Source organism: Jiella mangrovi (assembly GCF_017815135.1).
Taxonomy (GTDB): domain Bacteria; phylum Pseudomonadota; class Alphaproteobacteria; order Rhizobiales; family Rhizobiaceae; genus Jiella; species Jiella mangrovi.
The window spans coordinates 1-44,754 of sequence record NZ_JAGJCF010000027.1 but is presented as its reverse complement, the minus strand read 5'-3'; the positions used below and the strand labels follow the sequence as shown (position 1 = coordinate 44,754).

General features: G+C 64.7%; 38 protein-coding genes. 14 read left to right on the top strand and 24 right to left on the bottom strand.

The window, feature by feature from the left end:
• The 10 genes from J6595_RS21790 to J6595_RS21745 form a co-directional block, all read right to left on the bottom strand.
• Positions 1-964: cache domain-containing protein (locus tag J6595_RS21790; protein ID WP_209597737.1), on the bottom strand; the 964-nt coding region annotated here is incomplete at its 3' end.
• A 486-nt stretch (positions 965-1,450) separates the two neighbouring features.
• Positions 1,451-3,316, bottom strand: a complete 1,866-nt coding sequence (gene sdhA / locus J6595_RS21785; RefSeq protein ID WP_209597735.1) for a succinate dehydrogenase flavoprotein subunit — start codon at positions 3,314-3,316, stop codon at positions 1,451-1,453.
• A 3-nt stretch (positions 3,317-3,319) separates the two neighbouring features.
• Entirely contained in the window at positions 3,320-3,697 is a 378-nt protein-coding gene (sdhD, locus tag J6595_RS21780) for a succinate dehydrogenase, hydrophobic membrane anchor protein (RefSeq protein ID WP_209597733.1), read from the bottom strand.
• 14 nt (positions 3,698-3,711) lie between these two features.
• Positions 3,712-4,104, bottom strand: a complete 393-nt coding sequence (gene sdhC, locus J6595_RS21775; RefSeq protein WP_209597731.1) for a succinate dehydrogenase, cytochrome b556 subunit — start codon at positions 4,102-4,104, stop codon at positions 3,712-3,714.
• Between the two features lie 275 nt (positions 4,105-4,379).
• Positions 4,380-5,540: a GGDEF domain-containing protein gene (locus J6595_RS21770; protein WP_209597728.1), complete on the bottom strand. Its 1,161-nt coding sequence runs from the start codon at positions 5,538-5,540 to the stop codon at positions 4,380-4,382.
• A 217-nt stretch (positions 5,541-5,757) separates the two neighbouring features.
• The gene (locus J6595_RS21765; RefSeq protein ID WP_209597726.1) at positions 5,758-6,252 is read right to left on the bottom strand and encodes a GNAT family N-acetyltransferase; all 495 of its coding nucleotides are present in this window, start codon (positions 6,250-6,252) and stop codon (positions 5,758-5,760) included.
• Between the two features lie 85 nt (positions 6,253-6,337).
• Entirely contained in the window at positions 6,338-9,934 is a 3,597-nt protein-coding gene (locus tag J6595_RS21760) for an efflux RND transporter permease subunit (RefSeq protein WP_245199041.1), read from the bottom strand.
• Positions 9,931-11,142: an efflux RND transporter periplasmic adaptor subunit gene (locus J6595_RS21755; protein WP_245199039.1), complete on the bottom strand. Its 1,212-nt coding sequence runs from the start codon at positions 11,140-11,142 to the stop codon at positions 9,931-9,933. Before J6595_RS21755 ends, J6595_RS21760 begins: the two co-directional genes overlap by 4 nt.
• A gap of 56 nt (positions 11,143-11,198) precedes the next feature.
• Positions 11,199-11,855 (bottom strand): TetR/AcrR family transcriptional regulator, encoded by a 657-nt coding sequence (locus tag J6595_RS21750; protein ID WP_209597724.1) that lies wholly within the window; start codon positions 11,853-11,855, stop codon positions 11,199-11,201.
• 229 nt (positions 11,856-12,084) lie between these two features.
• A complete protein-coding gene (locus J6595_RS21745) occupies positions 12,085-13,023 on the bottom strand; it encodes a ring-cleaving dioxygenase (RefSeq protein ID WP_209597723.1) in 939 nt (312 codons plus the stop codon).
• 197 nt (positions 13,024-13,220) lie between these two features.
• Between J6595_RS21745 and J6595_RS21740 the strand changes: the two genes are divergently transcribed.
• Complete coding sequence (locus J6595_RS21740; protein WP_209597721.1) at positions 13,221-13,853, top strand: hypothetical protein; 633 nt, start codon at positions 13,221-13,223, stop codon at positions 13,851-13,853.
• Positions 13,854-13,916: 63 nt separating this feature from the next.
• On the opposite strand, the gene J6595_RS21735 is transcribed toward J6595_RS21740, so the two are convergent.
• The 3 genes from J6595_RS21735 to J6595_RS22900 all read right to left on the bottom strand — a co-directional run bounded on the left by J6595_RS21735 (position 13,917) and on the right by J6595_RS22900 (position 17,930).
• The gene (locus J6595_RS21735) at positions 13,917-16,454 is read right to left on the bottom strand and encodes a heavy metal translocating P-type ATPase (RefSeq protein ID WP_209597719.1); all 2,538 of its coding nucleotides are present in this window, start codon (positions 16,452-16,454) and stop codon (positions 13,917-13,919) included.
• A gap of 217 nt (positions 16,455-16,671) precedes the next feature.
• On the bottom strand, positions 16,672-17,601 hold the full coding sequence (locus J6595_RS21730; protein ID WP_342453265.1) for a cation diffusion facilitator family transporter: 930 nt from the start codon (positions 17,599-17,601) through the stop codon (positions 16,672-16,674).
• Positions 17,580-17,930: a hypothetical protein gene (locus J6595_RS22900; RefSeq protein ID WP_342453263.1), complete on the bottom strand. Its 351-nt coding sequence runs from the start codon at positions 17,928-17,930 to the stop codon at positions 17,580-17,582. The genes J6595_RS21730 and J6595_RS22900 overlap by 22 nt, the downstream gene beginning before the upstream one ends.
• On the opposite strand from J6595_RS22900, the gene J6595_RS21725 reads away from it, so the two are divergent.
• Positions 17,929-18,741 carry a PhzF family phenazine biosynthesis protein gene (locus J6595_RS21725; RefSeq protein ID WP_209597715.1) on the top strand — a complete coding sequence of 271 codons (813 nt, stop codon included), beginning with the start codon at positions 17,929-17,931 and terminating at the stop codon, positions 18,739-18,741. The two genes, J6595_RS22900 and J6595_RS21725, sit on opposite strands and share 2 nt — an antisense overlap.
• 33 nt (positions 18,742-18,774) lie before the next feature.
• Here J6595_RS21725 and J6595_RS21720 read toward each other — a convergent pair whose 3' ends face one another.
• Together J6595_RS21720 and J6595_RS21715 are read right to left on the bottom strand one after the other, a co-directional pair.
• The gene (locus J6595_RS21720; RefSeq protein WP_209597713.1) at positions 18,775-19,227 is read right to left on the bottom strand and encodes a DNA polymerase III subunit chi; all 453 of its coding nucleotides are present in this window, start codon (positions 19,225-19,227) and stop codon (positions 18,775-18,777) included.
• 122 nt (positions 19,228-19,349) lie between these two features.
• Entirely contained in the window at positions 19,350-20,858 is a 1,509-nt protein-coding gene (locus J6595_RS21715) for a leucyl aminopeptidase (RefSeq protein ID WP_209597711.1), read from the bottom strand.
• 539 nt (positions 20,859-21,397) lie between these two features.
• Between J6595_RS21715 and J6595_RS21710 the strand changes: the two genes are divergently transcribed.
• The 8 genes from J6595_RS21710 (at position 21,398) to J6595_RS21675 (ending at position 29,903) form a co-directional block, all read left to right on the top strand.
• Positions 21,398-22,588, top strand: a complete 1,191-nt coding sequence (locus J6595_RS21710) for an LptF/LptG family permease (RefSeq protein ID WP_209597708.1) — start codon at positions 21,398-21,400, stop codon at positions 22,586-22,588.
• Entirely contained in the window at positions 22,588-23,667 is a 1,080-nt protein-coding gene (gene lptG / locus J6595_RS21705) for an LPS export ABC transporter permease LptG (RefSeq protein WP_209597706.1), read from the top strand. Before J6595_RS21710 ends, lptG begins: the two co-directional genes overlap by 1 nt.
• A 147-nt stretch (positions 23,668-23,814) precedes the next feature.
• The gene (locus J6595_RS21700) at positions 23,815-26,118 is read left to right on the top strand and encodes an LPS-assembly protein LptD (RefSeq protein ID WP_342453262.1); all 2,304 of its coding nucleotides are present in this window, start codon (positions 23,815-23,817) and stop codon (positions 26,116-26,118) included.
• Positions 26,119-26,436: 318 nt separating this feature from the next.
• Complete coding sequence (locus tag J6595_RS21695; RefSeq protein WP_209597702.1) at positions 26,437-27,390, top strand: peptidylprolyl isomerase; 954 nt, start codon at positions 26,437-26,439, stop codon at positions 27,388-27,390.
• The gene (gene pdxA, locus J6595_RS21690) at positions 27,387-28,442 is read left to right on the top strand and encodes a 4-hydroxythreonine-4-phosphate dehydrogenase PdxA (protein ID WP_209597701.1); all 1,056 of its coding nucleotides are present in this window, start codon (positions 27,387-27,389) and stop codon (positions 28,440-28,442) included. Before J6595_RS21695 ends, pdxA begins: the two co-directional genes overlap by 4 nt.
• Entirely contained in the window at positions 28,442-29,269 is an 828-nt protein-coding gene (gene rsmA / locus J6595_RS21685) for a 16S rRNA (adenine(1518)-N(6)/adenine(1519)-N(6))-dimethyltransferase RsmA (protein WP_209597699.1), read from the top strand. Before pdxA ends, rsmA begins: the two co-directional genes overlap by 1 nt.
• Before the next feature lie 87 nt (positions 29,270-29,356).
• Positions 29,357-29,614, top strand: coding sequence for a type II toxin-antitoxin system ParD family antitoxin (locus J6595_RS21680; RefSeq protein WP_209597697.1), 258 nt, complete (start codon positions 29,357-29,359; stop codon positions 29,612-29,614).
• The gene (locus J6595_RS21675) at positions 29,604-29,903 is read left to right on the top strand and encodes a type II toxin-antitoxin system RelE/ParE family toxin (protein ID WP_209597695.1); all 300 of its coding nucleotides are present in this window, start codon (positions 29,604-29,606) and stop codon (positions 29,901-29,903) included. The genes J6595_RS21680 and J6595_RS21675 overlap by 11 nt, the downstream gene beginning before the upstream one ends.
• An 89-nt stretch (positions 29,904-29,992) precedes the next feature.
• On the opposite strand, the gene gmk is transcribed toward J6595_RS21675, so the two are convergent.
• From gmk to J6595_RS21655, 4 genes are all read right to left on the bottom strand, one after another.
• The gene (gene gmk / locus J6595_RS21670) at positions 29,993-30,658 is read right to left on the bottom strand and encodes a guanylate kinase (RefSeq protein ID WP_209597693.1); all 666 of its coding nucleotides are present in this window, start codon (positions 30,656-30,658) and stop codon (positions 29,993-29,995) included.
• A complete protein-coding gene (locus J6595_RS21665) occupies positions 30,655-31,542 on the bottom strand; it encodes a YicC/YloC family endoribonuclease (RefSeq protein WP_209597691.1) in 888 nt (295 codons plus the stop codon). Before J6595_RS21665 ends, gmk begins: the two co-directional genes overlap by 4 nt.
• A 251-nt stretch (positions 31,543-31,793) precedes the next feature.
• The gene (gene mltG / locus J6595_RS21660; protein ID WP_342453264.1) at positions 31,794-32,918 is read right to left on the bottom strand and encodes an endolytic transglycosylase MltG; all 1,125 of its coding nucleotides are present in this window, start codon (positions 32,916-32,918) and stop codon (positions 31,794-31,796) included.
• A 119-nt stretch (positions 32,919-33,037) separates the two neighbouring features.
• Positions 33,038-33,514, bottom strand: coding sequence for a MarR family winged helix-turn-helix transcriptional regulator (locus tag J6595_RS21655; RefSeq protein ID WP_209597689.1), 477 nt, complete (start codon positions 33,512-33,514; stop codon positions 33,038-33,040).
• A gap of 52 nt (positions 33,515-33,566) precedes the next feature.
• On the opposite strand from J6595_RS21655, the gene J6595_RS21650 reads away from it, so the two are divergent.
• Together J6595_RS21650 and J6595_RS23010 are read left to right on the top strand one after the other, a co-directional pair.
• Positions 33,567-34,241, top strand: a complete 675-nt coding sequence (locus tag J6595_RS21650; protein ID WP_209597687.1) for a glutathione S-transferase family protein — start codon at positions 33,567-33,569, stop codon at positions 34,239-34,241.
• A 78-nt stretch (positions 34,242-34,319) separates the two neighbouring features.
• Positions 34,320-34,679 carry a VOC family protein gene (locus J6595_RS23010; RefSeq protein ID WP_425342196.1) on the top strand — a complete coding sequence of 120 codons (360 nt, stop codon included), beginning with the start codon at positions 34,320-34,322 and terminating at the stop codon, positions 34,677-34,679.
• Positions 34,680-35,248: 569 nt separating this feature from the next.
• Here J6595_RS23010 and J6595_RS21645 read toward each other — a convergent pair.
• The 5 genes from J6595_RS21645 to J6595_RS21625 form a co-directional block, all read right to left on the bottom strand.
• Positions 35,249-36,361, bottom strand: a complete 1,113-nt coding sequence (locus tag J6595_RS21645; protein ID WP_209597685.1) for a DUF4167 domain-containing protein — start codon at positions 36,359-36,361, stop codon at positions 35,249-35,251.
• A 293-nt stretch (positions 36,362-36,654) separates the two neighbouring features.
• Positions 36,655-37,650, bottom strand: coding sequence for a peptide chain release factor N(5)-glutamine methyltransferase (prmC, locus tag J6595_RS21640; RefSeq protein WP_209597683.1), 996 nt, complete (start codon positions 37,648-37,650; stop codon positions 36,655-36,657).
• Positions 37,651-37,660: 10 nt separating this feature from the next.
• A complete protein-coding gene (gene prfA, locus J6595_RS21635; RefSeq protein WP_209597681.1) occupies positions 37,661-38,746 on the bottom strand; it encodes a peptide chain release factor 1 in 1,086 nt (361 codons plus the stop codon).
• A 99-nt stretch (positions 38,747-38,845) separates the two neighbouring features.
• On the bottom strand, positions 38,846-41,053 hold the full coding sequence (ptsP, locus tag J6595_RS21630) for a phosphoenolpyruvate--protein phosphotransferase (protein ID WP_245199033.1): 2,208 nt from the start codon (positions 41,051-41,053) through the stop codon (positions 38,846-38,848).
• Positions 41,054-41,333: 280 nt separating this feature from the next.
• Positions 41,334-42,590: an aspartate kinase gene (locus J6595_RS21625; protein WP_209597679.1), complete on the bottom strand. Its 1,257-nt coding sequence runs from the start codon at positions 42,588-42,590 to the stop codon at positions 41,334-41,336.
• Positions 42,591-42,978: 388 nt separating this feature from the next.
• On the opposite strand from J6595_RS21625, the gene ubiG reads away from it, so the two are divergent.
• A complete protein-coding gene (gene ubiG / locus J6595_RS21620; RefSeq protein ID WP_209597678.1) occupies positions 42,979-43,722 on the top strand; it encodes a bifunctional 2-polyprenyl-6-hydroxyphenol methylase/3-demethylubiquinol 3-O-methyltransferase UbiG in 744 nt (247 codons plus the stop codon).
• Between the two features lie 348 nt (positions 43,723-44,070).
• Positions 44,071-44,418: a hypothetical protein gene (locus J6595_RS21615; RefSeq protein ID WP_209597675.1), complete on the top strand. Its 348-nt coding sequence runs from the start codon at positions 44,071-44,073 to the stop codon at positions 44,416-44,418.
• Positions 44,419-44,754: the final 336 nt, after the last annotated feature.

Genomic DNA, 44,754 nt, shown 5'->3' with positions numbered 1-44,754 from the left:
ATTCCGGCGCCACCTTGCCCGACATGCGCACCGTCAGGTCACCCGAGGACAGACGGTCGAAGCTCGCATCGACGACGCCCATGAACTCGCGCAGGTCCTCGGCCTTGGCGTGTTCGAGATCGGCCTGACGCTGCTTGGCGTCGGCCTGCGAAACGCGGGCGGCTTCGGCTTCCTGTTCCAGCCGGTCGCGCTCGATCGCCTGCTCCTTGAACACCTGGACGGCATTGGCCATCTCGCCGATCTCGTCCTTGCGCCCGACCGCCGGGATCTCGACGGCTTTGTCGCCAGCGGCCAGCCGGCGCATCGCGGCGGTCATCTGGTTGATCGGACGCGAGATCGAGCGTGCGATGAGAAGCGAGAAGACGATCAGGACGCCGAGCAATCCGGCAAACCAGAGGCCCGCCTGGATCGCCTTGGCCTGGAACTCGGCGGCGAGATCATCGACATAGACGCCCGAACCGACGGTCCAACCCCAAGGCTGGAAGAGCTGGGAATAGGACAGCTTGGCCTGCAGATCGTCAGAGCCCGCAAGACGGGTCCGATAGTATTTCGTGAAGCCGCCGCCCGCACGCGCAGTCTCGATCATCGCCCGGATGTGGTATTTGCCGGTCGGATCCTGCGCGTCCCAGGAGCTCTTGCCCTCGAGTTTGACGTCGGGATGCATGACGCGGGTTCCCTTGTCGTCATACATGAAGATGTAGTCGTCTTTGCCGTAGCGAATCGGCCGCGTTGCTTCCTTGGCACGCTTCTGAGCCTCGGCGAGGCTGAGTTCGCCGCTCTCGACGCGCTTCTCGAAGGCCGCGAGAATTGCCGTGGCGCCCTGAACCTGCGACTTGATGAGCTGCTCGCGATCCTTCCAAATGGTGTTGTTCAGCGAGTAGAGCTGCATCGACGTGGCGACAATGCTGACAACCGCCGCGACGGTGATCAAGGCCCACAATTTGCGGGTAATCGAGAAGTTCATCGGACCGTTGCTCCGGCAGCGTGTAAACTATGGATTTAACGGCGCATTCGGCCGCGGCTTTACGAATAGCAACCAAAGACTTTCAAAAGAGTTGAACGAACTTGATCCCAGCTCGCCTTAAAAGTTGCTTAGCTTACGGATGCATACGCCCAAGGGTTGTTTTCTGGCGATTTTCCGTCCAGCCGACCCTGATCCGCGCCCTGCCGTGAAAAGGGCCTGATTTGCAGGGCCCGAGAGACCGGAGAACGTCCGGTTTGTTGTCAGTTACGCCGAGCATCGATAGGCATGCGCGCTGTGCATGACAGCCATGCGCCTGGAAAGAAATTCCGCTGCGGCCGGTGCCCATGCCCGAGGCCTCCCGTACGCCCCTTGCTTGACGTTTTCGCCACGCTTTTACCGGCGACGATCGCGGCCACACAGCAAACGGGCCGGCCATCACTGGGATAGCCGGCCCGCCGGAATATTCACCGCTTCTGCGAAATGCGGTCAGTAAACGCGCTTCTTCGGCTCGATGTAGTCGATCTGGTTCGACAGGGTGTAGCTGTGCACCGGCCGGTCTTCGAGCGTGATGGTCTTTTCCACCGTGTCGCAGAAGGACAGCGTGTGCTTCATCCACTCCTGATCATTGCGGTCCGGATAGTCCTCGCGGGCATGGGCACCGCGTGATTCCGTCCGGTTTCTCGCCGAATCCATCGTCACCACCGCCTGGGCAATGAGATTGTCGTATTCCAGCGTCTCGACGAGATCGGTGTTCCAGATCAGCGAACGGTCGGTGACGCGGATATCGTCGGAGGCCTTCCACACGTCGTGGATCTTGTGATGGCCTTCCTCGAGGATCTCGCCGGTGCGGAACACGGCGCAGTTCGACTGCATGGTGTTCTGCATGCGCGAGCGCAGCTCGGCCGTCGGCGTCGAGCCGTTGGCATAGCGGAAGCGATCGAGACGCGCGAGCGCGTTGTCGCCGGCGCCGGCGGGAAGCTCCGGCTGGTCCTCGCCGGGCGTCACGGTCTCGGCGCAGCGCAGGGCAGCCGCGCGGCCGAAGACGACGAGGTCGATCAACGAGTTCGAGCCGAGGCGGTTGGCGCCGTGGACGGAGACGCAGCCGGCCTCGCCGACGGCCATCAGGCCGGGCACGACGGCGTCGGGATTGCCGTCCTTCTTGGTCAGAACCTCGCCGTGGAAGTTCGTCGGAATGCCGCCCATGTTGTAATGGACCGTCGGCAGGACCGGGATCGGCTCGCGCGTCACATCGACGCCGGCGAAGATGCGCGCCGATTCCGAGATGCCGGGCAGGCGCTCGTGCAGGACGGCCGGGTCGAGATGGTCGAGATGCAGGAAGATGTGGTCCTTGTTCTTGCCGACGCCGCGGCCCTCGCGGATTTCCATCGTCATCGAGCGTGAGACGACGTCGCGCGAGGCAAGATCCTTGGCCGAGGGAGCATAGCGCTCCATGAAGCGCTCGCCCTCGGAATTGGTGAGATAGCCGCCCTCGCCGCGCGAGCCCTCGGTGATCAGGCAGCCGGCGCCGTAGATGCCGGTCGGGTGGAACTGCACGAATTCCATGTCCTGCAGCGGCAGGCCGGCCCTCAGCACCATGCCGCCGCCATCGCCGGTGCAGGTATGGGCCGATGTGGCCGAGAAATAGGCGCGGCCGTAGCCACCGGTGGCCAGAATCGTCTTCTTCGCCCGGAAGCGGTGGATCGAGCCGTCATCGAGGCAGAGCGCGACGACACCGACGCAGGCGCCCTCGTCGTCCATGATCAGGTCGATGGCGAAATACTCGATGAAGAACTCGGTCGAGTGGCGCAGCGACTGGCCGTAGAGCGTGTGGAGGATGGCATGGCCTGTCCGGTCGGCGGCGGCGCAGGTGCGCTGGGCGGCCGGGCCCTGGCCGAATTCGGTGGTCATGCCGCCGAAGGGCCGCTGATAGATCTTGCCGTCTTCCGTCCGGGAGAACGGCACGCCGAAATGCTCGAGCTCGTAGACCGCCTGGGGGGCGTTCCTGACCAGATATTCGATCGCGTCCTGATCGCCCAGCCAGTCCGACCCCTTCACGGTGTCGTACATGTGCCAGCGCCAGTCGTCCTTGCCCATGTTGCCGAGCGAGGCGGCGACGCCGCCCTGGGCGGCGACGGTGTGCGACCTCGTCGGGAAGACCTTGGTGATGCAGGCCGTGCGCAGGCCAGCCTGCGCCGCACCGAGGGTTGCGCGCAGCCCGGCGCCGCCGGCCCCGACGACGACCACGTCGAAGGTGTGGTCGACGAAGGAATAGGCCTTGCCGTTCTGGCCCGGCGCGGTGCGGTGCGCTTGCCCGCCCGTGCCGGCGCCGTTCGTTGTTCCGTTCTCAGCCATCGCTCAGACTCCGAAGCTCATCTTGACGATCGCGTAAAGGCACGCCGCGGCGACTGCGATCGCAAAGAAGGTGTTGAGGATGAGGAGCGGCAGCTTTGCCGCTCCGTGGACGTAGTCCTCGATGATCACCTGCATGCCGAGCTTCATGTGGAGCGTCGCCGAGAAAACGACAAGCGCCATCACAATGCCGACGAAGGGGTTGGCGAAGGCCTCGCGGACCCCCTCGTAGCTCTCGTTCATCAGGGTCAGAAGGAGGATCACGAAGAAGGTGATCAGGACGACATTGGCGAGCGCGGTCAGCCGCTGCTGCCAGAAATGTTCGGTTCCGCCGGCCGATCCGAGACCACGCACGCGGCGAAGGGGAGTTCTGAAATCGCTCATGTCTTTGCCCCTTTTCAGCCGAAGATCAGAATACCGAGCCACAGGATGACGGTGACGGCGAGGGAGCCGATGATCGTCGCCATGGCGAGTTTGGTCGAGGTTTCCTTGGAGATCGCCTGACCGGTATCCCAGATGAAGTGGCGAATGCCGCCGAACATGTGGTGGATCAGCGCCCAGGAATAGCCGAAGAGGATCAGCTGTCCGATGATCGAACCGAAGAAGGCCGAAGCCGTGGCGAAGGCGTCCGGGCCGCTCGCTGCCGCCACCAGCCACCAGACCAGCAGAAGCGTGCCGACATAAAGCGCGCTGCCGGTAATGCGGTGGATGATCGACATCGCCATCGTCGGGCGGAATCGGTAGATCGAAAGATGCGGCGAGAGGGGCCGCGCGGATTTGACGTCGGACATCGGTGCCTTCCTGTCCATGCGTTCGGCAGTTGGGCCGCACCGCCTCTAGGGTAGAGCAGCGCGGCAATCGGCCAATGGAAGCCTTCTAAAAGGACGATCGGTCATATGAAAGCAAGCCTTTCGCCGCAGTTGCGAAAAGAAGCCGGCGATAAATCGATTAGCCTCGCATTTGCCGCCCGGTGCAGCCGTTGCGTTGCAGCAGGCCGGCGGCCGATTGCGAATCAGCCGCGGGTCTTTCGATCGAGCCGTGGCTCATGATTTGCGCGGACGTGGCTTCAGCCGGCAGCGACGATGTTCAATCGTGAGCGGCGGTCTTCGGCCATCACCACGCGATCACGGCCGCCCCTTTTGGCCTCGTAGAGAGCCGCGTCGGCGCGCCTCAGCGCATCGGCCGGAGAGGCATCATCGCCATCGATCGCCGCGATCCCGACGCTCGCCGTCATCGGCGCTGACAAGCCGATGGAGGACCAGTTGCTCCGGGCGAAGTGTCGCCTTATCGCCTGCGCGGTCCGGAGCGCGGCCTCGGGCGTGCAGGGGCCCAGCATCACGACGAACTCCTCGCCCCCATATCGCGCGGACAACGAGCCTTTCGGGACGTTTTCCTCGATGCTCCTTGCGCAAAGGCGGATGACCTCGTCGCCTGTTGCATGTCCGAACTGGTCGTTGACCCGTTTGAAGTGATCGATATCGAGTTCGATCACCCACCCCCTTTGCGCCGTGGCGAACCAGGAGGTCTCGAAACCCCGCCGATTGAGGAGACTGGTTAGAGGATCACGCTGCGCTGCCTCGCGGTAGACGTCGAAGTGGCGCAGGATGGCCATCGACAGGGTCACGATTGCGGTCGCCGTGCCGAACAGGGATCCGGAGACCTCGAGCAGATAGTCGTAATGGGCATGGGCGTTGATTTCGAGTCCGCCCGCCCATGGCATGGCGTCCAAGCGGCGAACCGACTGCACTAGCATATCCAACATTCCGGCGACGGTCAGGACCAACAGACATCCGGGGAGGATGGTTCGAACACTCGGCGCCATCCGCGCGGCCGCAATAGCCAGCAGCAGAACACAGGTCGTATTGAAGGCGAGAAACTCGATCAGGGCCGACGGCCGGACCAGCGTCGCCAGCCCCACGACGCAAATCCCCGTAGCGGCGAGGATGGTGATGAACCACGGCTTGAAGGAAAGACCGAACCAGGCGGAGTTGGCAAAGTTGACGAACGCAAATCCGCAGATCATCAGGGCATCGGCAATGAAGGTGCGGCTTGGATGCCAGCTCGTGGGGAGGAACATGTCGGCTGCGAAGGCAGACCCGAGACAGGAATATGCCGCCCCCCAGAACATTGCCGCGGCCTGTCTGCGATAGCCGATGACGAAGAACGTCGTAGCCACGCAGTACATCATGAGCGGCAGGACGAAATCGATGCTCTCCCCTCCCAGCATAAATGCCCAACCTTCTCTGAAATCAGTTTGCGCGCCGAACGCCCGCGACTCGCGCCAGTTCGACGGTCGCGCACTCTAAATATACCGTTTCCGAACAATATTATAACGATGTCTAATTATTTGCGCACAGCCGCCCGACCGATGGGGCCGCCAAGCGGCGTTGGCGCTCGCCAGGCCTGTCAGATGATGCCGACGCACGCGCAACGCCGACTCGGCATCAGCGCATCTCGGGTTCCCGCTCGACGAAACGGATGACGTAACTCGCCCAGTCGGCCGGCTCCGCGACCTTTTCGTAGAGCTTTCGCCCGGTGCCGGGGTTACGCGGCGCATGCAGGACGAGCTTCGACCAGCCACGCCCGTCGGCTTCCTCGGCGAGGACATCGACCATGGCCTTGGCGATGCCCTTCTGGCGATGGCGGTGATCGACGAAGATGTGGTCGGCGAGGCCGGATCGCATGCCGGTCCACACGTCCGGAATGTCGTAGAAGATGATGAAGCCGACGAGGCGGCCGTCGAGCCGGGCGCCCAACAGCTCGGCCGTGCGATCCTGCAGGAGCTGTTCGGCATAATAGGTGTCGGGCGAGCTCGGCGGCCCGCGAAACAGGGACTGGTTATAGGCGGCGATCAGAGGCGCGAGGTCACGCGCATCCGAAAGCTTCAGCCGTCTGATTTCGATGTCCGGCGCTGGCGCGCTTTCACCCAAGGGTTCCATGGCAACGCTTCTTCACGCGATTGCAGCGGCGGTCAAGTGGTCCCGGACGCCGATGCGGCAGCGCCGGGGACTTTGGTCGGACGGATCACTCGGCCGCGTGGGGATAGCGGCTCGGCGGGCGGGCCTCATCCTCGTCCTTGGGTCTCACGCCGATCTGATAGATCGCCGGCGGTCCGTAGACGAAGGTCTGGCCCGGCCCGGCGGCGGGAACGGGCCCCGCCGGATGCTGCCAGCCGGCCTGGACGGCGCCGTCACGGGCGACGACGAGCCCGGTGCCGGGCTCGGCTTCCATCGCCGGGTTGGGCCGCAATATCCAATGGAAGAAGCGGCCGGTCACATGGCTGAGATCGTCCATCAGCGTGTAGATTGAGGGGATCAGCACCAGCGACAGGACGGTGGAGACGAGCAGGCCGCCGATCACCGCGATCGCCATCGGCGCGCGGAACTCGCCGCCCTCGCCCGTCGCCATCGCCGCGGGAAGCATGCCCGCCGCCATGGCGAGCGTCGTCATGATGATCGGCCGGGCCCGCTTGGCCCCCGCATCGATGATCGCGTCCGTCTGGCTCATGCCGTGCTTTTCCCGCTCGACGGCGAAATCGACCAGCATGATCGTGTTCTTCGTCACGATGCCCATCAGCATGAGGATACCGATCACCACGGGCATCGAGATTGCCGTGTGCGTCAGAAGCAGCGCTCCGATGACGCCCGCCACCGACAGAGGCAACGCGGCGAGGATCGTGATCGGCACGAAGAACGAGCCGAACAGGAGGATCAGGACGACGAGCACCATCATGATGCCGGCAACCATCGCCGAGGCGAAGCCCGCGAAGACCTCGCCCTGAATTTCCGCGTCGCCGACTTCCTGCAGGCGCACGCCGGGCGGCATGTTCTTCACCGCCGGGAGCTCGGCGATCCGGGCCGAGCCCTGGCCGATCTCGTAGCCCGGCGCCATCGAGGTGCCGACCTTGACCAGCCGCTCGCGGTCGTAGCGGTCGATGGTCGAGGGGCCGCGGCCGAAGCCGATATTGGCGACCGTCTCGAGCGGCACAGCCGCCCCCGAGGCCGTGGTGACCTTGAGGTTGCGGATCGTCTGGAGATCGGAGCGGGCGTCTTCCTCCAGCTCGACGCGGATCGGGATCTGCCGCGTGCCGAGGTTGAACTTGGCGAGATTGGCCCCGACGTCGCCGATCGTCGCGACCCTGACGGTCTGGGAGATCTGGTCGGCCGTGACGCCGAGATCGGCCGCGACGTCGAAGCGCGGCGTGATGCGGATCTCCGGCCGGGCGAAGGAGGCCATGGCCGAGGGGCTCGAAAACATCGGATCTTTGCGCATCTCCGATTCGAGCTTTGCCGCGACTTCCGACACCTTGTCGCCGTCGTCGCCGAGAATGCCGACGGAGAGTTCGCGCTCGCCACGATCGTTGACATAGAAGGCGCGCAGATCGGGGATGGCCGCGAGCTTTGCCGCGACGATCGGTTCGAGGTCGCCCTGGCTGCGTTCGCGCTCGTGCTTGCGGGTCAGGTTGATGGTGAGCGCGGCGCGGCGCACTTCCAGCGTGCCGGTCGGGCTCGACCCGCCGATGACGAGGACGCTCCTGACTTCCGGCAGTTCGCGGATCGACTTCACCGCCTCGTCGGTCACCCGGCGGGTGGTTTCGAGGGTCGAGCCCGGCGGCAGTTCGACGGAGACCACGATGCGCGAGGCATCCTCCTTGGGGATGAAGCCCGTCGGCAGGTATTTGATCGCGTCGATCGAGCCGATGAACAGGCCAATGCCGACGGCGAGCGTCACCCAGCGCATCCCGAACGGGAACCGGATCAGGCGGCGACGACCATCCGCGCCCTTCCTCCAGAACGGCGTTGGCACCCGGAAGACGTGCAGCGTGCCGCGCAGAAAGGCGGTGTAGGCGCGGGTCAGCGGCCCGACCTTGCCCTCCGGCGCGTGGGGCATGCCGAGATAGGCCAGTAGGATCGCCAGGCCGAAGAGGCCCGCGGCCAGCAGCGCCGCGTCGTTCTTGGCGGTCGCAAGATCCATCGGCGGCAGATCGGCCGCAATCGGCTTCAGGAAGCCCAGCGCCGAGCCGGCCCCGAGATCGGGCAGGATCGCGAGCGTGTAGAGCACCGCCGCGCCAACCGCCCAGAGCGGGATGAACCACAGGAGTTTCCTGAAGAACAGCTGGACGAAGCCCGGCCCGTCATGGCGATGCGGCCGGAAGAAATAGGCCGCGAGCATCGGCGTGATCAGCCGGGCGACGAGCAGCGAGAAGAACACCGCGATCGCGACCGTCAGGCCGAACTGCTTGAAATACTGCCCGGCGATGCCGCCCATGAAGGAGACCGGTGCGAACACCGCCATGATCGTCGCGGTGATCGCGATGACGGCGAGGCCGATCTCGTCGGCCGCTTCCATCGATGCCTTGTAGGGCGGTTTGCCCATGGACATGTGGCGCTCGATATTCTCGATCTCGACGATCGCGTCGTCGACGAGAATGCCGGTGACCAGCGTGATGGCGAGCAGGCTGACGAGGTTCAGCGAAAAACCCATCAGATCCATGACGCCGAAGGTCGGGATCGCGGCCAGCGGCAGGGTGATGGCGGCGACGACCGTCGCCCGCCAGTCGCGCAGGAACAGAAGGACCACGATGACAGCGAGGATCGCGCCTTCCGCCAGCGTCTCCATGGCCGATTCGTAGTTGCCGTAGGTGTAGGTGACGCTGTCGTCGATCTTGGAGAACGAGACATTCGGATGCTCACGGCCGAGCTCGGCGACGCGCGTCGCCACGGCATCGGCGACCGTCGTATCGCTCGCCCCCTTGGCCCTGTAGATCGAGAAGGCGACGACCGGTTCGCCGTCGAGGCGGGCGAAGGAGCGCGGCTCCTCCCACGAATCGACGACCTCGCCGAGATCGGAGAGCTTGGCCTCCCGCCCGCCCGGCAGGGCAATGCGGGTGGCGGCGAGCCCTGCGACCGTGTCGGCGGAAGCCAGTGTTCGGATCGCCTGTTCCTGGCCGCCGAAATCGCCGCGGCCGCCGGACAGATCGACATTGGTCGAGCGCAGCTGGGCGTTGATCGTCGCGGCGGTGACGCCGAGCGCCGCCAGCCGGTCCGGATCGAGCCGCACCTGGATCTCGCGCTCGACGCCGCCCATCCGCTCGACCCGGCCGACGCCCTTCAGGCCCTGAAGCGCGCGGATCACGGTGTCGTCGACGAACCAGGAAAGCTGCTCCGGCGTCATGCCCGGCGAAGAGGCGGCATAGGTGACGATCGACTGGTTCTCGACCTCGATGCGCTGGATGATCGGCTCGTCGATCGAGCGCGGCAGATCGGAGCGGATCTTGGCGATCGCGTCCTTGACGTCGTTGACCGCCCGGTCGGTATCGACCTCCAGGCGGAATTCGGCCGCCGTCACCGACTGGCCGTCGGTGATCGTCGAGGTGACGTGCTTGAGTCCGGAAACACCAGCGACGGCGTCCTCGACCCGCTTGGTGACCTGGCTTTCAAGCTCCGACGGCGCGGCGCCGGACTGGGTGATGGTGACCGCGACGACCGGAACGTCGATATTGGGAAAGCGGGTGATCGGCAGGGCGAAGAAGCTGTAGATCCCGAGCGCGATCAGGACGACGAAGAGCAGGATCGGCGGAACCGGATGCCGGATCGCCCAGCCGGAAATGTTCCAGTTCATCGCTCGCCCCCATTGTCGGCAAGCTTGACCGGCGTCACGGTGTCGCCGTCACGCACGAAGGCTCCGGCGGTCGCGACAACCTCTTCGCCCGCCCGGACGCCTTTCTGGATCTCCACCGTGTCGGCGGTCGTCAGGCCAAGGTCGACGGCTCGCCGCTTGACCACGCCGTTCGAAACGACCTGGATGACGGCGTCATCCCCCTCGAAGACGACGGCCGTGCGCGGCACCAGCACACCCTCATGCCTGGCGATTTCGATCACCCCGCGGGCGAAGGCGCCGGCATGCAGGCCCTTGGCGTTCTTCGGCAGGGCGATGTCGACGATGCCGAGCCGCGTCGCCTGATCGACCCTTGGCGAGATCAGCCGGACCGTGCCTTCGACAGGCTCTCTTTTCCCGGCAACATAGACCGCGACTTTCTGGTCTTTTTCGAGCCTTGCCAGCGCCGTTTCCGAAACCGCCGCTTCCAGCTCGATCAGCCCGTCGCGGGCGATCTCGAACAGGCTGCCGGAGGCGGTCGAGACGATGGCGCCGAGCCTTGCATCGCGCGACAGGACGAGGCCGGCCGCCGGCGCCTTGATCTCGGCCTTGGATTTCCTGAGAACCCACTGGTCGCGCTGGGCGATCTGCGCGGCCTTGTCGGCCTCGGCGACCGCAAGCCCCTCCCTCGCCGCATTCACCTTGGCGCGGGCGCTGGAGGCGGCGGCGATCCGCTGGTCGAGAACGTCCTGGCCGACGATGCCCTTTTCTGCCAGCGGCCGCGAGCGCGCGAGCGAGGCATCGGCCTGGATCGCGGCGGCTTCGGCATCGGAAATCTGCGCCTTGGCCTGCGCGATCGCGGCCTCGGCGCGCTCCACCTGTGCGTCGTTGAGCGCGATGTTGGAATCGATCATGTCGGTTTCGAGCCGGGCGAGCACCTCCCCCTTCTCGACGCTGTCGCCCTCGTCGGCCGAAAGTTCGACGATCCTCAGGCCGTCGACGTCTGCGCCGACGGAGACCGTTTCGCGCGGCATCAGCGTGCCGGTCACGTCCACCTTCTCGACGATCTCGCCGGTGCGGGCGGAGACGACCGAAATGCTCGGCGGCTTGGGCGCATCGGCGCTCTCCTGAGCACCCGCGCCGGCCGGCATCGCCACCGACAGCAAGACAGCTGCCCAGAGCGGGGCGAAGATGCGGCGCGAACGGCTCTCTTTGCGGTGATGACTGGCCATCGTCTTGTCGTCTCGTCTCGTTGCTGACCGCAGCAATCTCACAAAAAATCCGATCTTCACGCTGTGATCCCCGTCTCTTGACGGTCCGGGGTGAGGAGCCTGCTGACGAAGCGCCGCAGCTGCGGCTCGATCGTCTCGATTTCCATCTCCGGTCTCAGCTGCAGATGCAGGACCAGACCGTCGGCGAGAGCGAAGATCATCAGCATCGCGGCGTCGACGTCGGTGTCAGGGTCGATTTCACCGCGGTCGCGGGCATCCAGAAGCAGCTTGTGGAAACTCTCGCGAACGGTCGTCTCGATTTCGCAGAAGCGTTGGCCGACGGCAGTATTGCGGATGCTTTCCGACCAGATCTCGATCGTCAGCCCGCCGGTCGCCCGATCCCGCGTATGCCGCAGATATTCGACACCCACCCGCACGATCCGCTCGACGAGATTGCCCGGTTCGAACAGAAGCTGGGTGCAGGCCACCGCCATCACCCGCTCCTCCTCGGCAATCGCCTCGATGATCGAATCCTTCGACGGGAAATAGCGGTAAAGAGCGCCCGGGCTCATCTGTGCCTCGGCGCAGATCTGGTGCATCGACGTCGAATGAAAGCCGGAGCGCGAAAAACAGCTGCGCGCCGCGTCGAGCACCTGTTGTCGCCGCAGTTCATGCGCCGAGGCGGGCGCTGGCGGCGCTTCAAATCCGATTTCGAGAGCAAACCTGTCCGGCATTTCAAGCTTTCGATGGCCGCATGTCGGAACTGCGGCAGAGGGTCTCTTCTTCGCTTCGTCGCATATCGACGAGCAACGAGAGCGAACGATCGTTCGCAAATCTAGCCACCTTCCGACCAGATTACGACAGGCAAGCGATCACAACTGCGAATAATTCCGTGAGGGCATGAAAATTCCGTGCACGTGCCCTTGTGCGCGGTAACAGTCGAAGATGGCTCGACACCAGCTTTCAGAGTTCGGGAAGCGTCGCCTCGATCCGGTGACGCAAGGCTTCGAACTGGTCGGGGAGCATGAGTCCGGTGCCAAGGGCGGCCTCGGCCTCGTCGACGGCAAATCCCGGACCGTCCGTGGCGATTTCGAACAGGACGTGGCCGGGCTCGCGAAAATAGACCGAACGAAAATACTTCCGGTCCTTCTGCTCGGTGACGGCCCGACCGTGATCGGAGGCGAGCTTTTGAGCCATCGCCTCCTGCGCGGCGTCGTCCGTGGCCCGGAAAGCCAGATGATGGACGCTGCCGCGGCCGGGCCGCGGCTTCAGAAAGCCGCCGACCGCGTGGAGATCGACGATGCCGCCGATCGCAGCGCCCGACGTGTAGCGCTGGCGCGAGCCCTCCTCACCGCCTTTCGCAAAGCCGAAGACATCGGTCAGGATCGCAGCGGTCGGCTCGGCCGCCTCGAGAAGCAGGCTGACGCCGTGAACGCCCCTTATCGCGTGTTCCGCCGGCACCTCCCCGGACGAAGGCACCGCGGTGTTCTCTTCGGGCGATGCGGGTGGAGCCGCTCCGACGAAGGACAGCCGCATGCCGTCGGCGTCCCTGAACGGCAGCACGCTCTGGGAGAATCGCTTCTCGATGCCGCTATGTTCGACGCCCTTCTCGACCAGCCGGTGCGACCAGTAGCCGAGCGAAGCGGCCGGCGCGGCGAGCATGATCTCCTCGACCTCGCCGACACCGACGCGGCCCGGCGCGGCATGTTCGATGGGAAAGAAGGTGACGATCGTGCCGGGCGCGCCCGCCTGATTACCGAAATAAAGATGATAGGCGCTCGGATCGTCGAAATTGACGGTTTTCTTGACCAGCCTGAGGCCGAGGACGCGACTGTAGAAATCGAGATTCCTCGCCGCATGTCCCGCGATCGCGGTCACATGATGGATTCCGGCACTCTTCATCGCGCACCCCGCTCTCTTTGCGACCACAAAGCCAAGTCTTCAGCCGCCTGAAGATACGATCGGAGCGGGGGCCTCGCAATCTTGTCGGAATGTCTCATCTTCGGACGCCGACCGGAAATCGCCGGGTTGTCGAGGAAAGACGGTCCGCAAGGAGCGACGCCGAAAGCGCGTTCGGCACAACGCCAGGAAAGGACGCCATGCTGGAATGGATCACCGCCAATTCCGCTCTGATCAACGTCCTCGCCAATCTCGGCATGCTGGCAATCTGGGCGTTCTATCTGCAGATGCTGTTTTCGAGCTTCAAGCGCGAGCGCCGTCCGCGGCTCCTGATCACACGCGGTCTGAGATCCGATCTGGACTCGCGCTGCCTCGTCACCAATATGAGCCGCGACACGGTCTTCGTGCGCTCGATCATCGTCACTCTGGAAACCGGAGGGGGCGAACTGCGCTACCCCGTCACCGAAATCGAGCGAATTGAAAACCGCGGCGATTCCACCGACATCAAGCAGCAGACCCGCCAGGGCCCGCTGGAATCCGGGGCGATGCGCGATCTCGGCAGTTTCGCATCGATCGTCACCCATGTCCTCGAATACAAGGGGCCGGACGATTCGCCTGGCCCGCACAATGGCTGGAAAGGGCTGACAGGCCTGACCATCACCGTCATCGGCGTCTACGGGCCCGACGACGTCAGCATCTGGGCCAAGCGGTCCTATGACGTCGTGGCCAGGGACGGCAGCGTCCGGCTCAGCCCGCGCACCATCGATGCCGAACAGATCCGCTCGTCAAAGGAGCGGCGCGAGATCGATCAGATGCTGCGCGAGGATCTGTGAGCGGCAAGGCCGTAATTCACCCGCAGCAGCTGACGCACCGCCATCCCGGCAGATGCGGCCCGCTCAGACTTCGGCGAGAGGGCTCCCATGCAGGCCTGGCCGTACACGGCGTTGGCGTGCGCCCTTCTCCCTGCCGGCTTTCGCACGAGCCACGAAACGAAGCCGCAACGCATTCGACAGGACGAAGACACTGGACAGCGCCATGGCGCCGGCCGCCAGCATCGGCGAGAGCATCACGCCATAGGACGGATAGAGCGCACCCGCAGCCACCGGGATCAGCGCGACATTGTAGCCGAAGGCCCAGAACAGGTTCTGGCGAATATTCGCCATGGTCCGGCCGCTGACCTCGAAGGCGTTGAGGACGCCGGCAAGATCTCCCGACATCAGGACGACGTCGGCGCTCTCGATGGCGACATCGGTGCCGCTGCCGACGGCGATGCCGATATCGGCCGCGGCGAGCGCTGGAGCGTCGTTGATGCCATCCCCCACGAACGCCACCCGTCGCCCGCCCTGTTGCAGGGATCTGATCGCCTCGACCTTGCCGTCCGGCATCACGCCGGCGACGACGTGATCGATGCCGAGTTCTCCGGCGACAGCCTCGGCCGTCGACTGGACGTCCCCGGAAATCATCGCGACCTGGCGCCCCGTGCCGTGCAGGGCGTCGACCACGCGGCGGCTTTCCGGCCGGATCGGGTCGCAGACGGCAATCACGGCAGCCGCCACCCCGTCGATCGCGACAAAGACTGGCGAACTGGAGGCGCTTGCCAGCCTCTCGTTCTCGGCCTCGAGGACTTTGGTCGAGACGCCTTCGGAGTCCAGAAAGCGCTGCGAGCCGACGAGGACGGCCCTGCCCTCGACCGTCGCGGCCGCGCCGAGACCGGTCACGGAGCGAAAGCCGGTGGCGACCGGAAGCTCGATGCCGCGTCCTTTCGCGCTTTCGACCAGGGCATTTGCGATTGGATGCTCGGACGCCATTTCGGCCGCGCCGGCAAGGCGCGCGACGTCGGAACGCCGGAACCCCGGCGCGAGAACGAACTCGGTCAGGCGCGGGCGCCCCTCGGTCAAGGTACCGGTCTTGTCGAATGCGACGACGTCGACGGCGTCGAGCCCTTGCAGGGCATCTCCCTTGCGGAACAGAACGCCGAGCTCGGCCGCCCGTCCGGTCCCGACCATGATCGACGTCGGCGTCGCCAGCCCCATGGCGCAGGGACACGCGATGATCAGCACCGCCACGGCGGCGACGAGCGCCTGCGACAGCGACGGACCAAAGGCGAGCCAGAGAACGAAGGTCAGCGCCGCCGCCGCCAGCACTGCCGGCACGAACACCATCGTCACCTTGTCGACCATGGCCTGGATCGGCAGCTTTGCCCCTTGCGCCGTTTCGACCATGCGGATGATCTGCGACAGCACCGTGTCCGAACCGACTTTCTCGGCGCGGAAGGCGAGACTGCCGGCCCCGTTCACCGTGCCGCCCACCACCGTGGCGCCGGCCCGCTTTTCAACCGGAGACGGCTCGCCGGTCAGCATCGATTCGTCGACAAAGCTCGTCCCCTCGGTCACGGTGCCGTCGACGGCGATCCGCTCGCCGGGCCGCACCAGGACGACATCGCCGACGCGCAGGGCTTCGATCGCGACCTCGACCGGCTGTCCATCCCGCAGAACCCGCGCCGTCTTCGCCTTCAATCCGGCGAGCTTGCGGATCGCGGCGCCGGTCCGTCCCTTGGCCCGTTCCTCCATGAGACGGCCTGCGAGAATGAAAACGACGATGACGGCGGCCGCCTCGTAATAGACGCCGCTCGCCCCCTCAGGCATGAGCGAGGGCAGGAAGGTCTCGAAAGCGGAATAGAGAAAGGCAGCCCCCGTGCCGAGCGCGACGAGGGAGTTCATGTCGGGCGTGAAGCGCCACAGAGCCGGAATACCCTTGGCGAAGAACCGCCGGCCCGGCCCGGCAAGGACAAGGCCGGTCAGCACGAACTGCACGACGAGGAGCGAGAAGGACCCGACGCCCGCCTCCAGCCACCGGCCAAAAGAGGGCATGACATGCCCGCCCATGGCAATGACGACGACGGGCACCGCCATCACCGAGGCAAGAACGAGTTCGCGCATCAACACGGCCTGCTCGGCCTTGTGGCGCCCGTCGATGTCGGCGCCGGTGCCGGCCTCCACGCCGCGAAGGCTCGCCGGATAACCGGCGGCTTGACAGGCCTCGGTCATCGTCCGGGGGTCGACAGCGCCGTCCAGATAAGAAACCGAGGCCGTCGATGCGGCAAGGTTCACCGTCGCATCAACGACCCCCGGAACCGCTTTCAGCGCCTTTTCCGCCCGCCCGACGCAGGACGCGCAGCTGAGGCCGTCGACATCGAGCGTCACCTCGGCAAGACGCGCCGGATAGCCGGCTTTCTCGAGCGCCGAGACGAGCGCCGGCGCGTCCGCCGCGTCGCCGAAATTCACGGTCGCGGTGCCGCGTGGGAGGTTGACACTGGCGGCCGTGACGCCCCCGACCGTCTCCAGCGCGGTCTCGACCCGCTTCACGCAGGACGCGCAACTCATGCCGTCGACGGGAAAGGTCAGCGAGAAAGCCGTGCCGGTGTTCGTGCTCATTGGTCGTCTCCTTGCCGAGAGGCGTTCGCTCCCGATCGGCGGCAAGGCCGGCGAGCGGTGGAGCGAAATGGTTCGGACACACCAACGGCGTCCGTCCCCTCGGCTTCGAGAGATCGGGCTTCCACTAACGGGAAGGTCAAGAGCTGCGGCGCGCCGCGGCGCCGATTTCGTCAGGATCTTCTCGCGCCTTCGACCGGGGCTTCGCTGAAACAGCTGCTCAGCCGGCTGGGACAGGCGCCGACGGTTCATTCTCATGGGCGGCGTCGTGGCCGTGCGCCGGCTTGTCCCTTGCTGCCTCCCGCTCGTCGAGCGGGCAGACAGCCGGCGGACCGCCGAAATCGATCTCGATCGTCGAGTGATCGATGCCGAACCGCTCCGCGAGCAGAGCCTTGACCCGCGTCACGGCCGTGCTGGCGTCGGCGCCCTCGTCCAGGCGAATGTTCATCGTCGCCAATGGCTGGCCGGAGGTGATCGACCAGACATGGACATGCTCGACCGAAGCGACGCCTTCGACCTCTTGCTTCAGCGTGTCGACGAGGTCTTCGGGCACGATATCACCCGGTGTGCCCTCCATCAGGATGTTCAGGGTGTTCTTGAGAAGGACCCATGCGCTTCTCAGGATGATCGCCGAAAGGAGCACCGAGAGGATCGGGTCGATCGGTGTCCAGCCGGTGAAATAGATGGCGATCGCCGCGACGATGGCTGCGACCGAGCCGAGAAGATCGCCGAGGACATGAAGCAGCGCGCCGCGAATGTTCACATGCTCCTGGTCGCCCTGGCGCAGCATGAAGAATACGCCGATATTGACCAGAAGACCGATGACCGCGATCGCCAACATCGGGCCGGCAAGCACCGTCTCGGGCGCGATCAGCCGCATCACCGCCTCATAGGCGATCCAGATGATCAAAAGGATCAGCGCCACGGCGTTGATGAAGCCGGCGAGGATCTCGAAGCGCATGTAGCCGAAGGTGCGCCGGTCGTCGGATTTTCTCTGTCCGAAGTGAAAGCCGGCCCAGGCCAGTGCCAAAGCGGCCGAATCGGTCAGCATGTGTCCGGCATCGGCGACCAGCGCCAGCGAGCCCGAGAGCAGTCCGCCGACCCCCTCGACGATCATGAAGCCGAAGGTCAGCAGAAAGCCGAACAACACCGCCCGCTCGTTCGCGCTGGACACTGACGGGGCGTGACTGTGATGGCCGTGATCGTGGCCTTCGTGCCCATGCCCATGCCCATGCCCATGATGATCATGCGAATGGGCGTCGCCCCCGTCTGCGTGATCGTGATGCTTCGTGTCCGATTGTCCGGCTGCCATGAACTCTGCTCCTGTCGGACAGGAATGATAGCGGACGCCACGCCGCTGACACCCGCCACGCCCGATCGGCTGCGATTTTTTGCATCGGTGACAGGAATTGCTTGGCCTTCGGCGGTCAAAGCCGTCAAATCCTGACGAGCGACGAAACGATCCAAGGTCCCGATCATGAAAACCCTTCCGATCTATCAGGTCGACGCGTTCACCAGCCGGCTGTTTGCCGGCAATCCGGCTGCCGTGGTGCCGCTCGAGGAATGGCTTTCCGACGCGACGTTGCAGACGATCGCGGCCGAGAACAATCTGTCGGAGACCGCATTCTTCGTGCCCGCCGGCGAGGCGAAGTGGGAGCTTCGCTGGTTCACACCGACGATCGAGGTCCCGCTCTGCGGCCACGCCACGCTCGCCACCGCCTTCGTCATCACCGAAGTGCTCGGCGAAGCCGCCGGGACGCTGACCTTCTCGACCCGCATGGTCGGCGATCTCACCGTGAGCCGCGATGCCGACGGCTGGTTCGTCATGCGGTTTCCACGCCGCACGCAAAATGACGACGTCGCGGTCGAACCGGTCGCGGCGGCCCTCGGCCGGCGACCCGACCGGGTGGTCGAGTTCGCCACCCCCGGCGACACGTCCTGGCTCGCGGTGTATGCGGACGAGGCCGACGTCGTGGGCCTTCGGCCAGACAGCCGGGCGATTGCCGATCTGCCGCCGCTCAACGTCATTGCGACGGCGCCGGGGCTTTCGGTCGATTTCGTCTCGCGCATGTTCGCCCCGAAAGCTGGTATCGACGAAGACCCGGTCACGGGCTCGGCGCATTGCTCGCTCGTTCCCTATTGGGCGGAAAGGCTCGGCAAGGAGAGTTTCACGGCCAGACAGGTCTCGGCGCGCGGAGGAGACCTGCGGTGCCAGCTCGACGGCGACACCGTCGTGGTTTGCGGCGAGGCCGTGCTTTATCTGAAGGGCGAGATCGCGCTGCCGGAGTGAGGAGCAAAAGGAGGCGGAAGGGAAAAAGTCGCCTTACGCCTTCTTCACCCAGCGGCCTTCCTCGGTCTGCTGCCAATAGGTGACGGCGTGGCCGGCGGCCTTCTCGACCTTCCAGCGGCCCCTGGCGGTGTCGAGCTGCTCGGCGTCGTGGCCATCGAACAGATAGACCGCCCGAACGTAGCCGCTCAGCGTATCGGGGACGGCGCCGTCGACGAGGAACCGCACATGCGGTTCGTTCGCCCGCTGACCCGCCTCGGTCGTCAGGAGCACCGGCTGCAGCGCGCCGGAGCTTTCCCGGTCGCTGCCATGGGGCAGGAAACTGTCCTCGCGATAGGTCCACAGATGGTTGTCGAGGGCGTCCCGCCGCTCATCGCTGGAGCACTGGACGACGACACGCCATCCCCGCGCCAGCGACTTTTCCAGAAGATCCGGCAGCGCCTGTTCCAGCCGGCTTTCGGTCAGATGGTAAAACAGGACTTCCGTCATGGGTGGCGGTTCCGTGAGACGCGCCGACGGCACGGCCAAGTCTGGCCGCGCCGCCGCGATGCCCCGGGACTTTCGCCGATCCGGGCCTGAAAGGGAAGGCGTTTGCCGCCCTCCCCGAACGATCACTGCGACTGGTAGTGATCCGCGACCAGCCTGTCGAGCAGGCGGACGCCGAAGCCCGACGCCCAGGACTGGTTGTACTCGTTCGACGGCGAGCCCATGGCCGTGCCGGCGATGTCGAGATGCGCCCAGGGCACATCGTTGACGAAGCGCTGCAGGAACTGCGCCGCGGTGATCGACCCGCCGGCGCGGCCGCCGCCGATATTCTTGATGTCGGCGAACTTGCCCTCGATCATCTTGTCGTATTCGCGCCCGAGCGGCATACGCCAGACCTTCTCGCCACTGGCCTTGCCGGCGGCCGTCAGGCGCTCGGCGAGCTCGTCATTGTTGGAGAAAAGGCCGGCATGATGGTTGCCGAGGGCGACGATGATCGCGCCGGTCAGGGTCGCCAGATTGACCATGAACTGCGGCTTGAACCGGTCCTGGCAATACCAGAGCGCATCGGCGAGGACGAGCCGGCCCTCGGCGTCGGTGTTGAGCACCTCGATGGTGGTGCCGGACATCGCCGTGACGATGTCGCCCGGCCGCTGGGCGGCGCCGTCGACGGCGTTCTCGACGAGGCCGACGATGCCGATGGCGTTGACCTTGGCCTTGCGGCCGGCGAGCGCCCGCATCAGCCCGACGACGGCGGCCGAGCCGCCCATGTCGCCCTTCATGTCCTCCATGCCGCCGGCCGGCTTGATCGAGATGCCGCCGGTGTCGAAGACGACGCCCTTGCCGACGAAGGCGACGGGCTGCTCGCCCTCGGCGCCGCCGTTCCAGCGCATGATGGCAAGCCGCGGCGGACGCGGCGAGCCCTGCGCGACGCCGAGCAGAGCGTGCATCTTCAATTCGCGCATTTCATCTTCGCCGAGGATCTCGACATCGATCCCGTGCGCCGTCAGTTCCTTGATCCGGTCGGCATATTCGACCGGGCCGAGGATATTGGCCGGCTCGTTGACGAGGTCGCGGGCGAGCATCGTGCCGGCCGCGATCGCTTCCTCGGCGGCGAAGGCCTCGCGGGCGGCGTCCGGGTCCTCGACGGCGAAGGTCAAGGTGGCGGGCTTGCCATCGGTCTCCTTGTCGTCGTCCTCGCCCGGCTTGGCCTTCTTGGATTTGTAGAGGTCGAATTCATAAGCTCTGAGGAGCGCGCCGCTCGCCATGCGCGCAGCCTCCGCCGCCGCAACGGGGTTTGCCGGCATTTCGCATCGAATGGTGACGGTGGCCGCGCGTTTGGTCTTGGCGAGGATCGTGCCGCCGAGCTTGAGGAAGTCCTCCTCCGTTCGCGGGTCCTTCGAATGGGTGCCGACGACGAGAAGCCGATCGGCCTCGACGCCGGCGGGTGCGATGAGGTCGAGGGTCGAAAGGCCCTTGCCCTTGAACTTGGCGATCCTCGCCGCCTTGCCGACGGCTTCGCGCAGCGCCCCTGGCAGGCTCTCCGGTACCGATCCGCCCTCACCGGCCAAGACGACGAGGACGTCGCCGCCAGCGGCGCCGAGAGGGGCGAATTCGATTTTTGGAAGCGTTGCCATGAGATCTCCTGGTGTTTTCTGCGAGCACGGGCCGAAAGACCACCGCACGACCGCGCCGGTGAAGGGAGCCGGGTGGCAGTGCCATGCACCCTGTCTACCGGCTCGCCGCGCCGGCCATTCGGATCAAGCGCTCGGACCCGCCGGAATTTGAGCGTATCGATCGAATTTGCAAGGGCGCCGACGTCGATAGGATCGTTAACCAAGCCGCTTGACCGTTCCTTAGCCAAGGCGTGGGATTTTGGAGCTGCGGCGCCAAGGTGCAGGCCGACATTCACAATCGCGTTTGATCGAGAAGCGGCGAGGCACATGCGACCCAGCCCCGTGCAGACGATTGCCGGAACGGCAAAGAACGGAGCCGGCACGCCGACGACGCTGCGACTTTCGCCGCGCTGCTCGACAAGGCCCGTCGGCGGGGCTATTGCGTCGTCGGCATTCGATGCGGCGGACACGAGCTGGCGCCGCAGGCGGCCGGCCACGCCGACGCCTCGTCACGGCAAATCCCCGAGGAGCCGCTTCTTGACCGCCTGGCGCCGACCGACATGACGATCCTGGAACGCTACGTCTTCCGGCGCGCCCTGCTGAACTCGCTCGGGGCCCTGGCCTCGCTGGTGATGATCGTGTGGATCGTCCAGGCGCTGTCGCGGGTCGACATCGTCAAGTCGACGGCCTCGGCGGCGGGCAATGTGTTCTGGATCGCGCTCATGCTTCTGCCGGATCTTGCCGCCGGCATCATCCCCTTCGCCGTCCTGATCGGATGCGTCCAGACGCTGAACGGGCTCAACGCCGATTCGGAGCGGGCCGTGATGGCCGCATCCGGCGCGTCGCCGAAGGTCGTGGCGAAGCCGATCGTCATCCTCGGCATTCTGAGCGGTCTGGTGATTCTCCTGATCTCGCACGTCATCGGCCCGATGTCGTCGCAAGCGTTCCGCAACGGGATCCGCGCCATCAACGCCGACACGATCACGCTGTTTCTCCAGCCGGGTCGCTTCGAAAAGGTGCAGGACGGGCTGGAACTGTCGATCGGCGCGGCAAGAGGCAAGAACATCGAGAGCCTGTTCATCGCCGATACGCGCGACCCGAAGATCGAACTGATCTATTTCGCCCGCGAGGCGCGCATCGCAGACGAGGACGGACGCTCGTTGCTTCTCTTGAGCGACGGCCAGCTGCACCGGCGCGACATGAAGGACGGTTCCGTCGCCGTCGTCGAGTTCCAGTCCTATGCCTTCGATCTCGCCGATCTGCAGCCGGCCAACAAGAGCGACTGGGTCCGCACGTCCGAGCGCTCGACCGCCGATCTCATCTCGCCCAATCCGGCCGACAAGCTCTATCGCGAGAACCCCGGCTCTTTGACCGCGGAGCTGACCGACCGGATGACCGAATGGCTCTATGCCATCGCCTTCGCCCTGTGGGCCGTCGTCGTCGCAGCCCATCCCCGCACCAATCGCCAGGCAAGCTCGGCCGCCATGACGCTCGGCATCATGGGCGGGCTCGGACTGAAGGCGCTCGGCTTCCTCGTCCTGGCGCAGGTCAGCAACGACACGAGCTGGGCTCTGGCCGCCTATGCCCTGCCGCTTGCGGCCATACTTCTCGACAGCTGGCTCATCCTCTTGAACACCGACATCGCCGAATGGACGATCTACCGGCGCATCGCCGAGGCTCTTCAGGCCCTGGGGAATTTCTTTGCGCGGCGTTTTGACGGCGGGAAAGATCGCGCGGCGGGAGCTCGCTGATGATGAACCATACGCTCAATCGCTATTTCCTGCGGCTGTATCTGTCGTCCTTTTTCTCGACGCTGCTCACGGTTTTCACGCTGGTCTATCTCGTCGACATGATCGAGCTCAGCCGCCGTGGCCGCACAGAGGTCCTCGGTTTCACGGGCGCTGCCGGCTATTCGGCGCTGCGGGTGCCGGCCTTCATGGAACAGGCGCTTCCGTTCATCATCCTGTTCGCATCGATCTTCACGCTGCTCAATCTCAACCGCCGGCTGGAGCTCGTCGTGGCGCGTGCCGCCGGCGTGTCGATCTGGCAGATCCTCCTGCCCTTCGCCTTCGGCTCGCTCTGTCTCGGCCTTGCCGCGACCTTCGTCTACAACCCGCTTGCCGCCTGGACGAAAGCGCAGGCCTCGACGATCGAATCGAGCGTCTTCGGCAACGCGCCGTCGAACACCGGCGAGGAGATCTGGCTGCGACAATCCGCAGACGGAGTGCGCTCCATCATCGGAGGCGCCGCCGTCAGCCAGGGCGGGACCGAGCTGAAACAGGTCAGCGCTTTCCTGTTCGGGCCGGACGGTTCGATCACCCAGCGCATCGATGCCGATCAGGCGACGCTGGAAAACGGACAGTGGGTGCTTTCCAAGCCGCGGGTGACGCGGATCGGCTATCCCCCGTCCTATCCCCAGCAATTTCGCCTGCCGACGACGCTGAAACCGGAATATGTCGAGCAGCGCGTCGCCGATCCGGAGGCGACGTCGGTCTGGTCGCTCCCCTCCGAAATCAAGGTCGCCTCGAGCCTCGGGCTCAATGCGAAGGCGTTTGACATGCAATACCAGATGCTTCTGGCCCGGCCGGCGCTGTTCCTCGCAATGACGCTCGTGGCTGCGACAGTTGGGACACGGTTCTCGAGAACTGCACAGGCTGGCCGCGCGATCGCCGCCGGGGTGCTGGCAGGGTTCACTCTCTACGTGGTAACGTTTCTCGCAAAGGCATTGGGGAGCAACGACATCGTTCCCCCCGTCGTAGCAGCATGGTTTCCGGTGTTGGCAGCGGGATCGTTGGGGGTAACGATCCTGCTCCATCAGGAGGATGGGTAGTCGATGAAATCGAGGGGGACGTTCGCAGCCGTACCGGGCGCGACCTGGCTTCGGCTGTGGGCAATTCTTCTTGTCGGAACAATGCTTTGCGCGTTTGGCGGGGTCTCCCCTGTCAGCGCACAGGCCGGGTTGCCCGCCGTTCCTTCGGTGCAAGACAAGAATGCCAAGCTGTTTCTGGCCGCCGATACGGTGACCTACGACACCAAGGGCGGTGCCGTCACCGCGACGGGCGGCGTGCAGATCGACTATGGCAAGTACAAGCTCGTCGCCCGCCGGCTGATTTACAACCAGAAAACGCGGCGACTCATCGCTGTCGGCGATGTTCAGCTGCAACAGCCGGACGGGAATCTCATCTACGCCGACCAGATCGACGTCACCGACGACTTCCGCGATGGCTTCATCGAAGCGCTTCGGCTGGAGACCCCCGAGGACACGCGTTTTGCGGCAGCGCAGGCGGTGCGCGAGAACGGCGACACCACCGTCTTCGAGCGGGGCGTCTACACCGCCTGCAAACCCTGCCGCGAGCATCCGGAGCGGGCGCCGCTCTGGCAGATCAAGGCGCGCCGGATCATCTGGGACGAAAAGGAAAAGGTGATCCGCTACTACGGAGCCCATTTCGAGCTCTTCGGCGCGCCCATCGCCTATCTTCCCTACTTCCAGTCACCCGATCCGACGGTGAAGCGCAAATCCGGCTTCCTCGCGCCGAACTTCAAGAGTTCCAGCGATCTCGGCTACGGCGTGCGCGTCCCCTATTTCATGGTCGTCAACGACAGCGCCGACGTGACGGTCGCGGGCACCTACTACACCAAGCAGGGCTTCCTCGCGGAGGCGGAATACCGCCAGGCCTTCGACAACGGCATGTTCACGATCAAGACTGCTGGAATCATCCAGCAGGATCAGGACACGTTCGACGCAAACACGCCCGACGCCGACAACAAGGCGCGCGGGATGATCGGGACGACGGGCAAGTTCGCCCTGTCCGACCGGTGGACTTTTGGCTGGGATGTTCTCGCGCAAAGCGACGCGAACTTCTCCAACACCTATGATATCGAGGGCTATTCGAGTTCGCGCCGCGCCTCCGAGATCTACCTGACCGGTCTCGGCAATCAGAGCTATTTCGACCTCAGGGCCCAGAAATTCGACTACCAGACGGACGACAAGGAGATTGCCAAGGAGCAGCCTTACGTCCTGCCGTCATTCGACTACGAGCGGATCGAACAGACGCCCGACATCGGCGGCGAACTGAAGTTCGAGGCCAATCTCGCCTCGATCTACCGCAACCACGATTCGGTCACCCGGATCTGCAACACCTACCTGTCCGGCGGCACCGACCCCGAGGACGATTGCGTCGCGCCCTTCAGCGGCAATCAGTTCAACCCGGACTATCTGCGATACAACGGCCTCGACGGCAGCTACACCCGCGCGACGGCAGGGCTGGAGTGGCGTAACAGCTACGTCTTGCCGTCAGGCCTCGTCTTGACGCCGATCGGCTCGGTGCGCGGCGACCTCTACACCGCCGACATGTCGAGCGACGGTTCCACCCTGCCCTTCTACGACGCCGGGACGGAAATCACCGACGCGGCCTTCGGCGCGGTCTCGATCGACGGCAGCGGCGGGCGCGGCATGGCGACGGCGGCGCTCGAAGCGCGCTATCCCTATCTCATCACCACCGCACACAGCAGCCACGTGATCGAGCCGATCGCCCAGATCATCGCCCGGCCGAACGAGAGCAAGATCGGCATGCTGCCGAACGAGGACGCCCAGACCCTCGTCTTCAGCACGGCGAACCTGTTTTCCCTCGACAAGTTTTCGGGCTACGACCGGGTGGAGGGCGGCACGCGCGCCAATGTCGGTCTGAAATATTCCGGCAGTTTCGACGGCGGCTATTCGATCGACGCCGTCGTCGGCCAATCCTATCATCTGGCAGGCGTGAATTCCTACGCCCAGCGCGATCTCAGCCTCGTCGGCTACGATTCCGGCCTGGAGACGGACGTCTCCGATTATGTCGGCTCGGTTTCCTTCGGCATGCCGTCGGGCGTCTCGGTCGGCACGCAGGGACGCTTCGATGAAAAGGACTTCGCGCTGCGGCGCGCCGATTTCTTCGGATCCTACGAGGGGGCCCGCTCTTCCGGCTACGTTGCCTACTCCTTCATCGCTGCGCAGCCGATCTATGGTTCGATCGAAGACCAGAACCAGATCAGCGGCGGCCTGTCGCTGAAATTCGACCAGAACTGGACGGCCTACGGCAGCGTCGCCTACGACATCAAGAACGACAACGTCATCCGCAGCGGCGTCGCTGTCGGCTGGGCCAACGAGTGCTACTCGATGCTGCTCGCCTACGAGGACGAAAACTCCAGCTATTCGTCCGATAGCGGGTCATCGACGGTGATGTTCAAGGTCGGCCTCAGGACGTTGACGAGGTTCAACGAGCCCTACGACATCGGTCTTTGATCGAGACGTCGCCGCTGCCATGGCCGCGTCGGCGGAAGCGGCCATCGGGCAGGTCGGCGCGTCGCGGAGAGATCGCACCCGCCGCTTTCCGGCATGGGTCCTCATCATGCTTTCGCCAAAGCTTGACGCTTGAATGCCGGCCTCGACGAACACCGTTGGCGCAACGTTTTGATCCGAATTTGCTTCTCATGTCGTCCCAAACCGCCTAAACGGGGGCAAAATGCGGTCGGGATCAATGGCGCGGAAGGTCTTCCGCACCCGCTTGCGGCTCGACGTTGCATCAGAAGATGTCACCTTGCGTGGGGAGCCTGAGCCTTGATGACGTTCAAGAAATCACTGACTAGCCTTGCCGTCGCAGCGGCCCTCGCCTTTTGTGTGGGCGCGCCGGCCGCTGTGTCGCTGGTGCCGACACCGGCGAAAGCGGCGTCGCAGGTCGCGGTGGTCGTCAACGGGCAGCCTGTCACCACCTATCAGATCCGCCAGCGCGCCGCTTTTCTCAAGCTTCGGCGCGAGGGCGGCAACCTGACGAAGAAGGCGACAGACGAGCTGATCGACGAAGCCCTCAAGACGCAGGAAATGCGCCGCCGGGGCGTGAGCATTCCCGACGAGGCCGTCGAGCAGGCCTTCCAGAACTTCGCCTCGCAGAACAAGCTCACCGTGGCGCAGCTGACCCAGGTTCTGTCGCGAGCCGGCTTCTCCGCCCAGGCCTTCAAGGACTATATCCGCGTCCAGATGGGCTGGGGCCAGGCGGTGCAGGCCAGCCTGCGCAAGAACGAGCAGGTGAGCGAGCAGGAAGCCGTGCAGCGCATGCTCGCCCAGGGCGGCAAGAAGCCGACGACCACCGAATACACGCTGCAGCAGGTGATCTTCGTCGTCCCGCCGGACGAGCGCAAGTCGCGTCTTTCCCTGCGCAAGCGCGAGGCCGAGGGAATGCGCTCGCGCATCCGGGGCTGCAAGGACACCTACGACATCGCCAAGAAGCTGATCGATGTGACAGTTCGCGATCTCGGTCGCGTCGCGACGCCGGCACTGCCGAGCCGCTGGAAGGACGCGATCGAGCGAACCGCGCCCGGCAAGACCACTCCGGTGCAGGAGACCGAGCGCGGCGCCGAATTCATCACCGTTTGCAACAGCCGCGAGGTCTCGGACGACGCCACCGCGGCCATGGTGTTCCGCTCTCGTGATCTCGCAAAGCTCGGAAAGGGCGAATCCGGCCCCGACAAGGAGCTTCTCGACAAGCTGCGCAAGAGCGCACAGATCGTGCGGAAATGACCCCTGGACAAAGCGTCGTCTCCCCCCTGGCGGTGACGCTGGGCGAGCCGTCCGGCGTCGGGCCGGACATTCTCCTGATGATGATGGCGGCGCCCGAGGCGGCCCTGCCTCCGCTCTTCGCCCTCGCCGATCCTGAAATGCTGGCCGAACGCGCCGACCGGCTCGGCCTTGCCGGAAAGGTGAGGATCGCAACCATCGATCGGCCCGAGGCGGCCGGGGATGCTCCGGCCGGCGCTCTTTCGGTGATCCCCCTCGCCCATCGACACGGCGAGACGCCTGGAACGCCGGCGCCCGCCAATGGGGCGGGCACCCTTGAAGCGATCGACCGAGCGGTGGCCTATGCGCTGGCCGGCCGCGCGTCCGGCATCGTCACGGGCCCGATCGACAAGAAGGCGCTCTACGACGTCGGCTTCAAACATCCCGGTCATACCGAATATCTGGCCGAACTGTGCTCAAGGCAGACACGAGGCACGCTGACGCCGGTCATGCTTCTGACCGGGCCGGAACTCTCCTGCGTTCCCGTCACCATCCACATTCCGCTTTCCGAGGTGCCGAAGCAGCTGACCACCGAGCTGATCGTGACGACCTGCCGCATCACCGCAGCCGACTATCGCCATCGGCTCGGCATCGAAAATCCCCGCCTTGCCGTCTCCGGCCTCAACCCTCATGCCGGCGAAAAGGGCGCGATCGGCCATGAGGACGACGCTGTCATCCGGCCAGCTGTCGAGATTCTGCAGGCCGAGGGGATAGACGCCGTCGGCCCCCTACCCGGCGACACCATGTTCCATGGGCCGGCGCGGGCGCGCTACGACGTCGCCATCTGCATGTATCACGATCAGGCTTTAATTCCGGCCAAGACGCTGGCCTTCGACGAGACCGTCAACGTCACGCTCGGCCTTCCGATCATCCGCACCTCGCCCGACCATGGCACGGCGGCCGACATCGCCGGCACAGGCAAGGCGCGGCCCGACAGCTTCCGCGCCGCGCTTACGCTTGCCTGGCGGATGGCCAGGCTCGAGGCGAACGCCGCGCGGATCGCATTGCCAGCCTGATGCCTTCGCCCGATGGACTGCCGCCGCTGCGCGACGTGATCGAGGCTCATGGCCTTGCTCCGAAGAAAAGCCTCGGCCAGAACTTTCTCCTCGATCTCAATCTCACCGGCCGCATCGCCCGGCAGGCACTGCCGCTGGGCGAGGCGACCGTCGTCGAGGTCGGCCCCGGCCCCGGCGGCCTGACGCGCGCCCTGCTCGCCGAAGGAGCAAAGAAGGTCGTCGCCATCGAAAAGGACCCGCGCTGCATCGCCGCTCTGGAGGAGATCGCCGCGCACTATCCCGGCCGGCTGGAGATCATCTCAGCCGATGCCCTGACGGTCGATCTTTCCGAACTGGCGAAGGGTGGCACGGTGAAGATCGTCGCCAATCTCCCCTACAATGTCGGCACGCAGCTTCTCCTCGACTGGCTGACGGCCGAGGAGTGGCCACCCGCCTGGGAAAGCCTGACGCTGATGTTCCAGAAGGAGGTCGCCCAGCGCATCGTCGCGGCGCCCGGCTCGAACCATTACGGCCGGCTGTCGGTCCTTGCCGGCTGGCGCGCGCGGGCGGCGATCCTTTTCGACGTTTCGCCGGCCGCCTTCACCCCGCCGCCCAAGGTGACGTCGTCGATCGTCCAGCTCGTCCCGCGCGAAGCACCCATGCCGGCTGCGCTGCCAAAGCTCGAAACAGTCACCGCCGCCGCCTTCGGCCAACGCCGCAAGATGCTGCGCCAGAGCCTAAAGGCCCTCGGCGGCGAAGCTCTGCTGACGAGAGTCGGCATCGACCCACAGCGCCGGGCCGAGACACTCAGCGTCGATGAGTTCGTGCGGCTGGCGAATGCGAGCTGACGGGGCCGGCGATCCAGGGCTTGATTTCAAATCGGCCCAAGGCAATCTTACCGCCCAAGTGCCCAAGCAGGCAAAAGAGGTGTTGCCATGGCAACCATGACAGTTTTCCTGTCGTCAGACTTAAAGACGTGGGTCGAGTCACAGGTCAAAAGTGGTCAATACGACGATGCTGGCGACTACGTACGCGAGCTGATCCGCCTCGATCACGCCCGTGCCGAAGCGAGATTAGATCTACAGCAAATCGTCGACAACGCACTGGCCAGTGGAATCAGCGAAAAAGGTCCCGACGAGCTCCTGGCAGAGGCACGAGCACGTTTTCGTCAAGCAAGCGATCATGACCTATAGGTTGTCAGCTCTTGCCGAGCAGGACTTCTATGAAATTTACCGGGAGGGCGCTCTGCAATTTGGAGAAAAGCAGGCGGACGATTATCTGGCGAATCTCATGAAGACCCTGGCACTGATTGCCGCCAATCCCGAGATGGCGCGGGAGCGGCGCGAGGTCAAACCGCCGGTCCGTGTCCATCCTTTTCGGGCGCATCTCATCATTTACACGATACAGGACAGCGATATTCTGGTGCTGCGCCTGCCACGTGGCAGTCGAGAATGGGAAAGATTGCTCCGGCCGCAAGATTGAGGGTCCTTGGTGCGCCGTTATCCCGTTAGCAGAAAACTCTGCTTTTGGCTTGTGACACTTTGCGCGATCGTCAAGCTCGGCAGCCCGCCTCACGCCACCTCTTGCCCCAGCAACTGCTCGGTAAACTCTTCCAGTCCCGGCCGCCGGTCCCGCTTCAGCCGTTCCGCCGCGATGATGGCGCGAACCGCCTGGAAGGCGCGGTCGAGGTCGTCATTGACGACAACATAGTCGTAGTCGCGCCAGCGCTCGATCTCGGTCTTGGCGTTTTTCAGCCGGACGGCGATCGTCTCCGCCGAATCCTCGGCGCGCCTTAAAAGCCTCGTCTTCAGCTCTTCCATCGAAGGCGGCAGGATGAAGATCGAGACGACGTCGTCGCCCGCCTTCTCCTGCAGCTGCAGGGCGCCCTGATAGTCGATGTCGAAGAGCATGTCGCGCCCCTCGCGCATGGCCTTTTCGGCCGGCGCCTTGGGCGTTCCGTAGAAGTTGCCGTGGACCTCTGCCCATTCGAGCAGGCCCTCGCCGGCGCGCAGGCGGTGAAACTCGTCCTTGTCGACGAAGCGGTAGTGGATCCCGTCGATCTCGCTCGTCCGCCGGGCTCTGGTCGTCACCGACACCGACAGCGAAAAGCTCGGATCGAATTCGAGAAGGTTGCGGGCGATGGTCGACTTGCCCGCGCCCGACGGCGAGGACAGGACCAGCATGAGGCCACGGCGGGAAATCTCCGGCGTCGAGCCAAGGTCTAGCGGAAGTGTCATTCGATGTTCTGTACCTGCTCGCGGAACTGGTCGACGACGACCTTGAGGTCGAGCCCGATCGCCGTCAGCGATGCCGCATTGGATTTCGAGCAGATCGTATTCGATTCGCGGTGAAATTCCTGCGACAGGAAATCGAGACGCCTGCCGATCACGCCGCCTTTCGCAAGCAGCGCCTCGGTGGCGGCGAGATGGGCGTTCAGCCGGTCGATCTCTTCGCGGATATCGGCCTTGGCGGCAAGGATCGCGGCCTCCTGATAGAGCCGGTTCTGATCGAGATCATCGCTCGCGCCGATCAGGGTCTCGACCTGCTGCTTCAGGCGCCGGGCGATCGCCTCGCTCGTACGGGCCGGATCGCCGTCGGCGCGATCGACGAGGTCCCTGATCTGTGAAAGCCGCTCGGACAGGACGCTCGCAAGCGCCGCCCCCTCGGCGCGCCGAACCTCGTCGAGACGCGTCAGAGCCTCGTCGAAGCCGGCGACGACGGCCCCGTCGCGTGCCTCGGCGGTCGTCTCGTCCACCGCCTCCTCCGCAACGTCGATCAGACCCTTGATCGCAAGCAGCCCATCGGCCGTCGGCGGTGCGGCGTGACCATCGGCGACGAGCTTTCCAGACATTGCGAGGATCTGGCCGAGCATCTCCTCGTTGACGACGAGAGCCGGTGCGCCAGCCTCGCGGCGCCACTGCAGATTGGCCTGGACATTGCCACGGGTGACGGTCGCCGCGAGCCGGCGCCGAAGGTCGCCTTCCAGATGCTCCATGCCCTGGGGCATGCGAAAGCGCACGTCCAGCCCCTTGCCGTTGACCGCGCGCATCTCCCATACAAAGGAGCCCGCCGCGGTTTCGACCTCGGTTCGGGCAAAGCCTGTCATGCTTCTGACCGCCATCGCTCGACCTTCCAGACCCGGCTACGGCATCGGTCCAAAAATCGGAACGATTCTCGGACAGCACGATGCGTTGCTTCAATAGGCTAGACCGTCCTTCATGCGTCCATTCGCACGCAGGGCGCTCCAATCGGGTACCGGCGCGACATGCGCCTCGATCCCTCGGGCTCCTGGACTGTCCCATCCCGGCCCGCGGATCAAGCCCCTTTGACAGAAAGCCGGGGATTAGCGTTCACGGCCGCGTCGCGGGCGGCTCAACCACCACTGCCGGAACTCGATTCCTCCTCGGCCGCGCGCTGGCGCTGGAGTTTGCGATATTTCGCGACTTTGTTGTTGTGCTCCTTGAGCGTCGACGAGAAGGCGTGACCGCCGGTTCCGTCGGCGACGAAATACAGATCGTCGGTCTGAAGCGGATGGGCGACCGCCTCCAGGGCCGCCCTGCCGGGATTGGCGATCGGCCCGGGCGGCAAACCCCTGATCTTGTAGGTGTTGTAGGGGGTGTCGCTGTCCTTGTCGGACTGGGTCACCGGCTGGCCGGAGGGTTTGCCGGCGCCGCCATAGACGCCGTAGAGGAACGTCGGATCGGAATCGAGCCGCATGCCCTTCTTCAGCCGGTTGATGAAGACCGATGCGACATGCGGCCGCTCGCCGGCAATGCCGGTCTCGCGCTCGACGATCGAGGCGAGTGTGATGAACTGGCCGATATCCTTGATCGGCAGGTCGGGATCGCGGCCGTCCCAGATCTCCTGGACGAGCCGATCCTGAGCCGACTTCATCCGCTGCACCACCTCTTTTCGAGTGGTGCCGCGCTGGACGAGATAGGTGTCGGGTTTCAGCGTTCCTTCAGGCACCTCGCCGGGCATGTCCCCGCTCAGGAAATCGGCCGCCGCGATGCGCTCATAGGCACGGTTGACCGTCCAGCCTTCGGGGATCGTCACGGCGTGCATGATCGACTGGCCGCTGACCAGCTTTTCCATGACCTGACGCATCGAGGCGCCGGGCGCAAAGGCGAACTCGCCGGCCTTCAATTTCGACCCGGCGCCGGAGAGCCGCACGCCGTATTCGAAGACGTCCGCGTCTGCGATGATCCCCTGGCGCTCGAGGCCGCTCGCGATAGCGGACACGCCGGTTGAGGACGGCACGACATAGGTCGCTTCGCTTTTCAGCGGGCCGGGACGCTCGAACTCGCTCTTGCCCCAGTAAAGCACCGCCCCCGCGGCCAGCACCAGAAAAAGCGCCGCCGAAAGACAGAAATTGAGGAAGATCACCAGCTGATTGCGGGACTGGCGCGACCGCCGCGGCGGCTCTGGCGCTGGCGACGGCTTCATCTTGCGTCCACGATAGTTGCGATGGTCCCCGTCTCCATAGTGCTCGTTCACGGACAATCCCCTTCCTTTGCCGCGATCCGGCTCTCTGGCAACATGCCAATGTGGCAAAAGGCCGGACAAGGCAAGGAAACTGCGTCATGTATCGCGCTCATCAGCTCGATCGGAAGCACTCAGGCAAGCGCATTCAGCCCCGCGCGCAGCGCATCCGGCTCGCCGGCGATGCCGAGCGCCTCCTCGAGTTCGGCCTGGGTCCACTCCCATAAAGGCACCGCATCGACGAGAAGCGCTACCCCGGCTTCGGTCAAGGCGAGACGGCGAGAGCGCTTGTCCGTCCGATCCGGCCGAACATTCACGAGCCCGCGCCTTTCCAGCGGTTTCAGATTCGCCGTCAGCGTCGTGCGATCCATGCCGAGAAGTTGCGCGACCTCGCCGAGCGTCGGCGGCTCGGGCCGGTTCAGCGACATCAGGATCGAGAACTGGCCGCTCTTCAGATCGAGCGGGCGAAACGCCTCATCAAACTTTCGCGCGATCGCCCGCGCCGCGCGCTGGCTGTGGAGGCAGAGGCAGCTGTCGCGAACCCGGATGGTCGTCGTGTAGGGGACCGCCGGTCTTGGCTGCTCGTGATTCGAATCATTTGTATTTGACATGATCTATATATGTTGATATCAACTCATTTGTCAAGGAATTTGGGAGGTTCCGATGCAGCTGCATTCCGTCGTCGTCACGGCCTATGACTGGGTGCCCGATTTCGCTCATGGCCACGTCCGCGATCTTCGCGTGCGCTGGGCGCTCAACGAAGCCGGCATGCCCTATGAAAGCCGGCTGATCGATCATCAGCAGAAACTCGAGGCCGAGCATCTGGCGCGCCAGCCTTTCGCCCAGGTCCCTGCCCTCGACCTCGACGGCAGCTCGATGTTCGAATCCGGCGCCATCGTCTGGACTATCGCCGAGAGAAGCGAAGCGCTGCTGCCGAAGGACGCCGCAGGCCGCCGCCAGGCGCTCACCTGGTGTTTCGCCGCGCTCAATTCGGTGGAGCCGCCAGTCGCACAGCTCGTCGAAATCGATTTCTTCATGGACGACGAGCACGTCAAGGCAAAGCTCCGCCCGCGCACGGAGAAGGCTGTCACGACCCGCCTGTCGCAGCTTCAGGCAGCGCTCGGTGAAGAGCAGTTCCTCCTCGGCGCGTTTTCGGCGCCCGACATCCTGATGGCCAGCGTCCTGCGCAGTCTCGGTCACAGCGACATTCTCCGGGGCTTCCCGCAACTTGAACGTTATCTCGACCGGTGCCTTTCGAGACCCGCCTTTCAGGCGGCTTTGGCAGAACAGATCGGTGATTTTGCAAGGACTGCATCGACGACCGAGAACGCGGCCTGAACGACAGCGTTAAAAGCGTTTCACGTCCACCTCTTGCGAAAGAAATCGGTCCGGTGGGTCAGAAAATCTGACCGGCGGATGAAGCGCACGCTCTCCATCACCGCGGCAATTTCCGTCTCCTCGCTCGAGACCGACAGTAGGCAACAGTCCCATGTCGTATTTCCAGGGTTTCGTCACGCCCGTTGCAACGTCGAACCGCGAGGCCTGGCATGCCGGCGATGGCCGCATCGGAGCCGTGATGCCGCACCCCCCGGGAGCCAGACGGGGTGGCTGGTCTATTTCGCGGTCGATGACGTCGACGCAGCCCAGGAAAGGCTGAAGGCTCCGGGAGGACATGTGCGTCATGGCCCCAGCGAGGTGCCCGGCGGCTCCTTCACCATCGCTTGCGCCGATCCGCAGCGCGCGCGGTTCGGCCTCGTCGGGCCGCTTAAGTCGTAAGGCTCCAAGTCGCCGGCAGGAACGCCGCACGTTCGAATGGACGCTATAGGGCACGACGCGATGCTTGATGGCCGACCACGACTTGACCGAGACGGCGCAGCTTTCGACGCTTCGTCATTCTCGGGCCCCGTCCCGAGACTCCAGAAACGTTCGACAAAACAGACATTTAATCGGCGCGCTGGATGCTCGGGACGGGGCCCGAGCATGACGACCGCGATAAAAGTGGACGCCTGATCCCGGAGTGTCAGGCACTCGATATGCGCCGTTCGACGAGACTGTCGTGCAAACTGAAAGGACGCTGGATGAACGCTCTAATCTGTTGAACTAATGCATCGTGCTTTCCAAAAATCAGTTCCGAGTTTCGGGCCGATGTTGCCGTTTCCGCACCTCCCTGCTGGCCGAAGGGGAAAAGCGGAAAGCCTCAGCGCCGTATCGCCGGCCCGTCCCGTACCGGATCTGCCGAGTGACGCCCTCCTGTGACGAACACCGACGATACCGGTTGCGCAAAAGAAACGGGCGCCACCGTTACCGGTGACGCCCGCAGATTTCGTGACGAGAGCGTTGACGCGTCAGCCGTTGGAGGCGAGCAGGAAGTCCGGCAGACCCTGATTGTTGCTCTCACCGTCCCCGTCGCCATCGCCGCCGTCGTCCGACTTCTTCGCGCGGGTGGTGCGGCGGCGCTTCGGCTTTTCCTCGCCATCGGCGGTTTCGGCCTTGGGCTTGCGACGCGTCGATGCCTTCTTCGGCGTGTCCTCGGCCGCCTTTGCGGCTTCGGCGACCGGTTCGCTCGGGGCGGTTTCCGCCGTGGCGGGTGCCTCATCGGACGTCTCGGAATTCGCCTCGTATTTGTCCGCAAGCCGGGGACGACGGCTCCTCGGTCGACGCTTGGCGCGGCTCTGGGTCTCTTCGAGAGCTTCGGCCGCCGTCATGCCGATCGGGTTCTGCGTCGTCTCGGCATTGGCGCCGTCCTGGGACGCATCGTCCCGGCCATTGGCGCCACGCCCCTGCGCCGCGTGATCGCGTGGCGAGCGCTCGTTCGACCGAGCGGCTGCCTCGTCGGCGGCGCCGTTCGCGCCGGCATCGTGGCCGTTGCCGCGGTTTTCGCCTTCGCCGCGCATGATGACGGGCTGCGGGCCAGAACCGGCCGGAGCGTTGCGCTCGCGGCGGTCCCGCTGGCCGTTGTCGTCCCGGCCGCGCTGATTGTCGTCGCGATTGCGCTGATTGTTGCGATTGCCGCCACCGTGATCGCGGCCGTCGCGGCCATTGCCATGCTGCTGGCGCCGATCGCCGCGCTCATTGCGGTCATTCCGGTCGCTGCGATCGTTGTTGCGGTCGTCGCGATCGTTCCGGCTGTAGCTGTTGTTGTCGAAGTTGTCGTCGTCGTCCTCGTCATCGTCGCTGTCGCGCGTTTCGCGATCGTCGCGCGGCTGCTGAAACTGCGCCTGGGCAGCGGCGATGATGCGATTGTAGTGCTCGGCGTGCTGGAGATAGTTCTCCGCCATGACGCGATCACCGGCGGCAGAAGCATCGCGCGCCAGCATCGCGTATTTGTCCGCGACATGCTGGGCCGATCCGCGAATCTTGACGTCAGGACCGTTCGACTCGTAGTTGCGCGAAAGGGGATTGGGACCTTTGCGCCCACGACCGCGCATACGGTTCTTCTGCTGCTGTCCTGGCCTCATGCTCTTCCTGTCTCTTGTGTATCGGGAACATCCAGCGACGTTCCACGTCGGGAGCGTGCAAAATGCTCCTGTGCGCGGCCCTCTCTTCGAGGACGGGCCAGCGATGGAAATGTTCTAAGGTCGGTTTCGACTGGCGTTCCGTCTTGCCAGTTCAACGGACGACCATTCGGTCATCTCGAGCATCTCCCGGCTCTGCCGTCTGAGATGTCCCCCTCGATTCCTCCGTACGCGCTCGACAATAGAGAGGAAACCCCGGAGCGACAAGCCTTATTTCCTCGAATAACCATTTCCGCCTAGAAACTGGCGGGCTTCGCGAAAGCTTCGGGCTCCTGCCGCCCCGACGTCAACACGAGAACCCGCTCGATCCCGGCGAGATCCTTCGACCGGCCGGCAGCGGCAAAGCCGGACGCTTGGAAGATGGTCTCGACGTCCCCCGCCTGTCCGTGCCCGATCTCGACAATCACCGCACCGCCGGGGCGCAGGACGCGGCCCGCATCTTCGGCGATCGCCCGGTAGGCCGCGAGCCCGTCCGGGCCGCCATCGAGGGCCAGCATCGGATCGTGGCGGCGCACCGAGACGTCGAGTTCTCCGATCGTATTGGTCGGAATATAGGGCGGATTCGAGACGATGACATCGAATGGACCGCAAACGCCCGCAAGCTGGTCGGTCAGCACCGGATGAAAGCGTGGGCCGACGCCCGCAGCCTCCGAATTGCGCCGCGCCGTCACCAGCGCGCCCTCGGCAATGTCGATGGCGACAGCCTCGGCAAGCGGGCAGAGCGCGAGCAGCGACACGGCGATGGCCCCGGTGCCGGTTCCCACATCGGCAAAGAGGCATGCCCCACGCTCGGCCATCGCGCCGTCGACGAATGGCCGCGCCATATCGACGAGAAGCTCGGTTTCCGGCCGCGGCTCGAGGGTGTCCGGGGAGAGCTCGAATTCGTGTTCGTAAAAGGCCCGGCGGCCGATGATGCGGTGAACGGGCTCGCCCTCACGGCGCCTGGCGAGGAAGCCGGCGAAGGCCTCGGCCTCGCCCCGCGTAACGGGACGGGCACTCGCGCGGTGGATCTGCGATGGCGTGACGCCGAGGACCGCTGCAAGGAGCAGCCTCGCATCGAGGTCGGGCGTCGGGGAAAGTCCCGCACCGCAAGGAGACGTCGCTCCGGTATCCGGCTGGCGAAGGCGACGCACCCCTTCGTCATAGAGCTCGCCGAGACAAGCGCCGCCTCGCTCCGCGGCCTTGAGGCCCGATGTCGAGACGCCGCCATCGGAATCGGCAGGGCCGCTCATTGCGACGTCCTCACACCCCGTCCTCGACGCCGACGGCGGCGAGAAGCCGGGCCTGATGATCGGAAACCAGCGCATCGACCAGTTCGTCCATCTCGCCCTCGATCACCCGGTCGAGCTTGTAGAGGGTGAGATTGATGCGATGGTCGGTCACCCGGCCTTGCGGGAAATTATAGGTGCGGATCCGCTCGGACCGGTCGCCCGAGCCGACCTGGCTCTTGCGCGTGGCCGAGCGCTCGTCGTCTGCCTTCTGCCGTTCCATGTCGAACAGCCGGGCTTTGAGAACCTCCATGGCGCGGGCGCGGTTCTGATGCTGCGACTTTTCCGAGGAAGTGACGACGATACCGGTGGGAATGTGGGTGATGCGAACGGCCGAATCGGTGGTGTTGACATGCTGCCCACCGGCGCCCGAGGCACGCATGGTGTCGATGCGAATGTCGTCGGGACGCACCTCGATGTCGATGTCCTCGGCTTCGGGAAGGACGGCGACCGTCGCCGCCGAGGTGTGGATCCGCCCGCCGGACTCGGTCTCAGGCACGCGCTGGACCCGGTGAACGCCGGATTCGAACTTCAGCCGGGAGAACACCCCCTTGCCCCGGATCGCCGCGATCACTTCCTTATAGCCGCCGACCTCGCCATCGCTCGCCGACAGGACCTCGACCTTCCAGCGGTTGAGCTCCGAATAGCGCTGGTACATGCGAAACAGATCGCCGGCGAAAAGCCCGGCTTCCGAACCGCCGGTGCCGGCGCGGATTTCCAGGATCGCGCCCTTTTCGTCGGCGGCGTCCTTGGGAAGGAGCAGGAGCTGGATCCGGCCGCTCAGCACCTCGAGCTGTTCCTTCAGACTATCGATCTCGGCTTCAGCCAGCTCGCGCATCTCGCGGTCGGCGGAGGGATCGTTCAGGAGGGCGCGCGAGCCCTGCAGTTCCTCCTCGGCCCGGCGGTACTCCCCGATCGCAGCATTCACATCCTCCAGCGAGGCGTATTCCGCCGCGAGCTTGGAATAGACCTCATGCTCCAGCCCCTTCGCCATCTCCCTTTCGAGCATGGCGAAACGCTGGGTGATTTCGTTCAACGTCGTGTTCGGCAGAGTTGCCATGATGTCCGGTTCGAATGCTGAATGACTTGGATTTTGCGGGATCGTCAAAGGATGGCGGTTCGGCTCCGCCGATCCTCAGGGTGTCTGCGCCCACCCCCGCTAATATGGGATCGCGTGACGCGCGGCAAAATCCTCGAGCAGGGTCCGTGCCGTCCCCGCCTGCGAAACGTCGTCGAGAAGCGCATCGAGCTCGGCCGACAGGCTCGATGCCTCGAGCGCCATCAGCATCGCCTTGACCGGACCGATCGAAGGCGGCGCCATCGAGATGTTCCGGAAGCCAAGGCCGATCAGCGCCATGGCCGACAGGGACCGGCCGGCCATCTCCCCACAGAGCGAGACGGAAACGCCGTGCCGCTCTCCGGCCCGCACGACTTCCCGCAGCGCCCTCAAGAACGGCACCGAGAGATCGTCGTAGCGTGTCGCGACATGGGCGTTGCCGCGATCGACGGCGAAGAAGAACTGGAACAGGTCGTTCGAACCGATGGAAACGAAGTCGAGTTCGGCCATCAGCGGATCGAGCTGGAACAGCAGCGAGGGAACTTCCAGCATCGCTCCGACCTCGAGGCTCCTCGGCGGAACGTAGTTGAAGCGTGACAGATGCTCGAGTTCGCGCGAGATGAGGGCGCGCGCCGCGCGGATCTCGGACAGGTCGGTGACCATCGGAAACATGATGCGCGCGGCGCGGCCGGAAGCCGCCTTCAAAAGCGCGCGCAGCTGCGTCCTCAGAAGGCCTGGCCGGTCGAGCGCGAGCCGCATCGCGCGATAGCCAAGGGCCGGATTGTCCTCGGGGCTCTGGCGCAGATAGGGCAACAGCTTGTCGCCGCCGACATCGAGCGTGCGGAAGGTCACCGGCCGCTCGCCCGCAGCATCGAGCACGGCGCGGTAAAGCCGCTCCTGATCGCCGGTGCGCGGCATGGTCGAGGCGACCATGAACTGCAATTCGGTTCGAAACAGCCCGATTCCCTCGGCGCCGGATTCGGCAAGCTGGGGCAGATCGACGAGAAGCCCCGCATTCATCTGCAGCCCGATCGGCGTCCCGTCGCGGGTCACGGCGGGCTGGTCGCGCAGCGAACGATAGCGCTGCTGGCGTTCGGCGCGAAAGCGCAGCTTGTCGGAGAAAAGGCTCTGGATCTCCGGCGGCGGACGCAGATGGACGTCGCCGCTCTCGCCGTCGACCACGATCGGATCGCCCTTCTCGGCCATCGAGACGGCGCCCTTGACCTGACCGGCGACCGGAATGCCGAGCGCGCGCGCGACAATGACCACATGGCTGGTCGCCGCCCCTTCTTCGAGGACGAGACCGTGGATCTGCCCGCGGTGATAGTCGAGAAGTTCGGCCGCGCCCATGTTGCGGGCAACGACCACCGCGTCGGTGACGTCCTTGCCGTTGACGTCCTGGCCGATCAGCTGGCGCAGGAGCCGGTTGGCGAGATCGTCGAAATCGTGCAGCCGCTCACGCATGTAGGGGTCGGTGAGATGCATCATGCGGGCGCGCATGTCCGACTGCACCTTCTCGACCGCCGCCTCGGCGGTGAGGCCGTTGCGAACCGCCTCCTCGAGCCGGCGCACCCAGCCGCGATCACGGGCGAACTTGCGATAGGTCTCGAGCACCGCCCGATGCTCGCCCTCGTCGGCGACCTCGCGCAGCGCCAGCATGTCCTCGATGGATTTGCGCAGGATCGTCAGCGCCTCGGACAGCCGCGCAACCTCGCTCTCCACGTCTTCGTTGAAAAGGTTCGACACCACGACGCGCGGCTCGTGCAGGACGACCTGGCCGATGCCGATGCCGTCGCAGAGCGGCACGCCCTCGAAACTGACGGGCCGTGTGAGGTCGAGCGTGACGCCGGGCCGCAGAAGCCCCTCCAGCCCGCCCGCCGCGATCATCTCGGCGATGACCATCGCAACGGTCTCGAGCGCTTCGGATTCTTCCTCCGGATAGACCCGGCCCACCGCCTTGTTCTGGACGACGAGGACGCCGAGCGTTCGGCCGGCGCGCAGCACCGGAACGCCGAGGAAGGTTGCGTAGGCTTCCTCGCCGGTCTCCGGCAGGTAGGTGAAGGCCGGATGGTTCTGTGCGTCCGACAGGTTATGCGGCCGGGCGGTGGCGGCGATCGTGCCGACGAGGCCCTCGCCGAGCCTCAGCTGCGCTAGATGCACCGCCCCCGGATTGAGGCCTTCGGTCGCGTAGAGTTCGAGTACGCCGTCGGCACGCAGCACATAAAGCGAGCAGACCTCGGTCTCCATATGCGTGGCGATGAGCTTGACGATCTGATCGAGACGCGCCTGAGGCTCCAGGGGCTCGATCATGAGCTCCCGAATGCGGCGCATCAGCACCCGCGGACCTGAGGTGTCGCCCCTGTTCAACGCTGCCTTCCGTCCTTTGGCATCGAGGAAGATACCCGAGACCAGTCTCGATCCAAAACTATCCCATCGCCATACTTCTCGGCGACAAAGCGATAGGCCCGACTCACTGCCGCATCTTGCGGCCATCGTGCCGGATTTGACCGTGGTGAAGCAAGAACCCTGCCGCTTTCAGTTGATCGCCGTGACCGGTTCGTTCAAACCCCCATGCGACGCAGCCGTCGGCTCAAGCCTTGTCGAGGCCGTAAACGCCGTGCAGAGCGCGCACGGCAAGCTCCGTGTAGTCGCCGTCGATCAGGATCGAGATCTTGATCTCGGAGGTGGTGATCGCCTTGATGTTGATGCTGCGGGCGGCGAGGGACTTGAAGGCGGTTGCCGCGACGCCGGTATGGCTGCGCATGCCGATGCCGATCACCGAGACCTTGGTGAGGCCGGATTCGCTCTGCAGCGAATCATAGCGCATTTCGGCCTTGGCCGCTTCGAGGATCGCCGTCGCCTTGGCGAGATCGCCGGCCGGCACCGTGAAGGTCATGTCCGTCGCATCGCCGGATTCGGAAATGTTCTGGACGATCATGTCGACATTGACGCCGGCATCGGCCAGCGGCCCGAAGATCGCCGCGGCGACGCCCGGCCGATCCTCGACGCGGCGCAGCGATATCTGCGCCTCGTCCTTGGAATAGGCGATACCCGTTACGACCTGCTGTTCCACGATTTCGTCCTCGTCGCAAATGAGGGTTCCCGGCGGATTGTCGAAGTCGTCCATGCCGGGAGCGTCAGGATCTATGAAGGAGGAGCGCACGAAGGTGCGCACCTTGTGTACCATGGCAAGCTCCACCGAGCGCACCTGCAGCACCTTGGCGCCGAGCGAGGCCATTTCCAGCATCTCCTCGAAGGAGATCTTGGCCATGCGCCGCGCTTTCGGCTCGATGCGCGGATCGGTGGTATAGACGCCATCGACATCGGTGTAGATGTCGCAGCGATCGGCGGCGATCGCCGCGGCGATGGCAACGGCGCTGGTGTCGGAGCCACCGCGCCCCAGCGTCGCGATGCGGTTGTCCGGCGCGATCCCCTGGAAGCCGGCGACGACGGCGACCTGCCCCTCGCCCTCGAACCGCCGCACGATCTCGCTGGCGTCGATCTCCTGGATGCGCGCGGCCCCGTGCGAGCCGTCGGTGCGAATCGGGATCTGCCAGCCCTGCCACGAGCGCGCATTGACGCCCATCGCCTGCAGCGTGATCGCCAGAAGACCGGCGGTGACCTGCTCTCCCGAGGCGACGACCGCGTCATACTCGCGCGCATCATGGATCGGCGAGGATTGCCGGCACCATCCGACCAGCTCGTTGGTCTTGCCGGACATGGCCGAAACGACGACGGCGACGTGATGACCGGCGTCGACCTCACGTTTGACGTGGCGGGCGACGTTTCGGATGCGGTCGATGTCGCCGACGGAGGTTCCGCCGAATTTCAGGACGAGACGGGCCATGAGCTGCGATAGTCACTTCGGGGGCGCGGCGCCCTGTCGGGCCCGGCGGTTCGTCTTTTCTTTGACACCGTCGAAGCAGCGCTGCGACTGCCCCTTCGGCGCGCGTTCCCTAACCGATGGCGGCGAAAGGCGCAATCATTGCCTCCGAAATGCCGCTCGCCGGTAGATCGCGGCGAAAAATCCTTGCCTCAAGACCGCCGGCGACAGCGGCGAGATCTGGCGAAGGCCGCCATCCGCAGCCACTTGATGCTTGCAGGCGCCCTCGGCTTTGCCGACAGTATTCCGTTTTGCCGGGAAGATCGACGACCGCGTGCCGCCGCGCGCCTTGACTTCGGGGCCGCGAGACGAACATCCGTGTGCGGAGCAAGGAATGGAACGGGCTGGGCTGATGTCAGAGGGTACCACGATCGACGCGGACGAGATCGAGCGCTTTTCGCGCCTCGCCCAGGAGTGGTGGAACCCCGCCGGCAAGTTCAAGCCGCTGCACAAGTTCAATCCCGTGCGCCTCGACTACATACGCGAGGAGATGGCGACGAATTTCGCCCGCGACACGATGCAGCCGAAACCCTTTGCCGGCCTGTCCGTGCTCGACATCGGCTGCGGCGGCGGGTTGATCTCCGAGCCGCTGGCACGCCTCGGCGCCACGGTCGTCGGCGCGGATGCGTCGGAGACGAATATCGAAGTGGCCAAGCTGCATGCTGAGGGCTCCGGCCTTGCGATCGACTACCGCGCCACCACCGCCGAAGATATCGCAGAAGGCGGCGAGACCTTCGATGTCGTTTTGGCGCTCGAGATTGTCGAGCATGTCGCCAATGTCGATCTGTTCCTGTCGTCCTGCGCCAAAATGGTGAAGCCTGGCGGCCTCTTGTTCGTCGCGACGATCAATCGAACCCTCAAGGCCTACGGCTTTGCGATTTTCGGAGCGGAATACGTGCTCGGATGGCTGCCGAAGGGCACCCACCAGTATTCCAAGCTGGTCAGACCACAGGAGATCGCCCGTCCGGTCGAGGCCGCAGGCCTTTCGATGCTCGGCGAAACCGGGGTGGTCTACCACCCACTCGCCGACGAATGGCGCCTCTCGCGCGACACGGACGTGAACTATATGACCCTGTCGCGCCGACCCGAAGTATAATCACCTTCGACAGGCTTTTTCTTGATCAGCTGGAAATATTGGTCGCAGAAGCAAAATATCTGCGACAAATCGCCATGTCGCTGCGGTGACGAATGGCTTTAGATTGCAATAGCAGTCGCAACGCTTCGCAATCTATAATTGAGTTTTCCGCAACTGATTCGAAAGACAAATGATCAGTTCGTCGATTTTTCCTCGGCTGTCGAAGATTAAATCGCAGCTGACTTACGAAATACAATCTTTCACGTCCCCGTGATCAAGGCCAGGACAAGCCACGAAAGCTAGAGTGTTGAAGTCGGGAGAAGACCTCAACCGAGCATGAAGGGCCAGAAGCCGGAAAGAGAGAACACGATGGCAGCTAACCGAGATGGTATCCCCAACGAGACGACCTGTCCGGTTCCCCTCGATCTCCTGGCGAAACTGTTGCGCTCGGACGAGGCTCTGCGAGAGGAACTGATCTGCGCCATCCCGCCGATGGAGCGGGCCCGACTCGCATTCTTCTGCTACAACCGCGTCCATCTGCGCGCCCTCGCCTTTCGGATCACGCTCCTGTGCGAACTGAAGGAATTGCGGATTCTCGCCGGCGCCAAGGGCGACATGCTCTATCAGCAGGCCACCGAATACGGGATCTACGAAGATCACGACGCCATCACGCCCAGAAGGCGTGGCGTGACGCTGGCCCGTACGGCGAAGGGCTGAAAGGGTTTTCGTTCGATCTGCAGCATCGGCCCGAATATCGAAATCGATTTTCGGAAAGCACGATGCGGAGATTTAACAGGTTAGAGCGTCCTTTGTGCGCCCATTTGGACGCACGACACGATCCTCGAGGGCCGGCCACGACTTGATCGAGAAGGCGCATCATTCGACGCTTCGTCATTCTCGGGCCCCGTCCCGAGAATCCTGTGTGCTCGAATTGGTGTATGGTGGGAGGCGGGAAGGAGGCCGAGAGAATCCTGGTCGTCCGCAAGGCAGACCGGTGCCTGGCATGGCCCCTTCCCGCGCCGTCTTCGAAACCTGAACAGTTGCATGAGGCTG

Coding starts and splice junctions, on each gene's coding strand:
- sdhA (WP_209597735.1), bottom strand. CDS start 3,316: ATGGCTGAGAACGGAACAACGAACGGCGCCGGCACGGGCGGGCAAGCG.
- sdhD (WP_209597733.1), bottom strand. CDS start 3,697: ATGAGCGATTTCAGAACTCCCCTTCGCCGCGTGCGTGGTCTCGGATCG.
- sdhC (WP_209597731.1), bottom strand. CDS start 4,104: ATGTCCGACGTCAAATCCGCGCGGCCCCTCTCGCCGCATCTTTCGATC.
- J6595_RS21770 (WP_209597728.1), bottom strand. CDS start 5,540: ATGCTGGGAGGGGAGAGCATCGATTTCGTCCTGCCGCTCATGATGTAC.
- J6595_RS21765 (WP_209597726.1), bottom strand. CDS start 6,252: ATGGAACCCTTGGGTGAAAGCGCGCCAGCGCCGGACATCGAAATCAGA.
- J6595_RS21760 (WP_245199041.1), bottom strand. CDS start 9,934: ATGAACTGGAACATTTCCGGCTGGGCGATCCGGCATCCGGTTCCGCCG.
- J6595_RS21755 (WP_245199039.1), bottom strand. CDS start 11,142: ATGGCCAGTCATCACCGCAAAGAGAGCCGTTCGCGCCGCATCTTCGCC.
- J6595_RS21750 (WP_209597724.1), bottom strand. CDS start 11,855: ATGCCGGACAGGTTTGCTCTCGAAATCGGATTTGAAGCGCCGCCAGCG.
- J6595_RS21745 (WP_209597723.1), bottom strand. CDS start 13,023: ATGAAGAGTGCCGGAATCCATCATGTGACCGCGATCGCGGGACATGCG.
- J6595_RS21740 (WP_209597721.1), top strand. CDS start 13,221: ATGCTGGAATGGATCACCGCCAATTCCGCTCTGATCAACGTCCTCGCC.
- J6595_RS21735 (WP_209597719.1), bottom strand. CDS start 16,454: ATGAGCACGAACACCGGCACGGCTTTCTCGCTGACCTTTCCCGTCGAC.
- J6595_RS21725 (WP_209597715.1), top strand. CDS start 17,929: ATGAAAACCCTTCCGATCTATCAGGTCGACGCGTTCACCAGCCGGCTG.
- J6595_RS22900 (WP_342453263.1), bottom strand. CDS start 17,930: ATGATCGGGACCTTGGATCGTTTCGTCGCTCGTCAGGATTTGACGGCT.
- J6595_RS21720 (WP_209597713.1), bottom strand. CDS start 19,227: ATGACGGAAGTCCTGTTTTACCATCTGACCGAAAGCCGGCTGGAACAG.
- J6595_RS21715 (WP_209597711.1), bottom strand. CDS start 20,858: ATGGCAACGCTTCCAAAAATCGAATTCGCCCCTCTCGGCGCCGCTGGC.
- J6595_RS21710 (WP_209597708.1), top strand. CDS start 21,398: ATGACGATCCTGGAACGCTACGTCTTCCGGCGCGCCCTGCTGAACTCG.
- lptG (WP_209597706.1), top strand. CDS start 22,588: ATGATGAACCATACGCTCAATCGCTATTTCCTGCGGCTGTATCTGTCG.
- J6595_RS21695 (WP_209597702.1), top strand. CDS start 26,437: ATGACGTTCAAGAAATCACTGACTAGCCTTGCCGTCGCAGCGGCCCTC.
- pdxA (WP_209597701.1), top strand. CDS start 27,387: ATGACCCCTGGACAAAGCGTCGTCTCCCCCCTGGCGGTGACGCTGGGC.
- rsmA (WP_209597699.1), top strand. CDS start 28,442: ATGCCTTCGCCCGATGGACTGCCGCCGCTGCGCGACGTGATCGAGGCT.
- J6595_RS21680 (WP_209597697.1), top strand. CDS start 29,357: ATGGCAACCATGACAGTTTTCCTGTCGTCAGACTTAAAGACGTGGGTC.
- J6595_RS21675 (WP_209597695.1), top strand. CDS start 29,604: ATGACCTATAGGTTGTCAGCTCTTGCCGAGCAGGACTTCTATGAAATT.
- gmk (WP_209597693.1), bottom strand. CDS start 30,658: ATGACACTTCCGCTAGACCTTGGCTCGACGCCGGAGATTTCCCGCCGT.
- J6595_RS21665 (WP_209597691.1), bottom strand. CDS start 31,542: ATGGCGGTCAGAAGCATGACAGGCTTTGCCCGAACCGAGGTCGAAACC.
- J6595_RS21655 (WP_209597689.1), bottom strand. CDS start 33,514: ATGTCAAATACAAATGATTCGAATCACGAGCAGCCAAGACCGGCGGTC.
- J6595_RS21650 (WP_209597687.1), top strand. CDS start 33,567: ATGCAGCTGCATTCCGTCGTCGTCACGGCCTATGACTGGGTGCCCGAT.
- J6595_RS23010 (WP_425342196.1), top strand. CDS start 34,320: ATGAAGCGCACGCTCTCCATCACCGCGGCAATTTCCGTCTCCTCGCTC.
- J6595_RS21645 (WP_209597685.1), bottom strand. CDS start 36,361: ATGAGGCCAGGACAGCAGCAGAAGAACCGTATGCGCGGTCGTGGGCGC.
- prmC (WP_209597683.1), bottom strand. CDS start 37,650: ATGAGCGGCCCTGCCGATTCCGATGGCGGCGTCTCGACATCGGGCCTC.
- prfA (WP_209597681.1), bottom strand. CDS start 38,746: ATGGCAACTCTGCCGAACACGACGTTGAACGAAATCACCCAGCGTTTC.
- ptsP (WP_245199033.1), bottom strand. CDS start 41,053: ATGATCGAGCCCCTGGAGCCTCAGGCGCGTCTCGATCAGATCGTCAAG.
- J6595_RS21625 (WP_209597679.1), bottom strand. CDS start 42,590: ATGGCCCGTCTCGTCCTGAAATTCGGCGGAACCTCCGTCGGCGACATC.
- ubiG (WP_209597678.1), top strand. CDS start 42,979: ATGTCAGAGGGTACCACGATCGACGCGGACGAGATCGAGCGCTTTTCG.
- J6595_RS21615 (WP_209597675.1), top strand. CDS start 44,071: ATGGCAGCTAACCGAGATGGTATCCCCAACGAGACGACCTGTCCGGTT.